Below are 54,236 nucleotides of genomic sequence, written 5' to 3'. Positions count from 1 at the left end.
CGAGATTTCCGGCTGGTACGGCGTGTAGGCCGTGTACCAGGCGGGATTTTCCAGAATATTGCGCTGGACGACGGGCGGCGTGATCGTGCCGTAATAGCCCTGGCCGATCAGCGAGACGAGCGCCTTGTTCTTGTTGGCGGTGTCGCGCAGCTTGTCGAGCGCTTCGCGTTCCGTCAGCGCCGGCCCCCAGGCAAGCGGGACGGTCTGGCGGATCGAGGCGGGGACAGTGGCGTCGATCAGCTTGTCGAGCGACGGATAGCCAACGACTTTCAGCATCTCCGCCATTTCGGCCGGAGAGGGGCCGATATGCCGGCGGTTTGCGAAGTCGTACGGCTGGTAGTCGGTGAAGTGGAAATCTGTGGAGTCGCTCATGCGATGAGGTCCTTATAGGCGGCTTCGTCGAGCAGCGCGTCGGCATCGGAAGCGTTCTTGAGCTTCAGCTTGAAGAACCAGCCGGCACCCTGCGGATCCGAATTGACGATCGAGGGATCGTCGACGATCGCCTGGTTGACCTCGGCGACTTCGCCATCGAGCGGACAATAGACATCGGATGCCGCCTTCACGGATTCCACTGTGGCGGCATTGCCGTCCTTCGTCAGTTCGGCACCCACTTCCGGCAGTTCCACGAAAACGAGATCGCCGAGCTGTTCGGCAGCGTGAGAGGTGATGCCGACGGTGGCGACGTCGCCTTCGAGCTTCAGCCATTCATGTTCGGCGGTAAATTTCAGCATGGTTCTCTCCGGAGGGTTTTTTAGCGTTTGTAGGTGGGGGCGATGAAAGGGAGTTTGGCGACGGTAACGGGCAGGAACCTGCCACGGACCTCGGCAAAGATCTGGGTGCCAGGCTCGGCATATTGGGTCGGGACATAACCCATAGCGACCGGGCCTTCGACCGAAGGGCCGAAGGTGCCGGAGGTGACCTCGCCGAGTTCGATCTTGCCTTCGGCGTCCGCAAAAAGCTTGGCGTGCGAGCGGACGGGGGCTTTGCCTTCCGGCTTCAGGCCGACGCGGCGGCGCGAGGTGCCGTTCGTCAGTTCATCCAGGATGCGACCGGCGCCAGGGAAGCCCCCGGCGCGTTCGCCGCCCGGACGGCGGGCCTTCTGGATCGCCCATTCGAGCGAGGCCTCGATCGGAGAGGTCGTCGTGTCGATGTCGTTGCCATAGAGGCAGAGCCCGGCTTCGAGCCGCAGCGAATCGCGGGCGCCGAGGCCGATCGGCATGCAATGCAGATCCTCGAGCAGCGCCTTGGCGAGTTGTTCGGCGTCTTTAGCGGGGACGGAGATCTCGAACCCGTCCTCGCCGGAATAACCGGAGCGGGAGACGATGCAGGCGGCATCGTGAAGGCTGGCGTCGCAGACATCCATGAACTTCATGTCAACGACATCCGGCCAGAGTTCGGCGAGCACTGCCTCGGCCCTGGGGCCTTGTAGCGCGAGAAGCGCCCGGTCCTCAACGAGCGTCACGTCGCAATCCGAAAGATGCGCCTTCATATGGGCGACATCGGCCTCCTTGCAGGCGGCGTTGACGACGACCAAGAGGTGATCGCCGCGATTGGTGATCATCAGGTCGTCGAGGATACATCCGTTCTCGTCGGTGAAGAACCCGTAGCGCTGGCGGCCTCCCTTCAGGCCGAGGATATCCACCGGAACCAGGCTTTCCAGCGCCCTTGCCGCATCCTCATAGACACCGGATCTTGCTCTCACGAGAACCTGTCCCATGTGGGAGACGTCGAAAAGCCCGGCGGCCGTGCGGGTGTGCAGGTGCTCCTTGAGAACGCCCGCGGGATATTGCACCGGCATGTCATACCCGGCGAACGGCACCATCTTCGCTCCGAGCGACAGATGAAGGGCGTGAAGGGGTGTTTTCTTCAGTACGGTCTGATCGTCCAAGGACGCCTCCAGGTCTTGGCGCTTGACGCACCGGCTCACGGTCAGGCGCGTTGCCGCGCCGGTTTTTGAGCCCCCTCTGTCCCTTTCGCCTGAGATTGTTATCCCTTCGGCGAGTCTCTCCCTAAGGAAAAACTTCTCTCCAGAGTCCTGTCGACGCTCGCTGGTCCTTTTGCCTGAGAGTTTCCGGGGCGGTTGCTCCTTCGGCACCGCATTGAAGCGGATTCTCCCAGCGAGTTCGGCGTCATTATCCGCCTCGACCGGGGTTTGACAAGAGGCCAATGTCGCTCCGGACATAATTTCTGTCGCAGCGCAATGAACGCTGCTTGACCTGGTGCAAACAGCCGTCGTGGCTGCGTGGTATAGAGAGGACCATGTTTTGCGCTTCCCGACGAATTGGGTTATGCCGAGTGCTATTCGAGCAGGTTATGCAATGACGACAGGTCCCCGCACAGTGACAAGCGTGCTGCGCATCTTTTGCGCCGTACTCCTGCTTTCGCTGGGGCTTGGCCATCAGCCTGGAAGCGCCGCTCCGCTCGAATCGTTCGGCGAAGAATATCGGCTTCCGGACGGCACTTTCGCCGACATCTGCGCCGAGGGCGAGCACAGGCGGGAGCCGGCGGCAAAGCCGCTTTGCGAAGTCTGCCTGCTTGCCGCCTCGGTCATCCTGCCGCCGCCCAATGATGAAACATGGCTGGCGGGCGGGCAGCGATCCCATGCGAAGGCGCTGCCGAGGCCCGTCGAGACTTTCGGTGCGAGCGCGGTCGAGCGGCCGAGATCCCGCGCTCCACCTGCCTCGATCTGATCTTTGCATTCATACAGATCAATCGTTCCCGGTCGGACAGCCAAAGCGTGCTGTCACCGGAAGAGGACATATCATGAAGACCATCGCAAAAATCATCCTTTCAGGCATGCTCGCAACCGCCGGTGCTGCTCACACCTTCGCGCAACCTGTTTTCCTCAATGCATCGAGGCCAACGAACGACGTGATCATGGCGGCCGGCACGGATCACATGCAGGGCATGATGGCGGGCGGCGCAACCGCGACCGGCGAGGCAATCAAAGTCGGCGATCTGGTGATCACCGGGGCGTTCTCCAAGGCCATGCTGCCGGGTCAGCCTGTCGGCGGCGGATACCTGACCATCACGAACAACGGCGAAGTTGACGATATGCTGGTGTCCGCCTCCTCGCCGGTGGCAGGCGCGGTGGAACTGCATGAAATGGCGATGCAGGGGCAGGTGATGAAAATGCGCAAGCTCGATGCCGGAATCGCGATCCCAGCCGGACAGACGATCGAGCTGAAACCGGGCGGGCTGCACATGATGTTCATGAAGGTGAAAGAGCCCTTCAAGGCCGGTGGCGAAGTGCCCGTGACGCTGACATTCGAAAAAGCCGGACCGATCGAAGTCAAACTGGCCGTGGGCGCGGCTGGTCCGGGCGGCCACAAGACCAACTGACACCCCTCGGGAGGCCGCCAAAGGCGCGGCCTCATCTCCCTCAGCGGAGAAGCCTGAGGCTGCCGGTCAGCGATCTGACCCATTTCGACGGGCCGGCGAGCCCCAGGCCGTCGATTATCTCCTGCGACAGATCGCAGTTCGGGAAAGCGGCCTCATAGTCTCTGTAGTCATGCAGCGACCGGGCGAAAGCCGGGAAGGGTACGACGGCGCGGTCCTCGGACCGGCCGAGCGCCCGCAGGAGAAGCGCGCCGATCGTTTCCGCGTCTGCTGCGAGAATCGGCACCGGTTCATTGGAACTGGTGTCGATCGCGCGACCATCTCGGTCGGCGAGGGTTTGCCCGGCAAGCTGCGGCAGGCGCGCGCCGAGACCTACGGAAATGGCACTGACCGTATTGGCGACGAGGCCGATCGGCAGGGCGGGATTGACGACGATGGCAAGGCGGATGTCTTCGCTCATGATTTTCCGGCGTGGTTGGAAGCCGCCGGATGATAGTGCAGCTCGCCGGGATGATCTTACCTTTCGCTTCTGGTTCCTCGCCGTTTTTGGTAAGACTTACCGGCAATCAGCGAAGGATGGGCAGAAATTTATGGATGGTGAGATCGAACCGGCAGATGTGCGAATCTTGAAAGCTTTACAGGAAGACGGCCGGCTGACGAATCAGGCATTGGCGGAGAAGGTCGGGCTTTCGACGTCGCCGAGCTGGCGGCGGGTCAGGCATCTGGAAGAGAGCGGCGTTATCCAGGGGTATCGGGCAATCCTGGACCGGCGGGCGATCGGCCTCGGCGTGCTTGCCTTCATCCGCGTCAAGATCGACAGCCATAGCGAAGCGGAAGCGGAGGCTTTCGCGGACGAGGTAAGCCGGCTGGAAGAGGTGGTGGCATGCTACAGTATTGCCGGTGACGCTGACTTCCTGCTGCAGGTCGTCTCGCCCGATCTCGACGCCTATGCCGATTTCGCCATGTCGACTCTCAGGCGGTTGCCGCGCATCAAGGAAATGCAGACAACGTTCGTGCTGAAGGAGATCAAAGGCTTTGAAGGATTTCCGCTGAAGTTCGCGGGCAAATCCCGCAGGCAGGCGCCGTGAGGCGGACGGTAGGCAACTAATCTTCCAGATCCCGATACGCAGACTGGACCTGATGATAGGAAACCTGCTGATGCGGTTGATGACCCGCGCTCAAAAGGTCGACGGAAACGGCGGTGGCGGGAATCATCAGTTCGATGTCGCCGGGCTCGCCGGCATTCTGGGCACGTCTCGCATTACGCTCGGCGTCGGCCTTGATGTCTGCTGCCTGATCCTTTGGCGACAGGCGCCGGCCGGGTTTTAGCGCCTCTATGGCCATGGCGGCGGTGTTTGCCGAGATGCTAAGCACTTGAGTCATATGATCTGCCACTTCTTCTCCGATCATAAAGAAGTAAGCGGAACCCGATTCGTTCCGGTTTAAGCAAAAGGCCGGCATTTTATCGATTTGACGATTTTTTGTTCCAGGTTACAGAGTATGCCCATGAATCATATGCTTCTTGTTGCCATCGGGGGAGCTCTCGGCTCCGTCTGCCGCTATCTCGTCGGACTCTGGGCCCTGCGCCAATTCGGCCCGAACTTCCCTTGGGGCACACTCACGGTGAACGTGGCGGGTTCCTTCGCGATCGGCTTGCTCGCCGAGCTCATCGTACGGCGGTATGATGCTTCGCCCGAGATGCGGCTCTTGCTGATCACCGGGGTGCTCGGCGGCTTCACGACCTTTTCGGCGTTTTCACTGGACGTCATCACGCTTTTCGAGCGGGGCGCAGCGCTGGCTGGCGCAACTTATGTCCTCGCCAGCGTGGCGATCTCGCTCGGCGCCGTCTTTGCCGGGCTGGCGCTCGGGCGGGCAATGCTCTAAAGACCGGGCTCAATCAGACGAGACACGAAAGAGCGTTGATGGCAGGCATCGAGCATATCCGCGTCGAGGCGGACGAGGCGGGGATGCGTCTCGACCGCTGGTTCAAGATCCATTACCCAGGGCTCGGCTTCGGGCCGCTGCAGAAGCTCTTGCGTTCCGGCCAGGTGCGCGTCGATGGTGGGCGCGTCAAATCCGACACCCGGGTTCAACCGGGCCAGACGGTGCGCATTCCGCCCATGGATATAGACGCCAAGAAGACCGGCCCGATCGCCTCGAAGGACCTGAAGCATTCCAGCGATTTCGAGCTGCTGTCGCGCATGGTGCTGCACGAGGACGAGAAGGTCATTGTCCTTAACAAACCTGCAGGGCTTGCCGTACAGGGCGGTTCCGGCGTCACGCGGCATATCGACCAGATGCTCGACGCCTGGGTCAGCCCGAAGGGCGAAAAGCCGCGGCTCGTCCACCGCCTCGACCGTGACACATCAGGCGTGCTGGTGATCGCCCGCACCCGCGGTGCGGCACAGAAGCTGACAGCAGCCTTTCGCGAGCGGGACACGACGAAGACCTATTGGTCGCTCGTCAAAGGCGTGCCGCGCAAACACGAGGACAAGATCTCCACCTGGCTGGTGAAAGAGCAGACGCCCGACGGAGACCGCATGCGGATCGCCAAACATGGCGAGGAGGGGGCCGACCACGCGGTGTCTTATTACCGCGTTCTGGAAACGGCGGCGCAGACGCTCGCCTGGCTGGAGATGGAGCCCTATACAGGCCGCACCCATCAGCTTCGCGTTCACGCGCTGCATATCGGCCATCCGATCATCGGCGATCCCAAATATTTCGACGACGACCCGAACTGGGCCTTTCCGGGCGGCGTGCAGAAGAAGCTGCACCTGCATGCGCGGCATATCGATATTCCGCACCCGAACGGCGGGCGGCTGAGAGTGACGGCGCCCTTGCCGCCGCATATGCTCCAGACCTGGAACTTGCTGGGCTTCGATATGGAAAATGGCGCAAGGGAAGACGAGTAGCAGAGGTCAGGCAGAATGTTTCAAATGAATCCGGGTATTCCCGTTATCGCCTTCGCGGTGATTTTCGGTGCGTTGTTTATCTTTTTATGCCGTAAGCCAAACCGGTACATTAAGGATGCGACCAAACAGTCCATCGATGCAGCCAGCGAAAATACCAAAGCAATCGTGGCGAACACGGCGGCGCTTCGCGAACACACCGAGATCTTGCGCCAGTATCTCTCTGCGAAATCAGCGGAAAGCAAATGAAACTCGTTCTCTTCGATTGCGACGGTACGCTGGTCGACAGCGCCGGTCTCATCCACGAAACCATGCGCCGAACCTTCGCGCAATTCGGCAAGCCCGAACCGCAGGTCGAGGATACGAAGGCGATCATTGGACTGACGCTCGACATCGCGATTTCCCGAATGCAGGGAAAGGAGCATGTGGACGACGAGGCGGTCGCGATGACGGCCTATTACAAATCGCTGTTTTCGGTCGTCCGGCAGGACCTCGACTTCAAGGAGCCGCTGTTCCCGGGAATCCGGGCGCTGATCGATGAAATCGGCCCGCGCGAGGATCTGCTGATCGGCGCCGTTACCGGCAAGTCGCGGCGCGGGCTCAATCTCATCATGGAAACGCATGGCTTCCACACATACTTCGTCGTGGGGCGGACGGCGGACGATTGTCCCTCCAAGCCGCATCCGGCGATGGTGACGGAATGCTGCGACGAAACCGGCATGAGAGCGGCCGATACTCTTGTCATAGGCGACGCCATTTACGATATGCAGATGGCAAAGGCTGCCGGCGCCATGGCGATCGGCGTTTCCTGGGGTTATGCCTCGGTGGAAGAGCTGACGAAAGCCGGAGCCGACGCGATCGTCCATCATCCAAGCGAGATTCTCGCCCATATCGGCTGAGGTTGTTTTTATGCGCGACATCTTTCCCGACCCTTCGGACGTGCTGAGCCATGCGGATCCGACCAAGCGGGCGCAGATCCAGATGCAGAAGCCGCTGCCGAAACGTTTCTACAAGGAGGTAGGTGTCGCCGAAGGCGAGGGCGGTCACGCTATCCATCTCGACGGCAAGCCGGTGAAAACCCCTGCCAGGAACAGCCTTGTCGTTCCGACCGCAAGGCTGGCGGAACTTGTACGTGACGAATGGGCGTCGCAGGTGGAGGTCATCGACCCCCGCACCATGCCGGTCACAAGGCTCGTCAACACCGCAATCGACGGGGTTGCCGCCGATCCCCAGGCCGTATTCGAGGATATTCTCAGATTTTCGTCGAGCGACATGCTCTGCTACCGGGCCGAGGGACCTGAAAATCTTGTTATCAGGCAGAACGACAACTGGGATCCGATCATGGACTGGGCGGCGAACGAACTCGGTGCCCGCTTCATCCTGATCGAGGGCGTCATGCCTCGGGACCAACCCAAGGAGGCGATCGCCGCCTTTGCCGTGACGCTTCGCAAATACGATACCCCGATCGAACTGGCGGCATTGCATACGGTGACGTCGCTGACCGGATCGGCGATCCTGGCACTTGCCTTCGCGGAAGACCGCATCACGGATCAGGAAGCGTGGACGCTTGCCCATCTCGACGAGGACTGGACCAACGAGCTTTGGGGGGCCGACGCGGAAGCGGAGCATCGCCGCGCCAAGCGGTTCGAAGAAATGCAGGCGGCGGCGGCAGTTTTTCTCTCTCTGCGCCCCATCGCTTAAGCCTTCTCTAACCCTGTTTGGTGGAACATCCGGAAGTCTCGTCTTCCGGGTTTTTCATGTTCCGCCGCCTGTCCCGTTTTGCTCTTATCGTGCTCACGGCATTGCCGTTGACCGCATTTCGCATGCCCGCAGGGCACGAAAAGCGGGAGCAACTTCTTTATGACGTGCGCGGTGCGTTCGTGACGGCGCGCGGCAATGTTCCGCAGGGATTGGTGATCGCCACCGACATGCTTGTGGACGAGGCGATCCGCGGAACCACCCGTGCGTCCATGCTGCCGCGGACGATCATCGCCATCCGGATAGAGAAGGCCTCGCGCATCCCGCAATTGATCGGCAGCCGGCATGAGGCGAAAGTAACCGTCCAGGTGATTTCCGTCAGCAGCGGCGAGGCAATTGCCGAGGGAAGTTTCGAGACATCCGTCTTCCTACTGGAAGCAGGCGAGGCGGATAAGACGCTCGCCGAAAAGATCGCCGATCGGATCGCCTCAGAATTTCGCCTCAAGGGCGACGGGCGTCCGGCGATCGCGAGCGCGCTGTTTCCGTAAGGCTCATGCCAGCCGGTCCGCATGCCAGCGCAGATGGTCGTCCATGAAGGTGGAGATGAAGTAGTAGGAGTGGTCGTAGCGTTCGTGCATGCGCAGCGTCAGGCCGATATCGGTTCCCTCGGTCGCCTCCTCGAACAGCCACGGCCTGAGCCCGTTTTCCAGAAAGCCGTCCGCCTTGCCCTGGTCGATCAGGAACTCAGGAAAACGCGCGCCGTCTTCGACCAACGCGCAGGCATCGTATTGACGCCAGCTGGATTTGTCGGAGCCGAGATACTTTTCGAAAGCCGGCGCCGACCAGTCGGCCGTCGACGGCTGGACGATCGGCGCGAAGGCCGAGCAGCTTTTGAAGCGGCCCGGGTTTTTGAGCGCAATCGTCATGGCGCCGTGACCTCCCATGGAGTGACCGAAAATGCCCTGGCGGCTCATGTCCATGCGGAAGTGCTGGCTGACGAAGTTAGGCAGTTCCTCGGTGATGTAGGTGTACATCCGGTAGTGTTCCGACCAGGGCTTCTCGGTGGCGTCCAGGTAGAAACCGGCGCCCTTGCCCATCTGCCAATTGGTGAGTTCGTCCGGCACGTCGTTGCCGCGCGGGCTCGTATCCGGGCAGACGATGATGAGGCCCAGCTCCGAAGCCAACCGCCGGTATTCGCCCTTCTCCATGACGTTGGCATGGGTGCAGGTGAGGCCGGAGAGATACCAGAGGACGGGGCAGGGCTCTCGAATCGCTTTCGGCGGCACGAAGACCGCGAAGGTCATTTCGCAGCGGCAGGCTTCTGAATCATGGGCGAAGACGCCCTGCATGCCGCCGAAGGCGGTGTTCTGCGACAGAACTTTCATTATCGGTTTCCGGATTGCATTTCATTTTTGGAGCGGCGGCAGAGCCTGTCCAGCGTTTCGAGGAATTTGGATCGGTCACGCGGAGAGAAGGCGGCGTTGTAGCCCTTGCTTTCGCCGGTCTCGCGCAGATGCGCGCCGAGGTCGCGCATCGCGCTTGCCATTCCGATGTTCGCCTCGTCGAAAAGGCGGCCGGTCGGGCCTGTCACCAACGCGCCTCTGGAAACGCATCGAACGGCAAGCGGCACATCGGCGGTCACCACGATGTCGCCGGCATCTGCGTGCTCGGCGATCCAGTCGTCAGCCGCGTCGAATGCGCCCGAGACGATGACATTTCGAATCATGGGGTCCCTGGAAGGACGAAGGCCGGAATTGGCGACAAAGGTTACCTCAAGGCCGTGACGTTCCGCGACCTTGAGGATTTCCGGCTTTACCGGGCAGGCGTCGGCGTCGACATAGATCATGCTGCGTCATTCTCTGCAGGGGAACAATGCCGGCCGAGCCCGAACCGCGAGGACGAGGCCTCAGGCCATCGCCGTGGTCTGGTCGTCCGTGGTCGCCCCCGGCGCATTCTTCTTGATGGATTCAATGGCGGCAACGGCCGAAGCCTTTGCCGAATAGCCTTCGGACGAGAACAAGGTCTGGCCGTTCGATGCCTTGAAGCGGAAACGGAATTCGTCAGATTTGTCCTTGTAGATTTCGAACTTGTACATTCGGGAGTCCCCTCATTTGCAACACACAAGATGATAGAAGCGTTGTTCCCAAAGACAAGCCGGGCGTCTCAATAAACCACGACGCTTCGGATGCTTTCGCCGCCATGCATCAGTTCGAAGCCCTTGTTGATGTCTTCCAGCGGCATCGTGTGGGTGATCATCGGGTCGATCTCGATCTTACCCTGCATGTACCAGTCGACGATCTTCGGCACGTCGGTGCGGCCGCGGGCGCCGCCGAAGGCAGTGCCCATCCAGGTACGGCCGGTGACGAGCTGGAAGGGCCGGGTCGAAATTTCCTGACCGGCGCCTGCGACGCCGATGATGACTGACTTGCCCCAGCCGCGATGCGAACTTTCCAGCGCCTGGCGCATCACCTTCGTATTGCCGGTGCAGTCGAAGGTGTAGTCGGCGCCGCCGATCTGGTCGGCCCCGCGCTTGGTCATGTTGACGAGATAAGGGACGATGTCGTCGCCGACCTCCTTGGGGTTAACGAAATGGGTCATGCCGAAACGTTCGCCCCAGGCCTTCTTGTCGTTGTTCAAATCGACGCCGATGATCATGTCAGCGCCGGCAAGCCTGAGCCCTTGGATGACGTTCAGACCGATGCCGCCGAGGCCGAAGACGACCGCCGTCGATCCGACCTCCACCTTGGCCGTGTTGATGACCGCGCCGATGCCGGTCGTCACGCCGCAGCCGATATAACAGACCTTATCGAAGGGAGCGTCCGGATTGATTTTAGCAAGCGCGATCTCCGGCAGTACGGTGTAATTGGCAAAGGTCGAGCAGCCCATGTAGTGGTGGATCTTGTCCTTGCCGATCGAGAAGCGCGACGTCCCGTCCGGCATCAGACCCTGGCCCTGGGTGGAGCGGATCGCCGTGCAAAGATTGGTCTTGCGCGACAGACAGGACGGGCATTCGCGGCATTCCGGGGTATAAAGCGGGATGACATGATCGCCCTTCTTCACCGAGGTGACGCCGGGGCCGACATCAACGACGATGCCGGCGCCTTCATGGCCGAGGATTGCCGGGAAGAGGCCTTCGGGATCGGCACCCGACAGGGTGAAATCATCGGTATGGCAGATGCCGGTCGCCTTGATCTCCACCAGAACCTCGCCGGCCCGCGGGCCTTCGAGCTGCACGGTCATCACTTCCAGCGGTTTTCCAGCCTCTACGGCAACGGCGGCGCGGACATCCATGTCTCTCTCCCTTGGTGCATTCAAGAATCTTCGGCGGACCTTCGCACGGCCCGGCACATCGGCTCAAGCCGGAAGGAGCCATTTGCCGTCGCAATTGCTATGCTCTGCTACGATCCAAAAGCGGCACATGCGGCGAGGCGTTTTTCGGCGCCTGGCCGCAAAGGCGGGGGTCATCGAAAACTTCGACCATCAAGGCATAGGGGATGAAACCCGAGCGTCGGTAGAAGGGTAATGCGGCGGGCGAGTCGAAGTGGCAGGTATGGAGCCAGAAACGGCTTATCGGGCGAGCCCAGGCCTTTTCGATCGCGTGGTTCATAAGAAAGCGACCGGCGCCCTTGCCGATAGCGTCGCGGACGATCCCGAAGAAGACGAGCTCACATTCCCCATCCTGGCGAAAGTCGAGCTCGAGCAGGCCGATCTGACGTCCGCCGTCCTTAAGGACGTAGATCTCGACAAGCGGGTCGTGGAGAATTGCAGCAAGCGCTTGATCCTCCATGACAAGGCGTGAGACCCACATCCAATCTTCTCCGACCGCCCGGAAAAGAGAACGGTAGCCTTCAAGGTCCGGAGATTGCCACGCTTCCACAACAAGCGAACAATCGTTGCCGCGGGAGGGTGTTTCCGGCGGTGCCAGCATCTCCAGGCAAGTGACGACGGTCGCAAGTTTGCCCGGCGGAACGGCGGAATAGCCAGACGGCAGTGGAGGGTTCTCGGTCTTCATGCGCCCTTTGGAGCCATTCCGCCCATTATTGTCAAGGATCGCCGCTTCACCCGAACAGATGATCGCAGGCAAAGACCACGGCATAAGCATGGATAAAAAGCGCTGCATAGAGGCCAAGTCCCGCCATCAGCCGTTCGCCGGGATGCATCGGGTCAAGGCTCCTTCGCGGCTTGACGGCGCTGAAGCCCATGAGGCTGACGAGTGTGAAGACCGCCAGTGCGGCGATAAGTGCTGTTGCCGACATGCCGATGCTATAGCCGACCCACAACTGCAGCAGGGTCACTCCGAAACTGCCGGCGACAAGCAGGCGGCGGCTCGTGAAAATCTGGCGCAGAACCTGACCGCCGTCGAAGCGATACATAGGCAGCAGATTGAGGAGATTGAAGGCTCCGAGGATGAGGAGGAAAAGGAGTGCGAAGTCCCGGACGAGAGCTGGCAGGAAATTTGAGGCGGCGAGTTCGTAAGCGGAGACCAAAACCGGCACCAGGAAGGCAGACATGCCCGGCCCCATGAGCGCGCAAGTGGCGACCTCGAAGCGGCTGTTATAGGGGCGGCCGCCGATCGCAAGGCCGCCGAGCAGCGGCACGAAGATTATCCGCGCGCCCTGGTGGCCGAAGGCGCGATAGGCAAGCAAATGACCCATTTCGTGGAGCACGATAACCACGGTGAGCATGGTCGAGATCGTCAGGCCCGCCGCGCTGAGGCCGAAGAACGGCCAGAGCAGCAGCGTGGACAGGACGGCGAGACACACCTGAACGAGTGGGTGCTCGATTGCCAGGCCGCTCTTTTTATGACCGCCCTCCAGCCATCCGGTCAGAGACTGCAGGGTACGTCGAATCATGAAATAGCGAAACAGGTAGAGAGCCAAGCCACGATAAGTGTCTGTTTCGGCGAAGGTGACCGTAGCACCGCCGGGGGTGGCCGAAACGGATCTGTATTCCTCGAAATTCCGCCAGAAGGACACGTCTAGAGCACTGTCCTCGAGCACCCGGGCGCGGCTTTCGTAGCAGCCATGATCGGGGTCGAGGCGATCGTCGATCCGGAATATCCTGCGGATCGGATCGCCGTGGCGATCGGGGTGGGTGTAGGCGACCTCGATGCAGCCGGTCTGCGTTTTGTCCGCCTCGACCCAGAGGATCGCGGGATTCCAGCCTGTCGCTTCTCCGCCGGGTTTAACCGCCTGCCAGAGGCGTTCGGGAGCGATGGCGATGGAACGGCGCAACTCGATCCGGCGGCGGCCGAGCGGCGCCGCCATCAATAGCCAGATAAGGCCGAGATTGAGCGAAAGCAGCAGCGTGGCGGATAAAAGGGGCGGCATAGGCACCTCCGGCGCCGGCTCGGGTTTGGCCGGTCGTCCGAGGCAGCTTAACGGGATCCGTTTTCCGCGGGATTTAGCCAAATGCTAAAATCCGAGCGAGGCCGTGGGAATTGCGACGCAGGGCATGCGCTCAGGCGGCGAGTTCCTCGGAAGACGGATGTACGTCGTTGGTGACCAGCCAAGGAGCGGAACGGAGGGCGTGGCGCGGTCTGTCGAGGGTTACGATCGCGTCGATCATCTCGCGCCATGCAGGGTGATGGGCGGACGCACTTGCCAGCCCGTCGATCTCGCGCAGCACCACCACCTCGAGCGGCGAGAGCACCAGCCGGCCGCGCTCCACTGCGCTGCGCAGCACCCGCCAGATATAGGCAAGGTCGTGAGCCGCAATTCCCGGCGAGGCGGGGCGGATGGCATGATAGGCGCCGCGGGCATCTGCCTGCAGGGCGAGACGGATTTGGTCCAATGTGAAGGCCGACAGGCTTTCGGGAGCTTCGGGCGCGACCTCTATGACGTGAAGGAGAAGCTCCAGCTCGGCGGGTGAACGCACCACACAATCGTCAGCGATCGAGCGCATCAGCCAGCCGGCCTTGGCTTCGTCAACGACACCGCGCGGCACGCAGCCGTGAACGAGAAACATCGTCAGGCTCTCGACAAAATAGGCCACCCATTCGGGGCTGTGCTCGGGACAATGGTCGTTCAGCGCAAGAAGAGTGAGCGCATCATCAAACGAACCGATTCCTTCCGGGAACGTGTATCTGCGCAGCCTCAGAACGTCGTCGGCATCGATCCGACATTTCCCGGCGATCAGACATGCCGGAAAAGAAAAGCGGTACCCGCTCATCCCCCATCTCCGTTTCCTCATGAAACCAATCTGGGTCTTAGAGCGCGGAAGTTGAAGGTTCGAAAAGGAGTGGAGTTAATCGCTTCTCAAAGAGGCCTTCAAAGAGCTTCGGCCTGTTTCGATTTCGAACGCTCGCGCCAGATGATGAAAAGGCCGGAGGCGACGATGATCAGTATGCCAAGCCATTTGGACGCGGTCGGAAAATCGCCGAATAGGGCATAACCGAGCACGGTCGCCGAGATGATCTCGAAATACTGGAACGGCGCGAGCAGCGACAGCGGCGCCAGCCGGAAGGCCCGCACCACCAGCAGGTGCATGTAGCCGGAAATGGAGCCGAGCAGAATCAGCAGAAAAAGGCCCAGCCAGGAGGAGGGAAGTGAAGGGGTGAAATCGGCCGCGCCCATGCCGCTCCCCATCACCAGCGCCGCGCTCATGAACAAGGTGCCGCCGATGCCCGCCATGGTCTGCATGACGAGCGGCGAATCGGCATCGCCGATCGCACGGTTGAGGAACAGGTAGAGCGTAAAGAGAAAGGCGCAGGCTATCGGCAGCAGCGCCGTCCAGCCGAAGATCGCGTAACTCGGCTGGATGACGATCATGGCTCCACCGAAACCGACGAGGATCGCCAGCCACCGCCGCCAACCGACCTTCTCCCCCAAAAAGATCGCCGACATCATGGTGAGCATGAAGGGTTCGACGAAATAGATGGCGAACACGTCGGCGAGGGGCATGTATTTGACCGCGACGAAGAACATCAGGCTGGCACCAGCGTGCAGCACGCCGCGCAGCAGGTTCATCCATGGCCTTTGCGCCCTGAACACTGCGGCTCCTGTAAAGAAGACGAGCGGCAATACACAGAGGAGCTGGAACAAGAACCGATAGAAGGTCACCTGTCCCGGAGACATCGATTCGAACGTCGCCATGTATTTGGCGATCGCATCCATCAACGGCAGGATGAACATGCAGACGGCCATGATGGCCATGCCCTTCACGGGATTTTCAGATGCGGAGGAGGGCATGCCGGACGCTTTCGAAGAGGGAAAGTTCTTCAATCACAGCCATTCGGAGGGTTCAAGCCGGGGATGAGCCAGGCATGGGCCAGACAACAAAAAACCCGGCCGGAGCCGGGTTGATTTGGTGCGGTCGAGAAGACTCGAACTTCCACGTCTTGCGACACAGCGACCTCAACGCTGCGCGTCTACCAATTCCGCCACGACCGCATCGTGGTAGGTGCCGATTTGCGCCGGCGGGGCTGCATGTAGCAAAAGCATCTGGGGTGCACAAGTGCGCCGTGACAGATTTTTGAAGGATAAAAATCGCCTGTGGAAATGCCTATATGAAAACGGCCGAAAAGCCCCGCTTGCCGCATCCCTTCGATATTGTAAGAAGACTTTCATGTTGACCCGCACCGATCTCGATCTTTCCATGATGCCCCAGCCCGGTTCACCGCCGGTGCGCTGGCGCATCTCCGATGGCCTCGTGCCCTATGAAGAGGCGATCAGGCAGATGGAGGACGAGGTGGCGGCGATCGCCGACGGACGTGCCGACGAGCTTGTCTGGCTGCTCGAACACCCGCCGCTCTATACAGCCGGTACAAGCGCCGATTCCGCCGACCTGATCGAGCCTGATCGCTTTCCCGTCTTCGCGACGGGCCGGGGCGGCGAATATACCTATCACGGGCCCGGGCAGCGGGTCGCGTATGTGATGCTCGACCTCAAGCGGCGCCGACAGGATGTGCGCGCTTATGTGGGAGCGCTCGAAGAGGTGGTGATCCGCACGCTGGACCTGATGAACGTGCGCGGAGAGCGGCGCGAGGACAGGGTGGGGGTCTGGGTGCGGCGACCGGAAAAGCCGCCGTTGCCGGATGGAAGCATGGCCGAAGACAAGATCGCGGCTCTCGGCATCCGCCTGCGGCGCTGGGTCAGTTTCCACGGCCTGTCGCTCAACGTTGACCCCGATCTCTCCCACTTTACGGGAATCGTGCCCTGCGGAATCAGCACCTACGGCGTCACGAGCCTTGTCGATCTCGGTTTGCCGGTGATGATGGCGGATGTGGATATGCGCCTGCGAGAAGCTTTCGAAAGCATCTTTGGCCCGACGGTATCCGAAAACTGAAAGGGCAAGCATGGTAGACATCAAGGTCAAGGCCCGGCCGATCGGCGCCAAAGCAGTTCTCGGACGTATCGGTCACCCGCAGGTGACAAGCGAGACGGCGGGCGGGCTGGAGGTTGTCACCGGCGCCTCCGAACCCGGCTTCAATCCGCTGGACCTGATGTTTGCTTCGCTCGCCTCCTGCCTCGTCCTGAGCGGGCGGATCGCTGCAAGCAAGCTCGGCATCCTCGATAGGCTCGCCGAGGTCAGGGCGCATGTGACCGGCGAGAAAGCCCATGAAGGGCCTTCCCGTATCATCCGCTTCGCCGTGAGCCTGGAAGTTGACGGGGACCTGACGGACAGTCAGAAAGCCGAGATCGCCCATATGGCGGAGGAGATCTGCACGGTCAGCAATACGCTGAAAGGATCGCCCGAGTTCTCGATCGAAACCGCCTAATCGTCATCCGGAATCCGGCTGTCGACACCCGCGAGCCTGAGATTGTTCACAACCTGCCGAACGCCTGCGATTGTCTGGATGTGACGGCCGATCTTGCGGGACGTGGCCGCATCGTCCACCACGCCTTCAAGGGTCACCACACCGCCGTCCACATGAACGTCGACCGCCTCCATAGGCACGATGTCAAGGCTTTCGATTGAATCGGTAACCCGTTCTTCGAGATCATCCGACTCTTCCAGCCCTTCCGTACCTGGGGAGGTACTATCGACGACACGTTCCTCCAATCCGTCAAAATCAGCCTCGTCCACCCGATATCCGCGATTGCGGCCGCTATCGAAGTTGGCCTTCGGATCACCATAAGCGGCGTTGTCGACAGGACGTGCACCGGCACCGGCCGCATCGTCGTAGGGCCAGCCCTCATCGATATTGCGGTCGTCATAATCGCGAAAATCCTCTTCGCGGGAAATGTCATCGGCCTTCCTCTTGGATGGCATGGGGCTCTCCTGTCCGTTCAACATGGAACCCGGCGCACCAGCCGATGCGCCGGGTAGATTAGCCTCAATGGCTCGTGGATGTGCCATTCTTGTTACCCGTCAGGGTCAGATGGCTTTCGACATCATGCACGCCATCCACGGTTTCCGCGCTCAGCACCGCTTTGCGGGCTGAAAACACGGTATCGACAGAACCTTCGAGGACTATCTTCGTTCCCTCGGCATGCGGTTCTATCGCCGAGGCGTCGACATCCGGTAGACCAGCCAGACGTTCGGCGACCTTCCGCTCGAGTTCAACCCCACTTTTTACTTGAGATCCGTTCATCGTTGTCGCTCCTCATGGCTTGCGAGCGAAAAACGACCGAAGGGAGTTTTTGTTCGGCTTATCGGCTAAGTTCCTTTTTCCCACTTGCGGGTGAGGCGGTCGCGTTTTAGCCGGGAAAGGCGCTTCAGCCAGAAAATACCGTCGAGCTGATCAATTTCGTGCTGCATACAGATGGCGTAAAAATCTTCAGCGTCCTCCTCGTGGCGGGTGCCGTCGAGATCCTGATAGCGGAAACGGATTTTTCTCGGCCTCTCGACCTCATCAGTAGCGCCAGGCATGGAGACACTGCCTTCCATGTGGCGCATGGTTTCTGCGGAGAAGGAAAGAACCTCTGGGTTGACGTAGAAGCGTGGACCAAGCTCCCGGGATAGCTCCAACACCACGAGACGCGTCAACACCCCGACATGTGCGGCGGTTATGCCGACGCCGGGGGCCGCGCGCATGGTGTCGAGAAGATCGCGGGCGAGGGTTCGGAGCTGATCGTCAAAGACGGTGACCGGTGCACAGGGTTTCGAAAGGCCCGGATCCGGATATCTGAGAATGGGACGAAGGGTCATGATAATTCCTCTCGCCGGTAGAGCGACATTGCATGCGCCTTTGCGGTATCCTTTTGCCATGCAGACTGGACCCGGGCGACCATTTGTTCTAGCAGGAAAACGAGTGGCTGGGGCAGTGGCTCCGGATCGAGCTATCCGGTTGTTGACAATATGCTTTTAGCCGCCATTCTCCTTACGTCGATTACAGCAGCGAGGGCGGCAGATGAGCGATATCGGCGAAGATGACCGCCTGCGCACCAAGACCGACGAAGCAGGTGGCGACATCTATTCCGAGGACGGCTCCATCCGCGCCGATTTTCTGGCCATGGTCGGTGCCGCGATCGCCGATCGTGACGTACTTTTCCTGCGCCAGCACGTCGCACGGCTGCACGAATCGGAACTCGGCGACCTCCTTGAGGCCATACTGCCGGACCAGCGCCTTGCACTCGTCAAATTGCTCGGCGATCACTTCGACCTGACCGCACTGACCGAGGTTGACGAAGCGATCCGCATGGAGATCGTCGACCAGATGCCGAATGCGCAGATTGCCGCGGCGATCGGCGATCTCGATTCGGACGACGCGGTCTACATCCTTGAAGACCTCAACCAGGAGGACCGGGAAGAGATTCTCGCGCAGCTGCCGTTTACCGAACGGGTGAGGCTGCGCAGGGCACTGGACTATCCCGAACAATCGGCCGGCCGGCGCATGCAGACGGAATTCGTCGCCGTGCCGCCGTTCTGGACCGTGGGTCAGACGATCGACTACATGCGCGACGAGGAGGACCTGCCGGAGAGCTTCACGCAGATCTTCGTCATCGATCCGACGTTCAAACTGCTCGGCGTCGTCGACCTCGACAAGATCCTGCGCACCAAACGGCAGGTGAAGGTCGAGACGATCATGCGGGAGACGAATTATCCGATTCCCGCCGACATGGACCAGGAGGAGGCCGCCCAGCTCTTCGAACAGTACGACCTCCTGTCGGCAGCGGTGGTTGACGAGAACGGCCGGCTTGTCGGCGTGCTCACCATCGACGACGTGGTCGACGTGATCCAGGAGGAGGCGGAAGAAGACATCATGCGCCTCTCGGGCGTCGGCGATGAAGAACTCTCCGACTCGGTGACGCAAACTTCCCGGTCCCGCGTGCCGTGGCTGCTCATCAATCTCTTCACTGCCTTTATTTCGGCCTCCGTCATCTCGCTTTTCGAGGCAACCATCGAGGAAGTGGTGGCACTGGCGATCCTGATGCCGATCGTGGCCGGCATGGGGGGAAATGCGGGATCCCAGACGATGACCGTGACGGTGCGGGCTCTCGCCACCCGCAATCTCGACATCCACAACGCCTGGCGCGTTGCCCGCCGCGAGGCCGGCGTGGGGCTCATCAACGGCGTCGTAATCGGCTGCCTCGTCGGCATTGTAGCCGGCCTGTGGTTCCACGACGTCAATATCGGCGGGCTGATAGCCACCGCCATGCTGATCAACATGTTTGCGGCTGCCATGGCCGGCATCATGATTCCGCTGGTCCTCGACCGGGCAGGCGCCGACCCCGCGGTATCCTCGGCAGTCTTCGTCACGGCGATCACCGATACCACGGGCTTTTTCTCGTTTCTCGGCCTGGCAACGCTGTGGCTGCTCGGCTGAGCGCGGCAAAAATTGACTGTTACGTAAAAGTCAATTATTTTCGCCCGACGAGTAGCAGGATGGGATCGTGAACAAATATTATAGCATAACGGAGCTGACGCGCGAATTCGGGGTTTCTACCCGCACGCTTCGTTTCTACGAGGACGAGGGTCTTCTCCAGCCCGAACGGCGGGGCCGCACGCGGCTTTTCCGCGCGGCAGACCGAAGGCTGCTCCAAGAAATCCTGCGCGGGCGCCGGATCGGCTTCACGATCGCCGAGATCCGAGAGATCATCAAGGTCTACAAGGAGCCGCCGGGCGAACTTGGTCAGCTCAAGCTGATGATGAAGCGCATTGACGAGAAGCGCGAAGAGCTTCGCCAGAAACGCAAGGACATCGACGAGACCCTCGACGAGCTCAACAATGCGGAAGAAGCCTGCCTGACGCGGCTCGCCGAAATCGGTGTCGGGACCTGACCGATCATTGACCCTTTCGACCGCTATTGCGCCTCGATCGAGCATTGCTGCGCGAGCGACTGGACGCGGTCATCCTGGGGCGACACCTGGCCAGACTGCAGCGGGACGAGCAGCGATTGTGAGATCAGCCGGTGCGCGGTGCAACCGCAGAAGCGCTGGCAGAGACCGGGATCGTTGTTTTCGCCGCGGCATGCCGTCTCGCAGCTGAGCATATAACCGACGCGGGGATCCGGTGGCGGCGCGGGCTGCACCAGCGAGAACAGATAGACCGCGGAGATCAGCAGCGGCTGGTGTACCAGATAGACGACCAGGCTGTGCCGGCCGGCTTTCGAAAGAAGGTTCGGCGCGGCCTGTAGTGCGGCAAGGCGCGGTAGCCAATTTCTTGAAACGGCAAGCCGTGCCGTGGCAATGCCGGCCAGCAAGGCGGCGATCCAGGGAAACAGCGGCACGTAGTCATTCGAGCGCGGCGGTATTTCCGCAAAACCCAGCCAGGCGAGCAACCGGATGTTGAAAGCGCTGGAATCGAGTATTCCGGGCATCAGGCCGTAGTTGACGATCATTGCGGCGACGATCGCCACCACCGCACCGGCGGTGAAAAGGACGGGCAAGCGTAGGAAGGCAAGACCGATCAGGCTCGATAGAGCAATATTGTGCAGGATGCCGAAATAGATCCATCCATTCGCGAAGGCGATCCGTGTGGCAAGGCTGATGGCCAATGCCGCCCCGGCAACGACAGCAAAACGGTACCAGAACGAGCGCCAGCGGATCTGAGGGAAATGCGCAAGAACGAGACTGACGCCGGCCAGGAACAGGAAGGAGCTCGCGATCACGCGGGCATAGATGCGGAAGAACCCTTGCGTTGCGGTGCCGGGCTCCAGATAGCCGAAAAATTCTAGGTCCCAGCTGAAATGATAGGTCGCCATGGCGACGAGAGCGACGCCGCGCAGCGTATCGATAAGCGTAATGCGGGGTGCGCGCAGCCCGGGGCCGGGATTTTCTGCAACGGTCACTGACGGCCTTTCTCAGTTACTGCGGATCTCGTCCATGATCGCCAGCCGCGCTTCGGAGAAATATTGGCGACGAGCGAGCACGAAGATGACGAACAGGGTCATCGCCATGAACATATAGGGCCCGGCAAACCAACCGAGATAACCCACCGACAAAAACAGCGCCCTGAGCCCGGCATTGAAATGTTTCGCGGCGATGGTGTTCATGCGCACCACCTGATCGGCGGCACGTTCGGCAGCCGCCCGATCGATGTTGGTGTCGTGCATCATCGGCAGCGCGCCGAACAGGATGGTGCAGTAGTTGAAGAGCCGATACGACCAGCCGAACTTGAAAAAGGCGTAGCCGAACAGGAATGTCAGCCCTGCCACCTTAACCTCGAAAGCGGTGCGTCCGCCGTAAGCGACCAGCGGCAGGCTGCCGAATACGGCTTCGACCTGATCCGTCGCTCCCAGCAGCGCGAAACAGCCGCCGATCGCGAAGATCGAGGTCGAGGCGAAAAAGGCGGTGCCATTCTGCAGGCCGGCCATGATCTGAGTGTCGATCATCTTCAGGTCGCGGCGCAAGGAATTGTAGATCCAGCGTTTGCGTCGTTCGGCCATGGCGCGATTGAGGCTGGAGCGCGGGAAGAAGCGGGCGCCGGCACCGGCGGTGATCCAGGAATATAGGGCCCAGAGAAGAGCAAAGAGGGCAAGCGCGATGTAGTCAGCTGTCGTCATGGTGCTCACCGGATGGGGAATCAGTCCATGTTTCCGTCATGCGTTGTTTCCGGCCTATCGGCAAGAGCGGCGGAACCTGGGAAGGTTCTGTGGGTTAATTCCGATAAAGCTGTGACCGGCGCCATTTTTCCGCCATCTTCCTTTTGCGAAAGCGGGCGGAGTTTAATAAACGATTAGCCATGACGGTCCGCTGAGGACTTTAAAATGCGGCAATCCAACGGAGACCAAATGGAAGAAACTGTAGAGAAATCCTGCTGGGGCGTGACCATCAAGGCGCTGGCGGGGTTTGCGGGCGCTTTGGCTCTTGCCTACCTGTTCGGCGCTATCTGATCTTTCGCCCATAAATCCGATTTTCCATTCACTCGGCGTGGTATTCAAACCACGCCGTTTCTATTTGTGCTATGTCGCGGCCGTCAAAAGGGATGTCGGGCAGTCGCCGAAGAAGCCGCCACGCCTGACATAGACTCGGGCCATAACCGTATCAGTGCCGGGATCGCCATGTTTCTTTCTGTATTCGACGTCTTCAAGATCGGTATCGGCCCATCCAGCTCGCATACGATGGGGCCGATGTCGGCCGCAAACCGTTTCCTCGCTCTTATCCTTTCCAACGATTGGCCGAGGCCGATGGGAGCGCATGTCGGAGCGCTGAAAGTCAGTCTGCATGGTTCGCTGGCTTTTACCGGAATTGGTCACGGAACGGGCAGGGCGGTGATCCTCGGGCTGATGGGCGAAGAGCCGGCGAGCGTGGATCCGGACCGCATGGACGAGATCATCGCCGAGGTCGAACGGACCGGTCGCGTGACGCCGCCAGATCATCCGGCCTACGAGTTCCAGCCAAAGACTGACCTGATCTTCGACAAGAAGCAGCCGTTGCCCGGCCACGCCAACGGCATGAGCTTTTCGGCTTTCGATCGGGACGGGCGCCTGCTCCTCAAGCGCATCTATTATTCGATCGGCGGTGGCTTCGTGGTGACCGACACCGAACTGGAAGCGATGCGGACCTCTAAGAAGGCGTCCAGTGATGCCCGTGTCCCCTATCCCTTCTCCACGGCAAAACAGATGCTCGACATGGCGCGCGGCTCGGGCCTGACGATCGCTCAGATGAAGCGAGCCAATGAAGAGACCAAGATGAGCGCGGCTGAGCTCGACGCCGGCCTCGATGGCATATGGAATGCGATGAGCAGTTGCATCGACCGCGGCCTCAAGGTCGACGGCATCATGCCCGGCGGATTGAAGGTGAAGCGGCGGGCACGCGCCATCCACGACAAGCTGAACGAAGAATGGCGCAGCAACCGGCTGAATCCGGTGCTCGCGAACGATTGGCTGAGCGTCTATGCCATGGCCGTCAACGAGGAGAATGCCGGCGGTGGCCGCGTCGTCACGGCACCCACGAACGGCGCCGCGGGCGTCATCCCGGCGGCGGTTAGATATTATCTGCATTTCCACGAGGATGCGACGCAGGAGGATATCCGCAATTTCCTGCTGACGGCGGCGGCCGTCGGCGGCATCATCAAGCACAATGCCTCGATCTCGGGCGCCGAGGTCGGCTGTCAGGGCGAGGTGGGATCTGCCGCAGCCATGGCCGCGGCAGGGCTTGCCGCCGTCATGGGCGGATCGCCGGAGCAGATCGAAAACGCCGCGGAAATCGCCCTCGAACATCATCTCGGCATGACATGCGATCCCGTTGCGGGCCTCGTCCAGGTTCCCTGCATCGAGCGCAACGCTCTGGGAGCGGTAAAGGCCGTTACCGCCGCATCGCTGGCAATCAAGGGCGACGGCACCCATTTCGTGCCGCTCGATGCCTGTATCGAGACGATGCGCCAGACCGGAAACGACATGAGCGAAAAATATAAAGAGACGTCGACAGGCGGCCTCGCCGTCAACGTGGTGGAGTGCTGAGCCGTTTCGCCGCTGTGGAGTGATCGAGCAAACGCTTGACCCGGTGCCCGGATGGGTTTTCAACGGAACCATGGCTCTTCATCTCATCAAACTCTGCGTCGGCGCGGATTCGATCCAGGACCTTCGGGACTGGGTAGCGGAGCGTTCGCTCAATGCGATCGCGGCCGGGCTCGAACCGCACAGCGTCCACACCACGCGAATGGTACCGAAGCGCGTCGAGGAGCTTCTGGAGGACGGTTCGCTCTATTGGGTGATCAAGGGGCAGGTGGCGGCCCGGCAGAAGCTTCTGGGGATAGAGACGTTTACCGGCGGCGACGGCATCCAGCGCTGTCACCTGGTTCTCGGCCCGGAAGTGATTGAGACCGCGCCGCAGCCGAAACGCCCATTCCAGGGCTGGCGCTATCTAAAAGCAGAAGAAGCGCCGCGTGACCTCGGTGGATTGGGCGAGGGCGTCGCGGCGCTTCCTGAAGACCTTCGGCGGGAACTCGCCGAACTCGGACTGCTCTAAATCAACGGATCTTGAGGCGGATCGGCGCCCGGCCGGACCGCATGCCGATATGAAGATGGATATTGGCTTCCGGTTGAGAGTGACGCCAGGCGCGGGCGCCGTGGCTCAATAACATCGCAACCAGATCGCGGGTCTTTTCCTTGGAGCGGCTCAGGCCGACGCCTGCCAGCCGCATGGCGGCTTCGTGGAGAGGGTTGAGGGCGACGCCCCTTGCTTTGGTCTTGGATGCGGGCTTGAAGACAAACTCCGCGCTGTTTTCATTCATTCCCATCGGAAACCCCGTTTACGCATTACTTTTCGAGATTCCACCGCGCCGATATCTCGGCGCGGCCACTTTCCTTTTTCGGTAGCCGCCGCTCACTGGAGCGACGCCCAGCAGCTGATGCCCTTCTTCTTCAGTACGTTGCAGGCATCGACGGCCTTCTTCTGGTCATCGAAGCCGCCGAAGCGGGCTCGGTAGATCTGTTCGCCGTTGTTGCTGTGGGCGACAGTGAAAGGTTTGGCGGAACGCAATACCTTGCCGCCTTTATCCTGCGCATTCTGCAGGAGATCCTGAGCCATCTTCTGATTGGGCGAAGCGCCAATCTGGATAACCCAACCGCTCGGCCCGGAGGACTGGCTTTCCTTCACGGAAGCCTTGGTCGACGAGGTCGTAACTTCATCGACGTTCGGCTTTGGCGACCGGAGCAGGGCGACCTCTTCCTTGCGCTCCGGAATGAATTCCGGGGCCGGAGTGGGTACGGCTGCGGCGCTCGCCATTGCGGTATTCATGGCCTGGGTGATGACTTTCTTCTCGGCCGGTTCCGCCGCATAGGCAACGGCAGACGGCGAAGCGGCTGTGGGCTGTTCGTTATAACGAGCGCCCGGCTTCGGACCGCTGTTCGGCAGGTCGAGGGCAGCCATCTGACGCGCATCGGACGGAGCTGCAGCCGGCGTCGACTTGACAGGAGCCGCCGGCGTCGGCGCAATGGGAGCGGCCTGGGCGATCAGGTTCGAATTGCCGCCGCGGGAAGCCTTCGGCAGGTATTCGGCAACCAGTTGGCGCATGGTTGCGTCACGGGCAGCGCTCGAGCGGCCACCGAGAACCACCGCGACGATCGAACGTCCGTCAAGCTGGGCGGATGTCGCGAGATTGCTGCCGGCGGCGCGAGTGTAGCCGGTCTTGATGCCGTCGACACCTCTCACATTACCAACGAGGCGGTTGTGATTGCCGATCACCTGCTTGCCGAAATTAAACGTGCGGATCGAGAAGTAGCCGTAATATTGCGGAAAGTGCTGACGGAGGGCCATGCCGAGGCGGGCCTGGTCGCGCGCGGTCGTCATCTGGGCCGTATTGGGCAGGCCATGAGCATTGCGGTAGGTCGTCCGCGTCATGCCGAGTGCGCGCGCCTTGCTGGTCATCATCTGAGCAAACCGGTCTTCGGATCCGCCAAGGAATTCGCCGAGCGCTGTTGCTATGTCGTTTGCCGAGCGTGTCACAAGAGCCCGGATAGCCTGGTCTACCGTCACGGAGCCACCGGCGCGGACGCCAAGCTTGGAGGGAGGCTCTGCGGCTGCGTTGGTCGAGACCGGCACGCTCGAGTCGAGGCTGATACGGCCGGCTTCGAGCGCTTCAAAGGTCAGATAAAGCGTCATCATCTTGGTCAGCGAGGCGGGATAGCGAAGACCATCGGGATCCTCGCCATAGAGAACCTTGCCGGTCTTTGCGTCGACGACGATGCCGGCATATTTCGGGGCCGCCTCTGCAGGCGCCGCAAGGATCGAAACCGCCAGGACCAAGGTGAATAAATATCCGAGAACCCGTCCCGGAACCGTAACGCCATCCTTGGGGAAGGATGCTGAAAACATTGCTTTCGACACTGCCGCACTCATCGCTTGCATCAACTTTGCCACGTCCGGACGCTCCCCCGTCGCAGCCGTTGCCGACACTCTAGGAGAACAGCGTTACCAAGAGGTTTATGATGAACAGCAGCTTGCCTCGATGTGCTGCATTTTAGACATCAACCCGTCCGTCCGTGGCGGCTATTTCGCCAGCCGGTTTTCGACAAAAAGCCGAACTGCGGCATCAATATGTTGCCAATCCTTCAAAAGCACGCTGGAGAAGCGATAAAGGACCGTTAGATCCTGGCCGATGTGGATATCCCGCTGACAGTCTCCGCTGGTTGGCTGCTCGCCGGCGCCAGGCAGGAGGCAGCGGACCACGTAGTCAGGCGAATCGGGGCGCTGCGCCGACAGGATGATTTCCTTTCCATAGCCGGAATCAGACCGCAGCCGGTGGATGGTCAACCCGAACTTCGCAGGCTGCGGATCTCCGTCGAAGAGCTTCGAATAGATTGGCTCCAAGCGGCCGGACATGTCGCGCGACATGGTGCTTTGTGAAATCTGCAGGAAAATCAAATTTGAAGACTGGGCAATGTCATCGAAGCGGGCGCGCAGCGCGGAACTGTAACCTTGCTGTTCCGGCCAGGTGAAGTAGATGTCGACACGCTCGGTCACGCCGTTGCGGCGCTGGTCGCGGAAGCGGATCATATTGGCAGGAAGACGGAGTTTGTCCTGACCGATCTGGATCAGGAACTCCTCGGTACTATCGGTGTGACCAGCAAGCGCGATCCTTTCGCCGAACCAGCGGCCGCCAATGCTGACCGCCAATGTCAAAGCAGCGAGGAGCGCGACGATTGCCGTCAAGCGGTAGAGAAACCGGTTCGAGATCAGCGGCATTTCTTCAGTCGTAGCATCGGGGGCTGAACCTGCCATGACGTGCGCTCCATGTTCACGAAAGAAATTCGCCATGCACCGGAATGAGACGGAGACCAGGGATACGGAACGCGGTCCGGCGATTGCGCGTCAGTCTGGAATTTCATCCTTAATGTGGCGTTAACGGCTGGTCGGCGCCGGCAGGGAGGAACAGGTGCAGCTGTTTTTGCGGAATCAATGTCGTCTCGATTTCCGTTACCGATCTCGGCAGGGCGCGGCTCTTCTGCGGGGAGACACTTGGGCGGGGGGAGCCTCTATGCGACCTTCCGGAGGAAGGTTGGCTGGAATTTTCCACACGAGGACCGGGCGGCAATATGGCCGTGACGCCGGCAGCGTCGGATTTGGAGCCATCGGCGGGGGACGACGGTGGTTCTCAACGTGAAAACTGTTACGCCGCAGTTGACGATTTGCGATGCCGCGGCATCGCCTGCGGGGAACCGGTCGTCTTCGACGGTCATGTGGTGTTTGCGAGCTTCCACGACCCGTTCGGCGAGCGCCTTCAGATGTGCAGCGATCTTCCCTAAGGCGCTTTTTCGCACTCGATATTATTGGCCGACCGAGCCCACCGCCGTAGTGCGTCCATCCTGAAGCTTGACCCAGCGGGACGGATCGTCGGAAGCCTGGCGCTTCAGAAAGGTATATTCCGTGTCGGACCAGAGCATGACCTTGTTGCGCATGTTGTCGAGCACGAAATCGCCGTGGTCGGTACGGACCGTAAGGACCGCATGTCCTTCGCCGTTCGGCTGAAGCACCACGGTGATCAGCAGGTCGGAGGGATCGACGCCCTTTTTGATCAGCATCTTGCGCTTCAGCAGAACAAAATCTTCGCAGTCGCCGACGGTACGGGGATAGGCCCAGCGTTCCTCGACCCCGTAGATGTCCTGGTCAGTCATCGGCGTGATCGAGGAGTTGACGGTGTAATTGACGTCCAGGATGGTCTTCCACTTGTCCTCAGTGAGCGTGAGAGGACCGGCATCCTGGTAGGTGGCCTCACATTCGCTCGCATAGGTCTTGCAAAATTCATAGTGGCCAACCGGCGGATTGGCCTGACTGATGACGCGCATGGAGCCGGCGGAAATTGCGTGGCTGCTGCCGGCGGTAAAGATTGCTGCGAATGCGGTGATGGCGGCGAGGCCCAGTCCCTTGCTGAATTTCATTTTTATGTCTCCCCGTTGTGGGAAGAACACTGACACAGAGGGTTTGATCGACGGCAAAATACCGAAGTAAAATCAAACGCTTATTTGAATCGATTTCGCCTAAAATGCTGCTCGAATTTGATTCAAATTCTAACTATTCCGGCGAGCAACTGGTGAGAGGGCTTAATGCGGAGCATTGCCGCGACAATCGGCGTCGTGGGATAAGTTCTTTGACCGAAAAGGCTTTTCGAGGGGATTGAGGGTCATCACCCGCCGGACCGAGTGAAGCGCGGGAACGGTTAAATTAACCAAAGAACTCCGGCGGTCTCACCGATGGACGAGCCGGAAGAGCTTCGAACTCCCAAATCCGGGGCCATAGGCCTCAGAAAAAAAGTGCCAAAAGGGCACATTTTTTGATGAGGAGCAGATGGCGAGGGGGAAACGATCCCGCATCGCGCCATTGTCGCCGCTGTTGGCGAACGGGGGACGGCTCTTAGTGCGGGATTGGAAGGTAGAAAAGCGCCCTGCGGCTCAAAGAAATTCGGTTAGCGCTTCGCGGGACTGGACCGAATTGAATTCGATCGCGACGCCTTCCATGAAATGACGGACGACACGGCCGCGCATGCTCCCGAGGCGAACGGGCGTGCCGATCGACGGACGAACCTCGACGTCGACCGCCGCGCCCGAGAGCGAAAGGTCCATGATGCGGCAGTCATAACGGCGACCGTCATCGAGCGTGATTTCGGCACGGGTGTTGCGCGGTGCCAGACGATCATGGCGGCGATCTTCCGGCAAACCGAGTTCGTGCTTGTTGGCGATCCAGGTGAGCTGGGCGGCAAGTTTTTCGCGCTTGCGGTCGGTAGCGTTGATCGACATCGCAAAACCGTCGTCCGACACGCTGAGGACAGTGCCTTCCAGTCGGCCGATATGGTCGAGATAGGCGATCACGCGCTCACCCACGAGAGGCCGACCAAAACAGGCAAAGGTTACGTCGCCCGGGGACATATCCACGACGCTGCAGGGAAATTCCTCATGCGTCGCCAGCATCAGTCGCCCCGCGACATTGACCGACACGCGCTGAAACGTCCGCTGGGCGGGAACGGCCTGTTTGGCTGGGGGCGGGGCCGACTGAAATGAATACATCTGAAAGAGCTTTTCTCGTCGAGAGTGTACCTGAGATTGATAGCGCACCGCGGTTAACAGAATCTTTTATCCGAGAGGCGAATGCGAGAGAGCGTCAGAACTTACGATCTCGAATAGGCAAGTCCGAAGCCGGCTGCCGAAGCCCGGTGAGCGGACCCTGGTGATCGACAGTGACCGGTACGCCGAAATGCGAAGCCCCACCCGTGAGGAAGGTCCAGCTTTCCATCTCCAGTCCGTCGACCGGGAGGGCAATCGCCGGGAAAGGAGCGCCGCGCGGCAGGAGCGATCCGAAAAGGCGATCGCTCTCCATGCCGTCGGTCGAGCGGAGCGGCAGGAGAAGCATTTCATAGGCCTGGCGGGCGTCGGCGGTCACGGCGACGAGATCGACCAGAGCCGGCTGTTCGTGCCGAATGACGTTTTGAGCGATGTGCAGCGGCTGCTCGGCTTCGAACCAGACCTGGTCAAAGGCCATGCTGCGCAACTCGTAACCGAAGAGGTCACAGATCCGCGTTCCGGCCAGCCGGAAGGCCAGCACGCCCCGTTCATCCATCGCTGCGATGAAAAGGTGAGGAAGCAGGTGGCGCAGCGCCGTTGGATCGATTTCGGTCCGCAACGGAGCAGCGCGATCACCCTTTAGGTTGATCCAGTAGTCAAAGACCGCTCGGGTTGCCTGGTTACGCATCCGCCATTACCTGTCGCATTTCGAGACAAATCGCGCCTCATGCACGACCTTCATCCTTCACGGAGCGAATTTCATGCCACGGCGCAGCCATTACGGTTAAGGAACCATCAACCTCGATGGTGCCGATTCCATCAACCCCGGAATGCTTTCCTTCGGCATGCCGCTCCTATAAGGCTGACAGGGGATTTGCATCGCTGGTTTGAAAGCAAGAGGACAGGAATGAGCGACGAGCCGGACATGGCGGAGGAACGGCGGGAGCCGAGCGAAGGTTCGCCGCCAATCTTCAACCTGCCGCAAAGTCTGGTGGTGACATTGGCCCTGCTTGCCGGACTCTATGTTATTCAGGAATATCTGCTGGACGACGCAGCGCGGGCCGAGTTCATCTTCACGTTGGCCTTCATCCCGCTACGTTACGGTATCCCTTTGGGGGACCAGGATCTCGCCTGGTTATGGTCGCCGGTAACCTATTCGCTCCTCCACGGCGGCGTTGAACATATCCTCTTCAATGCGCTTTGGCTCATGGCGTTCGGGGCTCCGGTCGTCAGGCGCATCGGGACCTTCCGATATGTGGCCTTCTGGATTCTCTCAGCCGTGGCGGCGGCCTTTTTTCATGCCCTGCTCAACTGGAACAACGAAACCCTTCTGATCGGAGCATCGGGCGTCGTTTCAGCGCTCATGGGGGCTGCATGCCGGTTCGCTTTTCCAGGCGACCGCGGCTACGACAGGACCCACGGCCATCTCTACCCGCGGCAATCAATCCTCGGCTCCTTCAGAAACCGGACCGTCGTGATCTTTACCGCAATGTGGTTCGCCGGCAATCTTCTCATCGCCTTTGGAGTGCAATTGTTCGGCGCAGATCTGGGGCCGATTGCCTGGGACGCCCATATCGGCGGCTTCCTGTTCGGCTTCCTGCTCTTCGGATTGTTCGATCCCGTTCCTCCGAGCCGTGTGCCGATCACACAACCTTGATATGTTTTTGACTTAGCTCTAAAATTCGCCGCAGGCAGGGAGTCTTCACTGCGCATCTGCGCCGATCCTTGGGGGAGGGCGGCGTCTCAGCCATTCTGGTTTACGAGGAGAGAGCCATGGCAATAGTCGTCAAGAACATGCTCGATGCAAAAGGTCACGATGTCGTAACGGTGAGCCCGGATCGGACACTACTGGACGTCGCAGGCATGCTGCACGAAAAGAAGATCGGCGCGGTGGTGGTCATTGGCATGGAGGGCCGGATTGCCGGCATCTTCACCGAACGCGACCTCGTACGCTCGATCGCAACCAAGGGTCCCGGCGTGCTCGACCAACCGATCAAATCCTCCATGACCACCAACGTGCATCGGTGCAAGGAGGAAACGACCGTTGACGAATTGATGGGTATCATGACTGGCGGACGCTTCCGTCACGTGCCAGTCGAAAAGGACGGGAAACTCGTCGGCATCATTTCGATCGGGGACGTCGTCAAGTCGCGCATCCGGGAGATCGAGCTGGAGGCTGAACAGATCAAGGCCTACATCGCAGGTTGATCTTACCTTCGTGGCCCCGCCGCCGGGCGAGGTCACTTCTCCTCCTAGCGGGCAAACACTTCCTGCATCCGTTTGAGCGCAGAAATCTGCGCCATCGTCTCGGCATAGCCACGATCGATCGCCTCGCCAGCGCGATGAAATTCGGAGAGCCCTATATCGGCGAGGCGAGGATGCAATGCGAGATCGGGCGGATCACCGGCGAGCCTTGCGCGCGAAATCCGTTCCTGAATGATGTTGAACGCCTGAACCATCGTACCGGTAACTCCGACCCGCACGCCGTCCTTCTTTCGCTCGTCATCAACGGGCTGGACGCTGGCGCTGTGCTTGACCACCGCAGACCGGCCGAAGATTTCGTAGTTCAGGTTGACAGCGACCACGAGCGGCTGCTCGTAGGCTCGGCAGACGGAGGTCGGGACGGGATTTACGAGAGCGCCGTCGACCAGCGTCCGGTTGTTGCATTTCACTGGCTCAAAAATGCCAGGGAGTGCATATGAGGCCCGCAGGCCGGTGATCAGCGATCCGCTGGAAATCCAAACTTCGTGGCCCGTATGGAGTTCTGTCGCCACCGATACAAACGGGCGATCGAGATCTTCGATCGCGAGACCTTCAAGATGCTCCTGCATCCGCTTCGTCAGCCGCATACCGCCCAAGAGGCCGCCGCCGCCGATCGTCAAATCCAGCAGGCCCGCAATACGTCGCATGGTGAGCGAACGGGCAAAGGTTTCCAATTCGTCGAGCTTGCCAGCCAGATAACAGCCCCCTACGAGGGCACCGATCGATGTGCCGGCAATCATTCCGACTTCGATGCCGGTTTCGTCCAGCGCGCGCAATACGCCGATATGAGCCCAGCCACGGGCAGCGCCTCCGCCAAGGGCGAGCGCAAGCTTTGCTTTTGGAGGAGGCTCGATGATCGGGGGACGTGGTGGCTCCATCGTCTGCGCGCCGCCGCCTTCGGCAGGCGCAGCTTGCGGATCGTGACGACTCCAACTCCAGTTCAGCATCGACTAAAACCCTCCAAGCTGAACAACCCCCGGTCTGGCGATTATAGCGCGCGGACAGGTTTCGAAATCGTTTACCCGACTTTTCTGTGTCGAAAAACGAGGCAGTTGCTTATTTGGTTCCCCCGTCCGAATAGACGGCTTCCGGATCGAAATGGCGCAAGTCGTCGGCGATTTCAAGGACAGCGCTGCTGTCACTTTTTCTTACCGTCCGATAGAAACAGGAGCGACGACCTGTGTGGCATGCCGCGTCATGTCCGGCGACTGAAACCTTCAGCCAGACGGCATCCTGATCGCAATCGGTTCTGAGCTCGTGCACCGTCTGGAGATTACCGGATGTCTCGCCTTTCTTCCAGATCCTGCCGCGCGAACGGCTGTAGTAATGAGCGATGCCGGTCTCGATGGTCAGCGCCAGGGCCTCCGCGTTCATGTGGGCGACCATCAGCAGTTCGCCGTCGCGGGTATCGGTCACGACTGCGGTGACGAGGCCATTGCCGTCGAATCGCGGTGTAAAGGCACCTGGACCCTCGATTTCGGCCTTGTCTGCCGAAGGTTTTTCAAAAGAGATCGACATAGGGGTCTGGGCGGCCTGTCAGCGGTTGCGGACGAACGTGAAGAATCTCGCCTGCTCGGCGGCGTTGGTCTTGATCTCGCCGGTGAAGGTTGTCGTGATCGTTTGCGAACCCTGTTTCTGCACGCCGCGCATTTCCATGCACATATGCTCCGCCTCGATCATCACGGCAACGCCGCGAGGCTTCAGGGTCTCCTCGATCGCATGCGCGATCTGAGCAGTGAGATTTTCCTGCGTCTGCAGGCGCCGGCCAAAGATCTCCACCACCCGCGCAATCTTCGAAAGGCCAAGGACTCGGCCGTTCGGCAGATAGCCGACATGCGCCTTGCCCTTGATCGGCAGCATGTGGTGTTCGCAGTGGGAGAAGAACGGAATATCGCGCACGAGCACGATGTCGTCGTAACCGGAAACCTCCTCGAAGGTGCGGCCCAGAACTTCCTCCGCCGACTGTTCGTAGCCACCGAACAGCTCGCGATAGGCGGCAGCGACCCGCTTCGGCGTGTCGATCAGGCCTTCGCGCGCTGGATCGTCGCCTGCCCAACGAAGCAAAACCCGTACAGCTTCCTCAGCTTCCTGCTGGGATGGGCGGACCAGCTTCTCTTTCGAGGCCGGGAAATTCTTCACTATGGCATCCATCTATCGTCTCCCGATGCGGTTCAAGGCCGCATCCGACTGGCTTTATTCAAAGACTGAACAGTGTGAGGGCATCACGACTGATTTTTATGCAATCTGGTGCTATCTGATCGTTAGCAGTGGTTTTGACAAGGCATGCTATTCCCATTTCGGATGGATTTCGTGAAAACATCCTTCCTTGATGACGCCTTGCGAAAACCACATATAGTGGCACAAGCCCCTTTATGGTAGTCCGCGGCGAGCGAGACAATGTGTTCAAAATGGCGATGGCCTTACAAGCGAGCCTGAAATGGACGAAATCTACAGCAGCAAGATTCTCGAATTCGCCGGCAACATCACGCATGCTGGCAGCATGCCGGATGCGGATGCAAGTTCGGAAAAACATTCCAAGCTCTGCGGCTCCAAGGTGCGGGTCTATCTGAAACTGGATCACGGCACAGTCACGGACTTTGCGCATGAAGTCCGGGCCTGCGCGCTGGGGCAGGCATCGTCATCGATCATGGCACGGCACGTCATCGGCGCGACGGCCGATGAGATCCGCAAGGCTCGCGAGGACATGCTTGCCATGTTGAAGGAGGGCGGCGAGGGTCCCGAGGGCCGCTTCGAGGACATGCGCTACCTGAAGCCGGTCAAGGATTACAAAGCCCGCCATGCTTCCACGATGCTGACTTTTGAAGCCGTGGTCGACGCGATCAATCAGATCGAAGTGAAGGAACGGTCCGAGGCGGCCGCCATCTGACCATGTGCGACAGTCCGGATTGCCGACATCCCCAGCCACAGCAACGATCGCGCCGCTCCCGCAACTGGACGGGCCCGTTTCGCAAGACGCCGGGCAGACTTCTCGGCATGGGGCTGATCCGCCTGTACCAGCTGACGCTGTCCGGTTTCATCGGCAATTCCTGCCGCCATATCCCGACCTGTTCGGAATATGGCTACGAAGCGATCGCGCGCCACGGATTGTGGCCGGGAGGATGGCTTACCTTGTTCCGCGTCGCCCGTTGCGGGCCGGGCGGAAGCGGCGGACTGGATCCGGTGCCCGAGCTCCTTGACCAGCGCCTGCACTGGTGGACGCCCTGGCGCTATTGGCGAGGGTCTTCGCGCAAGGCATCGCTGCAGCAATGATCTACGTCGCACTGCTTCACAGCATCGTTCTCGGGGCCGGCAGGCGGGTCGTCATGGCTGACCTGCGCAGGATGGCCGAAGACATCGGCTATACGGATTGCCGTACACTGGTCTCCACCGGCAACCTCGTTTTTGAAGCGGCTCAGTCGTCCGTTTCCGATATCGAAGCGGTGCTGGAAACCGCTTTCGCCAACCGCTTCGGCAAGCATGTCGACATCCTGGTGCGCTCGCGGGAAGACTGGCTCAGGCTTGCCGCGGCCAATCCGTTTCCCGGAAGGGACGGTTCCGAAGTCGGAGTGCGGATCATGCGCAGCCCGCTCGATGAAAGCATCAAGAACTTGCTCGAACGACATAGAGACAGAGAACAGATAGCGGTCATCGACGGCAATCTCTGGGTCGATTTCGGCGGAAAGGCGAGCGAGACGAGGCTTCTCTCCGCGATGACGACGAAGAAGCTCGGCATAGGCACGAGCCGCAATGCCAACACCGTCGCCCGCCTCGCAGAAATGGTCGCCTGACCCGCCGGCCGCCTTTACTAAATCGGCGAAACACACTATCACCGCGCCCGTTAGCAGCCGGGCAATCCGGCCATTTGCCACCACCCGCATTCGTTGGCGGGACTGGACAGGAGAAAGACATGTCCCAATCCGTTTCCCTTACATTTCCCGATGGCTCCGTCCGCGTTTTCGATGCCGGAACGACCGGCCGCGACGTTGCGGAATCCATTTCCAAGTCCCTCGCCAAGAAGGCGGTCGCGGTTGCCATCAACGGCACCTTGCAGGACCTTGCCGATCCGGTGACGGGCGGCGCGATCGAAATCGTGACCCGCACCGATCCCCGCGCGCTGGAACTGATCCGCCACGACGCGGCGCACGTGATGGCGGAAGCCGTGCAGGAACTCTGGCCGGGAACGCAGGTCACCATCGGCCCGGTGATCGAGAACGGATTCTACTACGACTTCAAGCGTGTTCACCCGGATACGCGCGAGGATTGGCCCTTCACACCCGATGATCTGCCGAAGATCGAGGCGAAGATGAAGGAGATCATCGCGCGCAACGATGCCTTCACCAAGGAAGTCTGGCCACGCGAGAAGGCCCGCAACGTCTTTGCCGATATGGGCGAGGGCTACAAGGTCGAGCTCGTCGACGCGATCCCGGAAGACCAGGACCTCAAGATCTATCGCCAGGGCAAGTGGTTCGACCTCTGCCGCGGACCGCACATGGCCTCAACTGGCCAGATCGGCACTGCGTTCAAGTTGATGAAGGTGGCGGGCGCCTACTGGCGCGGCGATTCCAACAACGCGATGCTGACCCGCATCTACGGGACAGCCTGGGCCAGCCAGGAAGAGCTCGATCAATATCTGCATGTGCTGTCCGAAGCGGAAAAGCGCGACCACCGCAAGCTCGGCCGGGAAATGGATCTCTACCATTTTCAGGAAGAGGGACCGGGCGTCGTCTTCTGGCACGGCAAGGGCTGGCGTATGTTCCAGACGCTGACGGCCTATATGCGCCGCCGGCTTTCCGGCACCTATGAGGAAGTCAACGCGCCGCAGGTCCTCGATGCCTCGCTTTGGGAAACCTCGGGTCACTGGGGCTGGTACCAGGAAAACATGTTCGCCGTAAAATCGGCCTATGCCTTCACCCATCCGGACGACAAGGAAGCGGACAACCGCGTCTTCGCGCTGAAGCCGATGAACTGCCCGGGCCACGTGCAGATCTTCAAGCACGGTCTCAAGTCCTACCGCGAACTGCCTATACGGCTTGCAGAATTCGGCCTTGTCCATCGTTACGAAGCATCCGGCGCGCTTCACGGATTGATGCGCGTTCGCGGCTTCACCCAAGACGATGCGCATGTCTTCTGCACCGAAGAGCAGATGGCCGCCGAGTGCCTGCGCATCAATGATCTGATCCTTTCCGTCTATGAGGATTTCGGGTTCAAGGAAGTCGTGGTGAAACTCTCCACACGGCCGGAAAAGCGCGTCGGCTCCGACGAACTGTGGGACCGCGCAGAGAGCGTCATGACGGACGTCTTGAAGACGATCGAGGCGCAGTCCGGCGGGCGCATTAAGACCGGCATCCTGCCGGGCGAAGGTGCGTTCTACGGCCCCAAGTTCGAATATACACTGAAGGACGCCATCGGCCGCGAATGGCAGTGCGGCACGACGCAGGTGGACTTCAACCTGCCGGAACGGTTCGGCGCCTTCTATATCGACCAGAACTCGGAAAAGCGGCAGCCGGTGATGATCCATCGCGCCATCTGCGGCTCGATGGAACGGTTCCTCGGCATCCTGATCGAGAACTTCGCCGGGCATATGCCGCTCTGGTTCGCGCCGATGCAGGTCGTCGTGGCGACCATTACCTCGGACGCGGACGACTATGGCCGCGAAGTGGCCGAAGCGCTACGCGATGCCGGGCTGGTGGTGGAAACCGATTTCCGCAACGAGAAGATCAATTACAAGATCCGCGAGCATTCAGTCACCAAGGTGCCGGTCATCATCGTCTGCGGCAAAAAGGAGGCGGAGGAACGCTCTGTCAACATCCGCCGGCTCGGATCTCAGGCCCAGACGTCGATGAAGCTCGAAGAGGCCATCGCTTCGCTCAGCCTTGAGGCAACTCCTCCGGACCTGCTGCGTCGGATCGAGGCGAAGAGGGCTGCTGCCGCCTGACCGTCAAGCCGGCAGCGCTTGCCATCCGCAGGCGCTGTCGGCTGGTCCTTTTCCGGAAGAGCACGGCTGAAGACTGTAGGCGATGTAAAATTCAAGCAGACCGGCAGAGTTCAATTCTGCTGGTTCGAGGTACCGGCGACTTGCGCCGCATCGCGCATCAGCACTTCGACCTCGGTATTGCCGCCTGCCTTGACGGTGAAGGACCGCTGATAGATCTTGTTCTTGTTGCGCGCGACGGCGAGATATTCGCCCTCTGCCAGCACCATGGTCGAAAAGGCGCTGACGCTTTCGTTGACAACGTCGCCCGCCGCCGTCAGCACCGACCAGGCGGTGTCGGCTATGGCCTCGCCCCCTGGCTGCGATACAAGTTTCAAGGTGATCTGCGCTGCACGATGCTGCAGCACGGCCTGGGTAAGTTTGCCGGCCTCCACCTGGATATCAGCCCGTACCACAGCATTGACGTCGCCGTATTCGGAGACGACGTGATACGTGCCGGCGTTCAGCCGCACGACGGTGTTCGGCTTCACGTCCGCCATGACGAGCGGCCGGTCGCCGTTTTCCCGAACCTCCGACGAATAGACCGAGAAGCTGAGTTCGTTCGGGGGAATACGCTGGTCGGCGCCTGCGACGGCATTGAGGACGAAGCCGCCGGCGTCGAGCACCAATGTCTGCTTCGACACGTCACCGTCGGTGGGCACGTTCAATTTCTTGGTGACGCCAGCGCGACCGAAGGCGCAGTTGACGAAATAATCGCCCGGCATCAACTGGAACGCGGCCGAGCCGCCCTCCGAGCTTGCCACGAGCGGCAACTTGCCGTCTTCGCCGGCAATAGGGCTGAAGACACGCCAGACGAGGCCTTCCTGCATGACGCCGCCGTCCGCCGTCAGCTTGGCGTCGAAGAGCACATCCTTCGCGGCGACGCCGGCGGTTCCATCGGGCATTGCCGAAAAAGCATTGAGCTTCGGCATTTTTGCGGTGCTGTCGAGCTGACGGAAATTCCTGAAGGCATCGTCCTGGCCGAACGCACTGGCGGTGACGCCGAAAGCCATGCTTCCAGCGAGGATCCAGCGTGCCGCGAAGGAAGTGCCTGACATCTGTTGTGTACCGGTTGACTCTTCTTTTCCGAAACGTCACTTGAAGACCAATGCCAAGGCAATTTCAAGACCTTCCCACCGCATTCCGTTCCCAGTGAAAGTTTTGACCATGCAAAATGACATAAAGCTCATCGACTTCCTGCGCGACAGGCATTCCACACCCGTGGCCCAGATCAGGGAGCCCGGCCCATCGCAAGAAGAACTGGAAGCGATCCTCACATTTGCAACGCGCGTTCCAGATCACGGCAAGCTGGCGCCGTGGCGTCTGGTCGTCTATCGCGGCGATATACGCAGAAAGCTCGGAAAGGCGTTCCTTGCCCTTGCGCTCAAGACAACGCCCGATATGGCCGCTGCCGCAAAGGAGGCCGAACTTGCCCGCTTTACCCGGGCGCCGCTGGTGGTGGGCGTCGTCAGCACGGCCGCGGCGCATGTCAAGATTCCCGAATGGGAGCAGCAGCTTTCTGCCGGAGCCCTGTGCCTCAACATGCTGATAGCAGCAAATGCACATGGTTACGTCGCCAACTGGCGCACCGAGTGGATTGCCTATGACGAGGAGGCGCTTGCGCTTCTCGGCATCAAGCCGGGCGAGAAAGTCGCCGGATTCATCCATATCGGCTCCAGCGATTTCCAGACGCCCGATCGTCCGCGGCCGGAACTTTCGCAAGTCGTCACCTATGCAGGCGAAGGCGAGCCCTGATGTTTTATGCGACCAATACCAATCAGCATGGCCTGAAGCACGATCCTTTCAAGGCAATCGTGGCGCCTCGCCCGATTGGCTGGATCGGCACGAAGGGCAGGGACGGCTCCCTGAACCTCTCGCCCTATTCCTTCTTCAACATCGTCTCCGACCACCCGAAATTGGTGATGTTTTCCTCCAGCGGCCGCAAGCACAGCCTGCAGAACGCCGAAGAGACGGGTGTTTTCACCGCAAGCCTCGCAAGCCGGCATCTTGCCGAGCACGTGAATGCCTCATCGGCACCAGTCGCCTATGGGGTCAGCGAGTTTGAAGTGGCGGGGCTGACGCCGAAGATGGCGGAATTGGTCGATGCTCCCTATGTCGCCGAAGCCTATACGGTGCTGGAGTGCCGAGTGACGGAGATCATCCAGCCCAAAGGCCTGGACGGAAAAGGTGCCGAAGCCTTCATGGTCTTCGGGCAGGTGGTTGGCATCCATATCAGCGAGGATATTGTACGGGACGGTCGGATCGACATGAGTCTGGCAAGGCCGATCGCACGCATGGGCTATCGGGACTACGCAGACGGCGGGTCGGATGTCTTCGAAATGACCCGGCCAGGCAGTTGATCCGAAAAAATCTGATTAATTATCGGTATTTCCGATATTAGCCGGCTAATTTTCCCGTGAAAACCGCTATTGCGCGCCGCAATGCACGTGGATGTTAGACCAGCTTCATCGGCTTCATCCGAGATGGTATCCACCGCCATGACGCCTGCCGCCGCGGCCGCAAGCCCGACGGTGCCGCGGGCAAACGAAACGATGTCTGAAGAAGGGGAAGAGACGCCTTCCACATGCCAGCCAAGGCCGCTGACGCGTCTGCTACAGCGCTGGAAGCTCTTTGCGGCGAGTATCCCGGCAGCATCTGCAAGCGCGACGATGCTGGTGTCAGAACCGGAGCGGCCGGCCTTCGCCTCTGCGACCCGCAGAAGTACGTCGAGATGCTGGATGTCTGCGCCGCTGCGTGCACCGGCGAGAAGCACCGAATCGACCCCCGTCCGCACCGCCAGTTCGACGGCGGCCTCAATGCGGCCGGAAGAGAATGGCGGCAGCAGGACGCAGAGTGGAGTAGGCGCCTGGCCCCAAAATCCATGGCGATCTTCCAGAGCCTGCCACGACTCAGGAGGCCCGGTCAGATCGGCGACGATCCTGTCTGCACCGCTGCCAAGTATCTCCACCGGATCGGCAGACGGATGAACCAAGAGCCATGAGCGGATTTTCCAAGGGTTTTCCATGGTTAACAAGGATGGTGAACCAATCTTAAACTTTTTGCCCGTAGCGTATTTTCAACCAGCCAGGCGCGCGTTCTGGCATTAATTATCGGGGCTGGGCGTGATCGTACAGGCATTTCTTCGTTGGGCGGAAACGGCAAGGGCGGCAGACAGGGCGAAGGCGGCCAGCGCTCTTGGCCGGGCTTATCTGCGCTCGGCGCTGACTCCGGAACACCGGCGTGCCGCAGCGCTCGCGTTGACGCATCTTCTCGATGATCGGTCACCGCTGGTGCGGCTGGCACTGGCGGAGGCTCTCGCCGATGCCGTCGAGGCACCCCGGGCAATCATTCTTTCGCTTGCAGAAGATCAGCCCGAAATCGCCTGCACGGTGATAGCCCGCTCGCCCGTGCTCGCCGAAGGCGATCTCGTCGATCTCATTGGGCGAGGTGACAGCCTGACCCGAGGAATGATTGCAGCAAGGCGCACGCTTTCGCGCGGGGCTGCCGCGGCAATTGCCGAAATCGGATCCGAAAACGAGGTGACAATCCTGCTCGAGAACGAAACCGCCTCGGTCACCCGAATTTCGCTGCGGCGTATTGCAGAACGGTTCGGGCATTGCAGCGATATCCGTAACCTGCTGCTCGACCGGGAAGGCCTGCCGGCGGACGCACGGCATATGCTGGTGAACCAGATTTCAACAGCTCTCACCAATTCAGACCTGATGCGCGCTGTCCTTACGCCGGCTCGCATAAGCCAGGTCACGCGGGAAGCGGGAGAGGCGGCGGCAGTCACGATTGCCGGATTTGTAGGAGTGCCGGAGATTCCCGGTCTCGTCGAGCATTTGCGGGCGGCAGCGTGTTTGACGCCTGCATTCCTCATTCACACGCTCTGCAGCGGCAAGGTGGATTTCTTTGCCGGCGCGATAGTAGCCCTTTCCGGTCTGGACGACCGGCGTGTTCGGGCCATACTCGCGACCGGGCGGATGCATGCGGTCCGTGCACTTTTTGAATCCTGCGGGCTGCAGCGGGATATCGCGGTCGTGTTTGTAGAGGCCGTCTTTCTCTGGCGCGATGCCGCGGCAACGGGCGCGATCGACAGCATATCTGCCCTACTACTGAAAAAGTTCCAGCGGGCGGAGATGCAGATCTCGCCGGTCGCCGAGCTTCTGGGCATGATCGAAAAGCTTCATCACCTCGAGATGCGGCTCAATGCGCGCTCCTATGCAAGTGAAGTAGCGCTGGCCGCCTGACGGTTCAGCGCTGGAATTTCTTCGCAACCCAGGAATATCCGTCTTCGACCAGCCGCACCGGCTTTGTCATCAGCGTCGCCACGCCTTCGGTCGTCGGCAAGACGTTCCTGACCCGCTGGATGGCACGACCGGCGAGCGTCTCCTTTTCCTGCTCCGTTACCTCCGGCATTGGTTGCGCCGGCTCGGATGTCGCCACGGCGGGTTTGTCCTGCGGCAAAGGAACATTGGCGACTTCGGACGCCTCCGGCTTCTGGCATACGGCGATAATCATCGGATAGGGCTGGTTGGCATAGCCGGCGAGCTGCTGTTCCGACACCGCATCGCACATCTCGATCGTCGGCCAGCGGTTTTCCACCGTAGCGACGTAACGGCAGTCGGTTCCGGCGTCGTTGCAGCCGAGGATGGTCATTACGATGAGTGCGGCGTTCATGTCGTTTCCCTGTGGTGATCAACGTCACTAAGTCACCAATCTTGACGCGACCAAGGCAGTCTTCATAGATGCGTTGCCAAGATGACCGAATCCGGCAGGAACGAAAGCCAATGACCGTCACAATCGCTCTCGAACCGCCTCGACAGGCAGAGGTCTTGAGGCTTCTGGAGCTCTCCGACGCTTTTGCTGCCTCCCTTTACCCCGCAGAGAGCAACCACATGGTGGACATTTCCAGCCTCGAAGGGCCTGGAGTTTCATTCTTCGTGGCGCGCAACGGTGACAGGGCGGTCGGCTGTTGTGCACTCGTAGAGGCAGGCGACGGCACTGCCGAAATCAAACGTATGTTCGTGGACGAGGCTGCCCGCGGCCTGAAGCTGGGGCGCCGGCTGATGGAAATTGTCCTCGAACGGGCCGAAGCGCTCCATCTCGCGGCCATCCGACTGGAAACAGGAATTTACCAGCCGGAGGCGATCGGACTCTATCGTGCCTATGGTTTCGTCGAGATCAACGCCTTCGGCGACTACATGCCCGATCCCTTGAGCATCTTCATGGAGAAGAGGCTTTCCTGACAGGCAGTTCGGGAGGGAATTCCTCGACGGTTGCCGCGGAGGCAACCCGATCGACAGGTTCCGATTCCGGCCCTTCGGCCATCCGGGCTTCCCGGATCCATTCGCGCCAGATGGAGACCAGCAGCGCCATCAGCACCGGACCGATGAACAGGCCAAGGAAACCCATGGTGCTGACGCCGCCGACAAGGCCGAAGAAGGTCGGAAGGAACGGCAGCTTGATGGGGCCGCCGACGAGCCGGGGCCGCAACGTCTTGTCGACGATGAAAAGCTCGACCGTTCCCCACAGGAAAAGACTGCCCCCGGCGACATAGGAACCATTCGCCACCAGATAAAACGAGATGAGGGTGAAGGAGAGGGGGGCGCCGCCCGGGATAAGCGCCATGATGCCGGTAATGACGCCGAGGGTGACGGGCGAGGGGACGCCCGCGATAAAATAGGCGACGCCGAGAACGATACCTTCTCCAATTGCGATCAGCGTCTGGCCGGTGACCGTGGAGCTGATGGTTGCAGGGACCACGCGCGATATACGCTCCCAGCGCGACGGGAAGATGCGCTCGCCGAGCAGGTCGATCTGTTGGGAAAAGGAGGCGCCGTCGCGATAGACGAAAAAAAGCGCGATCAGCATGAAAAGCAGCATCAGCAGCAGATGGAAAGCACCGCCGCCGGCAGCCACCACCGCGCGATAGATGTTGCCGATGTTGGCGCCGCTGACGAGCTGGATCAGCTCGCCGATCGCGCCGGGAGAGCCGACATGTTGGACCCACTGAACGCCCATCCATTCGCCTGCCCAGGGCAAACCGATAATCCAGGCCGGCGGAGGAGCCCCGAAGCGATTGACCTCGGCAGCCCAGACGATCCATTGCCGAACCTCGTCGATCGTATAGGAGACGGCGATTCCGATCGGAACGATGAGAAAGGTCAGAATGAAGATAATGGCAAGGGTGGCACCAAGCGTGGTGCTACCGCCGATGCGGGCGAGAAGCTTGCGGTAAAGGGGCCAGCTTGCGAAACCGATCACCAAGGCGGCAAGAACAGGGACGACAAAACCGTGGAAGAAATAGATGCCAGCCGCGGCGACCAGCACCAGGAGCCAACGTGCGGCCGAGATTGGCGGGATCAGAGCCACCCTCGGCGCGGCTGGCCCCAGCCACCGCGGCTCCTTCGGTCCATTGCGATCGTTGTTCAGACTCACCCGTTGTCCTTCCTGGTTTCGCGTCATATGGCGTTTGCTGCGCCAGGCTACAAGACTATGCTCTTCGCCGTTAAAAGGAAGCTTACTTACTTGCCCTAGACGCCAGATGCGATAGAAATATGAAATCAGCCTCCGGTTACGGTCGGAATTGCAAATCAACCTTCTTGATGGGGCTTCTCTGAGCCTCGACGGAATGCGGAGGTGTCCGCCGCTGTTTTGCGGCCTAGCGGGACCCACCTCAGGGACTTCAAATATGCCTTCCATGCATACGGTCGACCTAACGAACTGCGACCGAGAGCCTATCCATATCCCCGGCAGCATTCAGCCTCACGGATGCCTTTTGGCTTGCGATGCCGCTGGGGCAGTCGTCGTTCAGCATTCGGAAAACGCTTCGGGAATGCTTTCCGTGCCGGGTGATCTCAATGGACAACGGCTGGAGGAGGTTGTCGGCGGGGAGGCCGCGCACGCGTTGCGCAATGCGCTTGCGACCTGCGACGACCCGGCGCGGCCGGCGCTGAGGCACGGCCTGCGGCTTGCCTCCGGCGCGATCTTTGACGTTTCCATCCACACGCTAAACTCCAAGGTGATCCTGGAGTTCGAACCGGCATCAACCGATTCCGACCAGCCACTCGAAGTTGCCCGAATGCTGATCAGCCGCGTCCGCAACATGACGAGCCTAGATCGATTGATCGAAAACGGCGCACGGCTGATGTATGCCATGCTCGGATATGATCGGGTCATGATCTACCGCTTCGAGGAAGACGGGGCCGGAAAGGTCATCAGCGAATACAAGCGCAGGGATCTGGAAAGTTTCAAGGGCCAGTATTTTCCCGCGGGCGACATTCCGAAACAGGCTCGAGCTCTCTATATCAAGAACACGATCCGGGTAATCTCGGACGCCACCAATCCGCGCGTACCGATAGTGCCGGAGGTGGATGAAGACGGAGAGGCGCTCGATCTGTCCTTCGCTCATCTTCGCAGCGTGTCGCCCATCCACTGCGAATATCTGCGCAACATGGGCGTCGCCGCGTCGATGTCCATCTCGATCGTGATCGACGACGAGCTGTGGGGCCTGATCGCCTGTCATCACTATTCGCCGAAGGTGCTTTCCATGCCGCAGCGCGTGGCTGCGGAAACCTTCGGGGAATTCTTTTCCCTGCATCTCGGTACTCTCAAGCAGCGGCAGCTCATGAACGCGGCGGACAGCGCCCGGCGGTCCCTGGACCGTTTCCTGCAAGCCGCCTCCCATCATGCCGATGTCAGCGCTCTCCTGCGCAACTCACTTTCCGATTTCGGCAAGATGCTGCCATGCGATGGCGTCGGGTTGTGGTTGGACGGCGGTTGGACCACTGATGGAGCAGCTCCGCTTCGTCATTCTGCAGAGGACCTGGCAACCCAGATCGGCGAGCTCTCGGGTGGAAAGATCTGGGCGAGCCATCAGATTTCCAGGGATTTGTCCGGGGTGGTCGCTCTGCCCGAGGACATCTGCGGCGTGCTGGCGATCCCTCTCTCTCAAAGGGCGCGGGACTACCTGTTTTTCTTCCGTCGAGAGATGGTTCAGGCGCTGAACTGGGCGGGCAATCCGGAAAAGTCCTATGATACGGGCCCGCTCGGAGACCGGCTGACGCCTCGAAAAAGTTTTTCCATCTGGAAGGAAACGGTGCGGCAGCAGGCTGCGTCATGGACTTTGAGCGATCGCGAAATCGCAGATGCCATCCGTGCCGTTCTGGTCGAGATCGTTCTGCATCAGAAGGAGCTTCTGGCGGACGAACGCGGCAAGGCGGACCTTCGCCAGCGTATGCTCAACGAGGAACTGAACCACCGCGTCAAGAACATACTATCGGTGATCAGGGCGCTTGTGGGCCATTCGATCGAGGCCGATGTCAGCCTGAAAGACTATATCGGTTCGTTGAAAGGCCGCATTCAGGCACTGGCTTTCGCCCACGACCAGGTGGTGCGCGGCGGGGATGGCGGGGTTTTGTCGGATCTCCTGGAAGCCGAACTGAAACCTTATAGCGAAGGCACCCGCAAGCTTAACCTCAAAGGACCGCGCGTTTGGCTCGATAGCCGAGCCTTCTCCGTAATGGCGCTTGTATTTCATGAAATGTCCACCAACGCTGCGAAATACGGCTCTCTTTCGGTGCCCAACGGACAGCTCGATATCGAATGGTCAAAGCTGGCGAATGGCGATTGTGAGCTTTTCTGGACCGAAAGCGCAGGTCCGCCAGTCAATCCTCCCAGCCGCAGCGGCTTCGGCAGCGTTCTGATCACCCGCAGCGTCCCGTACGAGCTGGAAGGGGCGTCGAAGGTTGAATACAGAAAAGAAGGCGTCACGGCTCGCTTCCTGGTTCCATCCAAACACATTCACGGTGACGATGAACCGATGGAGATCGAAGAGCCGGAAGCAATCCCGGAACCTCCCGGAAAGGCGGGGCTTTCCAAGCTGAACGATCTGGAACTCCTTCTCGTCGAGGACCAGATGCTGATCGCCGCCGATGTGGAAGCAATGCTCGCCGACTACGGAATCGCCAAGGTAACGACCACGCCTTCTACGGCCGACGCCTTCCGCAAGCTCAAGAATTTCACCCCTGACGTCGCCATCCTGGACGTCAACCTCGGTTCGGATACGTCCCTGCCGATAGCCGAGGAACTGATCCGGCGCGATGTGCCGTTCATCTTCGCAACCGGCTACAGCGACAAATCGATCATTCCCTCGACCTTTACAGCCCCTGTAGTCCGCAAGCCTTACGAGGCGGCGGCGTTGATCGGCGCCGTTACCAAGGTGCTTGGCGACAGGTATTGATCAGATATCGAGATTGTCGGCGAAGGCAGCGCGCTCCTGGATGAACCGGAAGCGAGCGTCCGCCTTGGTTCCCATCAGGTTGTCGACCGCCTCGCGGGTGCCCTCAAAATCCACGTCATCGATGGCCACGCGCAAGAGCGTGCGGTGGGCCGGATCCATCGTGGTTTCCTTGAGCTGCGCCGGCATCATCTCGCCGAGGCCTTTGAAGCGCCCGATTTCCACCTTCTTGCCCTTGAACACCGTTTCCATAAGCTCGGCCCGATGCGCATCGTCGCGGGCGTAGACGGTTTTTGCGCCCTGGCGCAGCACGTAGAGCGGCGGCACGGCGAGGTAGAGATGGTTGCCGCGGATCAGCTCCGGCATTTCCTGGTAGAAGAAGGTAATCAGAAGTGACGCGATATGAGCGCCGTCGACATCGGCGTCGGTCATGATGATAACGCGCTCGTAGCGAAGATCTTCCTCGCGGTATTTCGTGCGTGTGCCACAGCCGAGCGCCTGGATGAGATCGGCGATCTGCTGGTTGGCGGAAAGCTTCTCACGGCTGGCGCTGCCGACGTTCAAAATTTTACCGCGGAGCGGCAGAATCGCCTGATTGGCGCGATTGCGGCCCTGCTTTGCCGAACCGCCTGCCGAATCGCCTTCGACGATGAAGAGTTCGGCACCCTCGGCCGTGTTCTGCGAGCAGTCGGCAAGCTTGCCGGGGAGGCGCAACTTGCGGACCGCCGTCTTTCTGTTGACTTCCTTTTCCTTGCGCCGCCGCAGGCGCTCCTCGGCGCGTTCGATCACCCAGTCGAGGAGTTTCGCCGCTTCGTTCGGATTGCCGGCGAGATAGTGGTCGAAGGGGTCGCGAAGCACGTTTTCAACGAGACGCTGCGCTTCGACCGTCGCAAGCTTATCCTTCGTCTGGCCGACGAATTCCGGTTCGCGGATAAAGACGGAGAGCATGCCAACGGCTGAGATCATCACGTCGTCGGTGGTGATCTGAGCAGCCCGCTTGTTCTGGGTCAGCTCCGCATAGTTCTTCAGACCCTTGGTGAGCGCGATGCGCAAACCGGCTTCGTGCGTGCCGCCTTCGGGCGTCGGGATGGTATTGCAATAGGAATGGACCTGCGGGTCGCCACCATACCAGGTGATCGCCCACTCCATAGCGCCGTGTCCGCCGGTCTTTTCGGTCCGGCCGGCAAAGATTTCGCGGGTGACGGTAAAATCCTTGCCAAGGGTGGCAGACAGATAATCTTTCAATCCGCCCGGAAAGTGAAAAACCGCCTTTTCAGGAATTTCGCCGCCGGCAATCACGACGCCCGGATCGCAGCTCCAGCGGATTTCCACGCCTCCGAAGAGATATGCCTTCGAACGGGCCATGCGGAAGATCCGGCCGGCGTCGAATTTCGCATGGTCGCCGAAGATCTGCGGATCGGGGTGGAACCGCACCCGGGTGCCGCGGCGGTTGTGGACGTCGCCCAACTCTTCCAGGCCGCCCTGCGGTACGCCGCGCGAAAAGCGCTGGCGATAAAGCTTTCGGTTGCGGGCGACTTCGACCTCGAGCGAATCCGACAAGGCGTTGACGACCGACACACCGACCCCATGCAGACCGCCGGAGGTTTCGTAGGCCTTGCCATCGAACTTACCGCCCGCATGAAGCTTGGTCATGATCACTTCCAGGGTCGACTTGCCCGGCACCTGCGGATGGTTCTCGACCGGAATGCCGCGACCGTTGTCGGTGACCGTCAGAAAGCCTTCCGAATCCAGATGCACTTCGATGAAATTCGCATGGCCGGCAACGGCCTCGTCCATCGAGTTGTCGATGACTTCCGCAAAAAGGTGATGGAGGGCTTTCTCGTCCGTACCGCCGATATACATGCCCGGACGCATCCGCACCGGTTCCAGACCTTCGAGCACGCGGATCGACGATGCGCCATAGTCGTCACCGGAGGATTGCGCCGGGGCAGGGCGCGGTGTCGAGGGCTCGGCCTTTATGGCGGGCGTGGGTTCGGCGGCGACTGGCTTTGACGTCAAAGGCAGTTCGGCGAAAAGGTCGTTATTGTCATCCATCGGCTGTGTCGGTACTACCTGTCGGGGTGCGGAGGAAGAAGCCATACCCATCTCGTGCTGTTTCGAATCACTCGCGATTCTGCCAGAAACCCGGCCTTTTCGCGATGTCGCGAGGAAACGTCTATGCGAGGAATGCGTTGCGCGGCCGCGAATGGCAAGGCGCTACGGATGCAGTAAACAGGTGATGCCGACCATGTCCACAATTCATTTCGTCTCAGGCACGGTTTTTGCTGGTCTGCTCGCTTTTGTCGGCCCGTCCGCGGCGGCAGCAGACGGCCCGATCAGACCGTTCAAGGACGATCTTTTTTCAAATCAGACAGTGCTGCGGACCGAGGATGGCGGCGCTTACGAGGTGATCGACTACCAGGAAATGCGCGACATCAACGGCCGCGATCGGGAGCCGGAACGCCGCGTCAAGGACGCCTATGTCTCAGTGGGGGTGCGGCGCCACCAGGAGAACGAGACGCTGGCAATCGAAAACCGAGCGATTGATGTCACCAGGGTGGGACAGGCCAAGGGTGCGATCTTTACGGTCATCTTCATTCACGGGCGGGGAGGCGACAGACGGCTCGGGGCCAACGACTATACATTCGGCGGCAACTTCAACCGCCTGAAGAACCTCGCTGTGAACAATGGCGGAACCTATTATGCGCCGAGCGTCACCTCCTTCGGTGACAAGGGTATCGCCGACATCGCCGCATTGATCCGCCATTCCTTCCAGCAATCCTCCGGCCGGCCGGTGATTCTTGCCTGCGCGTCGATGGGAGGCCTCATCTGCCAGGGGATCAGTAGCGACCCGGAGGCTGCGCGTCACCTAAAGGGCATGGTGTTGCTCGGCGGACCTCCGGACTTGAAGCTGCCGATAAGTGCTCTCGCAGGGGCGAAGGTACCCATCTATTTCGCCCATGGAAGTGCCGACAGCGTCTATAAAGCGGAGGAGCAGACAGCGATCTATCGCAAGCTCAAGCGCGCCGATTATCCGGTCCGCTTCGCCTTGTTTCAAACGGGCAGCCACGGCACGCCGATCCGAATGGTGGATTGGCGCAAGGCCTTGAACTTCGTGCTGGGTGCCCGCTGAACTGGACACAACAACCGAAGTCTTTGAACAAACCTCGTCTTTTGCGTACCAATTTTCGCAGGAAGCGTCTAAACACTTGCCATATCCGCGGAGGTTTCGGTCTTGGCCGACAGGATCGTAAGAAAGAGGAATAGCTGCCTATGACGCCAGATGTGCGCCCGCTCGTTGCCGGAAACTGGAAAATGAATGGCACTCGTGAGTCCTTAAACGAGATCAAGGCTATGGCCGAAGGTGTCCAGGGCGCCTTGTCGGAAAAAGTCGACGCGCTGATCTGCCCTCCGGCGACGCTGCTCTATGTGGCGACGGCGCTGTGCACGGACAGCCCGCTGGCGATCGGCGCGCAGGACTGCCACCAGAAAGGCAACGGCGCCCATACGGGCGATATTTCCGCGGAGATGATCGCCGACTGCTTTGGGACCTATGCCATCGTCGGCCACTCCGAACGGCGCACGGACCACGCAGAAAGTGACGAGCTCGTGCGCGCCAAGGCGGAAGCCGCATATGGCGCCGGCCTCACGGCCATCGTCTGCATTGGCGAAACACCCGATGAACGCAAATCCGGCCAGACGCTCGATATCTTGAAGCGTCAGCTCGCGGGCTCCGTTCCGGCCGCCGCCACGGCAAGCAACACCGTCATCGCATATGAGCCCGTATGGGCGATCGGCACGGGGCTTACACCAACAACAGAGGACGTGAAGGCCGCCCATGCCTTCATGCGCTCCGAACTCGCTGCCCGCTTCGGCGAGGAGGGCAGGCGGATGCGGATCCTCTATGGCGGATCCGTGAAGCCTGCCAACGCCAAGGAACTGATGAGCGTCGATAATGTCGACGGGGCGCTGATCGGCGGCGCCAGCTTGAAAGCGGCCGACTTCCTCGCCATCTATCGCGTCTATGACGGGCTGAGCGCCTAAAGCTCTTCAAGGGGCTTGGAATGCGCGCGGCTCTCATGTAAAGAGCCGCCAACCTCTTAAGTTGCCTCCGCTCCGGAGGCATGGATTTTGATATGCAGACCGTTCTGATCGTCATTCACCTCATGATCGTGCTCGCGCTGGTGGGCGTCGTGCTGATCCAGCGCTCCGAAGGCGGCGGGCTCGGCGTCGGCGGCGGCTCCGGCTTCATGTCGGCACGCGGCACAGCCAATGCGTTGACCCGCACGACGGCCATTCTTGCGACGCTCTTCTTCATCACGTCGCTGGCTCTCGGCATCCTGGCGCGCTACGAAAGCCGTCCGAGCGATATCCTGAACCGCATTCCCCAGAGCCAGCAGGGCCAGGGCGGCGGCATTCTCGATCAGCTTGGCCCGGCGCCGACCCAGGCTCCAGCGCAATCGGGCAACGGCGTTCCTTCGGGTTCCGGCGCTGCGGCACCGGCGCCTGCAGCACCCGCAACGGGCGCTGCTCCGGCTCCCGCAGCCCCGGCCGCGCCAGCGGCACCGACGGGTGTACCGACCGGTCAATAAGACACGGTCGACGCTTCAAGCTCCGGCAGGCCAAAAGCCTGCCGGTTTTATTTTGTGAAGATTCCACAGGCGTTTTCGTCGAGCGGACGATTTGGACTGGCGGAATCACCAATGAAAAGGTATCCGGTGACTCCCATGGCGCGATATGTATTCATCACTGGCGGCGTGGTTTCCTCCCTCGGAAAGGGAATTGCGGCCGCAGCACTTGGAGCACTGCTGCAAGCCCGGGGTTACCGGGTGCGGCTCAGAAAACTCGACCCCTATCTCAATGTCGATCCCGGCACGATGAGCCCGACCCAACACGGCGAGGTCTTCGTGACGGATGACGGAGCGGAGACCGACCTCGATCTTGGGCACTACGAGCGCTTTACGGGGCGTTCCGCGACCAAGACCGACAACATCACCACGGGTCGCATCTACAAGAACATCATCGACAAGGAACGGCGCGGCGACTATCTCGGCGCGACAGTGCAGGTCATTCCTCACGTCACCAACGAGATCAAGGATTTCGTCGTCGAGGGCAATGGCGACTACGACTTCGTCATCTGCGAGATCGGCGGCACGGTCGGCGACATCGAGGCGATGCCTTTCATGGAAGCGATCCGCCAGCTCGGCAACGATCTGCCGCGCGGAACCGCGATCTATGTCCACCTGACCCTGATGCCCTTCATTCCGGCCGCCGGCGAGCTGAAAACCAAGCCCACCCAGCATTCGGTCAAAGAACTGCAGGCACTCGGCATTGCACCCGACATTCTTCTCGTGCGCGCCGACCGGGAAATCCCAGAGGCCGAACGCCGCAAGCTGTCGTTGTTCTGCAACGTGCGGCCGTCTGCGGTCATCCAGGCGCTCGACGTCGCCAATATCTACGACGTGCCGATGGCCTATCACAAGGAAGGCCTGGACAACGAAGTTCTCGCCGCTTTCGGCATCGAGCCGGCCCCGAAGCCGCGCCTGGAGCCTTGGGAAGAAGTCTGCAACCGCATCCGCACGCCGGAAGGCGAAGTGACGATCGCCATCGTCGGCAAATATACCGGCCTCAAGGATGCCTATAAATCGCTGATCGAGGCACTGCATCACGGCGGCATCGCCAACCACGTCAAGGTCAAGCTCGAGTGGATCGAATCGGAGATCTTCGAAAAGGAAGACCCGGCGCCGTGGCTGGAAAAAGTCCATGGGATCCTGGTGCCGGGCGGCTTCGGCGAGCGCGGCGCACAGGGCAAGATCAATGCGGCCCGTTTTGCGCGTGAACGCAAGGTGCCGTATTTCGGCATCTGCTTCGGCATGCAAATGGCCGTCATCGAGGCCGCCCGTAACCTTGCGGGCATCGAAAAGGCATCGTCGACGGAATTCGGTCCCTCAAAGGAGCCTGTGGTCGGTCTGATGACCGAGTGGGTGAAGGGCAACGAGCTCGAAATCCGTTCGGCTGCCGGCGACCTCGGCGGCACGATGCGGCTTGGCGCCTACAAGGCGGCCCTCAAGAAGGAAACCAAGATCGCCGACATCTATGGCTCGACGGATATCTCCGAACGCCACCGTCACCGCTATGAGGTGAACGTGGATTACAAGGAGCGGCTGGAGAATTGCGGGCTGGTCTTTTCGGGCATGTCTCCGGACGGCCTCCTGCCGGAGACGATCGAGTATCCCGATCACCCGTGGTTCATCGGCGTTCAGTACCATCCGGAACTGAAGAGCCGGCCGCTCGATCCGCACCCGCTCTTTGCGAGCTTCATCGAAGCGGCCCTGGAACAGAGCCGCCTCGTTTGATGCAATCAAGAAAACCCGGTGCTCAGGCCCGGGTTTTCTTTCAGGCGGCCTGCGGTACCGGTCCGATATAGGCCGACCGCGGACGGATCAACCGTCCCTCGAGCGCCTGCTCGCGAGCATGCGCGATCCAGCCGATCGTGCGACCGATCGCGAAGACACCCGTAAATGCCTCACGCGGAAACTTCAGCGCGTCGAGTAGCATGGCGGTGTAGAACTCCACGTTGACATCAAGCGTGCGGTCGGTCTTGCGTTCTCTCAAGATTGCAAGGGCTGCCTGTTCGACCGCTTCGGCGAGCCGGATGCGGTCGGCATCAACCTGGCCGGCGGCGACCAGGGGAGCGAGCGCTCCCTTCAACGCGTCGGCGCGGGGATCCCTCACGCGATAGATGCGATGGCCAAAGCCCATCAAACGCTCACCGCGATCGAGCGCCTGTCCGAGCCATTTCCTTGCATTCTCTTCGGTACCAATGGCGTCAAGCATATCCAGCACCGGCCCCGGCGCTCCGCCATGCAAAGGTCCTTTGAGGGCACTGATGGCGGCCAGTACCGAAGAGGTGAGGCCGGCCTTAGTGGAGGCTATCACGCGAGCGGCGAAGGTCGACGCATTGAGGCCGTGGTCCGAAATCGTCACCAGATAGGCATCCAGCGCCGATACCTGCTCGGCGGTCGGCAGGCTTCCCGTCAACATTGCAAGAATGTCGGCGGATTGGGAGAGTGACGGGTTGGGAGCGACCGGCGCCTTACCCTCCCGAATCCTCAGGACTGCCGGCAGGAAGACGGCGGGGGCGGCGAGCAAAAGGAGCGCGGCCCCGAAGTCGTCACCGTCCGGAAGACGTGCGATCAGGGCGCGCACGGCATCGACAGGCGGAAGGTCCGTCAGCGTGCCATCCATCGCCTGCACATGAACAAAAACTTCGCCACGCGCCCGACCCAGAGAAGCCCGCAGTTCTGCGGCTCCGATCGGGCGTTCCAGCAGTCCATCGAGCAACAAGGCGGCGACGTCCTCGTAGCTTCTTGCATCTTCAACGAGCTCTTCCAGCGATATGCCGCGTATGATCAGCCGGCCCGCATCTCCATCGACGTCAGAGAGCCGGGTTTCTGCGGCAATGACGTCTTCAAGTCCGTTCTTCATGGGTGT

Annotated in this window: 62 protein-coding genes, 1 tRNA gene, 1 pseudogene and 1 riboswitch (1 of these 65 running past the window's edge); of the genes and pseudogenes, 30 read left to right on the top strand and 34 right to left on the bottom strand. The window is 60.5% G+C overall.

The features are described from left to right. The 3 genes in view from gcvP to gcvT are tightly spaced (at most 20 nt apart) and all read right to left on the bottom strand, a layout consistent with a single transcriptional unit that may run on beyond the window. Positions 1-372 carry the 5' end (the start) of an aminomethyl-transferring glycine dehydrogenase gene (gene gcvP / locus EDE09_RS24850; RefSeq protein WP_105374304.1) on the bottom strand. It extends 2,493 nt beyond the left edge of the window, so only the first 372 of its 2,865 coding nucleotides appear in the window; its start codon is at positions 370-372; the stop codon falls past the left edge of the window. Next, positions 369-731 (bottom strand): glycine cleavage system protein GcvH, encoded by a 363-nt coding sequence (gcvH, locus tag EDE09_RS24845; protein ID WP_105374303.1) that lies wholly within the window; start codon positions 729-731, stop codon positions 369-371. Before gcvH ends, gcvP begins: the two co-directional genes overlap by 4 nt. A gap of 20 nt (positions 732-751) precedes the next feature. Continuing rightward, positions 752-1,888, bottom strand: coding sequence for a glycine cleavage system aminomethyltransferase GcvT (gene gcvT, locus EDE09_RS24840; RefSeq protein ID WP_105374302.1), 1,137 nt, complete (start codon positions 1,886-1,888; stop codon positions 752-754). A gap of 151 nt (positions 1,889-2,039) precedes the next feature. Then, positions 2,040-2,127, bottom strand: a riboswitch (glycine riboswitch). Between the two features lie 191 nt (positions 2,128-2,318). Between gcvT and EDE09_RS24835 the strand changes: the two genes are divergently transcribed. Further along, entirely contained in the window at positions 2,319-2,690 is a 372-nt protein-coding gene (locus EDE09_RS24835; RefSeq protein ID WP_105374301.1) for a hypothetical protein, read from the top strand. A gap of 244 nt (positions 2,691-2,934) precedes the next feature. Next, positions 2,935-3,342, top strand: a pseudogene (locus tag EDE09_RS24830) (copper chaperone PCu(A)C); the annotation flags it as partial. A 40-nt stretch (positions 3,343-3,382) separates the two neighbouring features. Here the strand turns inward: EDE09_RS24830 and EDE09_RS24825 are convergent. Continuing rightward, positions 3,383-3,799 (bottom strand): DUF2000 domain-containing protein, encoded by a 417-nt coding sequence (locus EDE09_RS24825; protein ID WP_105374299.1) that lies wholly within the window; start codon positions 3,797-3,799, stop codon positions 3,383-3,385. A gap of 130 nt (positions 3,800-3,929) precedes the next feature. Between EDE09_RS24825 and EDE09_RS24820 the strand changes: the two genes are divergently transcribed. Further along, the gene (locus EDE09_RS24820) at positions 3,930-4,427 is read left to right on the top strand and encodes an Lrp/AsnC family transcriptional regulator (RefSeq protein ID WP_105374319.1); all 498 of its coding nucleotides are present in this window, start codon (positions 3,930-3,932) and stop codon (positions 4,425-4,427) included. Between the two features lie 16 nt (positions 4,428-4,443). Here the strand turns inward: EDE09_RS24820 and EDE09_RS24815 are convergent, their stop codons facing one another. After that, positions 4,444-4,722, bottom strand: coding sequence for a hypothetical protein (locus EDE09_RS24815; protein WP_132413184.1), 279 nt, complete (start codon positions 4,720-4,722; stop codon positions 4,444-4,446). A gap of 123 nt (positions 4,723-4,845) precedes the next feature. On the opposite strand from EDE09_RS24815, the gene crcB reads away from it, so the two are divergent. From crcB to EDE09_RS24785, 6 genes are read left to right on the top strand one after another with little or no spacing between them, the layout of a single operon-like run. After that, positions 4,846-5,223 carry a fluoride efflux transporter CrcB gene (crcB, locus tag EDE09_RS24810; protein ID WP_105374297.1) on the top strand — a complete coding sequence of 126 codons (378 nt, stop codon included), beginning with the start codon at positions 4,846-4,848 and terminating at the stop codon, positions 5,221-5,223. A gap of 38 nt (positions 5,224-5,261) precedes the next feature. After that, entirely contained in the window at positions 5,262-6,251 is a 990-nt protein-coding gene (locus tag EDE09_RS24805; protein WP_105374296.1) for an RluA family pseudouridine synthase, read from the top strand. A 15-nt stretch (positions 6,252-6,266) separates the two neighbouring features. Next, positions 6,267-6,497 (top strand): hypothetical protein, encoded by a 231-nt coding sequence (locus EDE09_RS24800; RefSeq protein ID WP_105374295.1) that lies wholly within the window; start codon positions 6,267-6,269, stop codon positions 6,495-6,497. After that, positions 6,494-7,147, top strand: coding sequence for an HAD family hydrolase (locus EDE09_RS24795; RefSeq protein WP_105374294.1), 654 nt, complete (start codon positions 6,494-6,496; stop codon positions 7,145-7,147). The genes EDE09_RS24800 and EDE09_RS24795 overlap by 4 nt, the downstream gene beginning before the upstream one ends. A gap of 10 nt (positions 7,148-7,157) precedes the next feature. Beyond that, positions 7,158-7,949, top strand: coding sequence for an ATP12 family chaperone protein (locus EDE09_RS24790; protein WP_112803359.1), 792 nt, complete (start codon positions 7,158-7,160; stop codon positions 7,947-7,949). A gap of 56 nt (positions 7,950-8,005) precedes the next feature. Continuing rightward, positions 8,006-8,494 carry a hypothetical protein gene (locus tag EDE09_RS24785; protein WP_105374292.1) on the top strand — a complete coding sequence of 163 codons (489 nt, stop codon included), beginning with the start codon at positions 8,006-8,008 and terminating at the stop codon, positions 8,492-8,494. Between the two features lie 3 nt (positions 8,495-8,497). Here the strand turns inward: EDE09_RS24785 and fghA are convergent, their stop codons facing one another. From fghA to EDE09_RS24740, 9 genes are all read right to left on the bottom strand, one after another. Beyond that, positions 8,498-9,331, bottom strand: a complete 834-nt coding sequence (gene fghA / locus EDE09_RS24780; protein ID WP_105374291.1) for an S-formylglutathione hydrolase — start codon at positions 9,329-9,331, stop codon at positions 8,498-8,500. After that, positions 9,331-9,792 (bottom strand): YaiI/YqxD family protein, encoded by a 462-nt coding sequence (locus EDE09_RS24775; RefSeq protein WP_105374290.1) that lies wholly within the window; start codon positions 9,790-9,792, stop codon positions 9,331-9,333. Before EDE09_RS24775 ends, fghA begins: the two co-directional genes overlap by 1 nt. A 60-nt stretch (positions 9,793-9,852) precedes the next feature. After that, the gene (locus EDE09_RS24770) at positions 9,853-10,041 is read right to left on the bottom strand and encodes a YegP family protein (RefSeq protein ID WP_105374289.1); all 189 of its coding nucleotides are present in this window, start codon (positions 10,039-10,041) and stop codon (positions 9,853-9,855) included. 68 nt (positions 10,042-10,109) lie between these two features. Continuing rightward, the gene (locus tag EDE09_RS24765) at positions 10,110-11,237 is read right to left on the bottom strand and encodes an S-(hydroxymethyl)glutathione dehydrogenase/class III alcohol dehydrogenase (RefSeq protein WP_112803357.1); all 1,128 of its coding nucleotides are present in this window, start codon (positions 11,235-11,237) and stop codon (positions 10,110-10,112) included. Between the two features lie 97 nt (positions 11,238-11,334). Beyond that, positions 11,335-11,958 (bottom strand): GNAT family N-acetyltransferase, encoded by a 624-nt coding sequence (locus EDE09_RS24760; protein WP_105374287.1) that lies wholly within the window; start codon positions 11,956-11,958, stop codon positions 11,335-11,337. A gap of 46 nt (positions 11,959-12,004) precedes the next feature. After that, positions 12,005-13,276 (bottom strand): hypothetical protein, encoded by a 1,272-nt coding sequence (locus EDE09_RS24755; RefSeq protein WP_105374286.1) that lies wholly within the window; start codon positions 13,274-13,276, stop codon positions 12,005-12,007. A 130-nt stretch (positions 13,277-13,406) separates the two neighbouring features. Continuing rightward, complete coding sequence (locus EDE09_RS24750; protein ID WP_132413182.1) at positions 13,407-14,117, bottom strand: hypothetical protein; 711 nt, start codon at positions 14,115-14,117, stop codon at positions 13,407-13,409. Positions 14,118-14,215: 98 nt separating this feature from the next. Then, positions 14,216-15,136 carry a DMT family transporter gene (locus tag EDE09_RS24745; RefSeq protein WP_105374284.1) on the bottom strand — a complete coding sequence of 307 codons (921 nt, stop codon included), beginning with the start codon at positions 15,134-15,136 and terminating at the stop codon, positions 14,216-14,218. A gap of 116 nt (positions 15,137-15,252) precedes the next feature. Further along, positions 15,253-15,337, bottom strand: a tRNA-Leu gene (locus tag EDE09_RS24740). A gap of 175 nt (positions 15,338-15,512) precedes the next feature. Between EDE09_RS24740 and lipB the strand changes: the two genes are divergently transcribed. Both lipB and EDE09_RS24730 read left to right on the top strand, forming a co-directional pair. After that, complete coding sequence (gene lipB / locus EDE09_RS24735; protein ID WP_105374283.1) at positions 15,513-16,232, top strand: lipoyl(octanoyl) transferase LipB; 720 nt, start codon at positions 15,513-15,515, stop codon at positions 16,230-16,232. Positions 16,233-16,242: 10 nt separating this feature from the next. Continuing rightward, positions 16,243-16,665 carry an OsmC family protein gene (locus EDE09_RS24730; protein ID WP_105374282.1) on the top strand — a complete coding sequence of 141 codons (423 nt, stop codon included), beginning with the start codon at positions 16,243-16,245 and terminating at the stop codon, positions 16,663-16,665. Here the strand turns inward: EDE09_RS24730 and EDE09_RS24725 are convergent. The 3 genes from EDE09_RS24725 to EDE09_RS24715 all read right to left on the bottom strand — a co-directional run bounded on the left by EDE09_RS24725 (position 16,662) and on the right by EDE09_RS24715 (position 18,038). Beyond that, positions 16,662-17,159 carry a BON domain-containing protein gene (locus EDE09_RS24725; protein WP_157949101.1) on the bottom strand — a complete coding sequence of 166 codons (498 nt, stop codon included), beginning with the start codon at positions 17,157-17,159 and terminating at the stop codon, positions 16,662-16,664. The two genes, EDE09_RS24730 and EDE09_RS24725, sit on opposite strands and share 4 nt — an antisense overlap. A gap of 64 nt (positions 17,160-17,223) precedes the next feature. Then, a complete protein-coding gene (locus EDE09_RS24720; protein WP_105374280.1) occupies positions 17,224-17,481 on the bottom strand; it encodes a BON domain-containing protein in 258 nt (85 codons plus the stop codon). A gap of 65 nt (positions 17,482-17,546) precedes the next feature. Further along, the gene (locus EDE09_RS24715) at positions 17,547-18,038 is read right to left on the bottom strand and encodes a peptide deformylase (protein ID WP_105374279.1); all 492 of its coding nucleotides are present in this window, start codon (positions 18,036-18,038) and stop codon (positions 17,547-17,549) included. A 202-nt stretch (positions 18,039-18,240) separates the two neighbouring features. Here EDE09_RS24715 and mgtE point away from each other — a divergent pair, with 202 nt between their 5' ends. Further along, complete coding sequence (gene mgtE, locus EDE09_RS24710) at positions 18,241-19,656, top strand: magnesium transporter (protein WP_105374278.1); 1,416 nt, start codon at positions 18,241-18,243, stop codon at positions 19,654-19,656. A gap of 67 nt (positions 19,657-19,723) precedes the next feature. Next, on the top strand, positions 19,724-20,110 hold the full coding sequence (locus EDE09_RS24705) for a MerR family DNA-binding transcriptional regulator (protein ID WP_105374277.1): 387 nt from the start codon (positions 19,724-19,726) through the stop codon (positions 20,108-20,110). Positions 20,111-20,133: 23 nt separating this feature from the next. Here the strand turns inward: EDE09_RS24705 and EDE09_RS24700 are convergent, their stop codons facing one another. Continuing rightward, positions 20,134-21,120 (bottom strand): DUF1624 domain-containing protein, encoded by a 987-nt coding sequence (locus tag EDE09_RS24700; RefSeq protein ID WP_245422997.1) that lies wholly within the window; start codon positions 21,118-21,120, stop codon positions 20,134-20,136. A 12-nt stretch (positions 21,121-21,132) separates the two neighbouring features. Then, positions 21,133-21,834 (bottom strand): DUF599 family protein, encoded by a 702-nt coding sequence (locus EDE09_RS24695; protein WP_105374276.1) that lies wholly within the window; start codon positions 21,832-21,834, stop codon positions 21,133-21,135. 498 nt (positions 21,835-22,332) lie between these two features. On the opposite strand from EDE09_RS24695, the gene EDE09_RS24690 reads away from it, so the two are divergent. Together EDE09_RS24690 and EDE09_RS24685 are read left to right on the top strand one after the other, a co-directional pair. Further along, on the top strand, positions 22,333-23,733 hold the full coding sequence (locus EDE09_RS24690) for an L-serine ammonia-lyase (RefSeq protein ID WP_105374275.1): 1,401 nt from the start codon (positions 22,333-22,335) through the stop codon (positions 23,731-23,733). Between the two features lie 70 nt (positions 23,734-23,803). After that, positions 23,804-24,241: a DUF1489 family protein gene (locus EDE09_RS24685; protein WP_112803352.1), complete on the top strand. Its 438-nt coding sequence runs from the start codon at positions 23,804-23,806 to the stop codon at positions 24,239-24,241. 1 nt (position 24,242) lies between these two features. On the opposite strand, the gene EDE09_RS24680 is transcribed toward EDE09_RS24685, so the two are convergent. From EDE09_RS24680 to EDE09_RS24650, 6 genes are all read right to left on the bottom strand, one after another. After that, a complete protein-coding gene (locus EDE09_RS24680; protein ID WP_112803350.1) occupies positions 24,243-24,512 on the bottom strand; it encodes a hypothetical protein in 270 nt (89 codons plus the stop codon). Positions 24,513-24,598: 86 nt separating this feature from the next. Beyond that, positions 24,599-26,122, bottom strand: a complete 1,524-nt coding sequence (locus EDE09_RS24675; RefSeq protein WP_132413192.1) for a D-alanyl-D-alanine carboxypeptidase — start codon at positions 26,120-26,122, stop codon at positions 24,599-24,601. A 141-nt stretch (positions 26,123-26,263) separates the two neighbouring features. Beyond that, entirely contained in the window at positions 26,264-26,995 is a 732-nt protein-coding gene (locus tag EDE09_RS24670; RefSeq protein WP_112803346.1) for a hypothetical protein, read from the bottom strand. A 545-nt stretch (positions 26,996-27,540) separates the two neighbouring features. Next, positions 27,541-28,152, bottom strand: coding sequence for a transglutaminase-like cysteine peptidase (locus EDE09_RS24660; RefSeq protein WP_105374271.1), 612 nt, complete (start codon positions 28,150-28,152; stop codon positions 27,541-27,543). Positions 28,153-28,662: 510 nt separating this feature from the next. Then, complete coding sequence (locus EDE09_RS24655; RefSeq protein ID WP_112803343.1) at positions 28,663-29,274, bottom strand: PilZ domain-containing protein; 612 nt, start codon at positions 29,272-29,274, stop codon at positions 28,663-28,665. Between the two features lie 94 nt (positions 29,275-29,368). Next, the gene (locus EDE09_RS24650; RefSeq protein WP_112803341.1) at positions 29,369-29,956 is read right to left on the bottom strand and encodes a PAS domain-containing protein; all 588 of its coding nucleotides are present in this window, start codon (positions 29,954-29,956) and stop codon (positions 29,369-29,371) included. A gap of 219 nt (positions 29,957-30,175) precedes the next feature. Here EDE09_RS24650 and EDE09_RS24645 point away from each other — a divergent pair, with 219 nt between their 5' ends. Further along, on the top strand, positions 30,176-30,925 hold the full coding sequence (locus tag EDE09_RS24645) for a rhomboid family intramembrane serine protease (protein WP_105374268.1): 750 nt from the start codon (positions 30,176-30,178) through the stop codon (positions 30,923-30,925). Between the two features lie 116 nt (positions 30,926-31,041). Beyond that, positions 31,042-31,476: a CBS domain-containing protein gene (locus EDE09_RS24640; protein ID WP_112803339.1), complete on the top strand. Its 435-nt coding sequence runs from the start codon at positions 31,042-31,044 to the stop codon at positions 31,474-31,476. Positions 31,477-31,520: 44 nt separating this feature from the next. Here the strand turns inward: EDE09_RS24640 and EDE09_RS24635 are convergent, their stop codons facing one another. From EDE09_RS24635 to folE, 3 genes are all read right to left on the bottom strand, one after another. Continuing rightward, positions 31,521-32,477, bottom strand: a complete 957-nt coding sequence (locus EDE09_RS24635) for a patatin-like phospholipase family protein (RefSeq protein ID WP_112803337.1) — start codon at positions 32,475-32,477, stop codon at positions 31,521-31,523. Between the two features lie 109 nt (positions 32,478-32,586). Next, a complete protein-coding gene (gene hisI, locus EDE09_RS24630) occupies positions 32,587-33,048 on the bottom strand; it encodes a phosphoribosyl-AMP cyclohydrolase (protein ID WP_112803335.1) in 462 nt (153 codons plus the stop codon). 18 nt (positions 33,049-33,066) lie between these two features. Beyond that, positions 33,067-33,681, bottom strand: a complete 615-nt coding sequence (folE, locus tag EDE09_RS24625) for a GTP cyclohydrolase I FolE (protein WP_105374264.1) — start codon at positions 33,679-33,681, stop codon at positions 33,067-33,069. A 286-nt stretch (positions 33,682-33,967) separates the two neighbouring features. On the opposite strand from folE, the gene EDE09_RS24620 reads away from it, so the two are divergent. The 4 genes from EDE09_RS24620 to thrS all read left to right on the top strand — a co-directional run bounded on the left by EDE09_RS24620 (position 33,968) and on the right by thrS (position 37,465). Further along, entirely contained in the window at positions 33,968-34,417 is a 450-nt protein-coding gene (locus EDE09_RS24620; RefSeq protein ID WP_112803333.1) for an iron-sulfur cluster assembly scaffold protein, read from the top strand. 2 nt (positions 34,418-34,419) lie between these two features. Beyond that, a complete protein-coding gene (gene yidD, locus EDE09_RS24615) occupies positions 34,420-34,800 on the top strand; it encodes a membrane protein insertion efficiency factor YidD (protein WP_112803331.1) in 381 nt (126 codons plus the stop codon). Beyond that, positions 34,797-35,318 (top strand): DUF1697 domain-containing protein, encoded by a 522-nt coding sequence (locus EDE09_RS24610; protein WP_112803329.1) that lies wholly within the window; start codon positions 34,797-34,799, stop codon positions 35,316-35,318. Before yidD ends, EDE09_RS24610 begins: the two co-directional genes overlap by 4 nt. Positions 35,319-35,437: 119 nt before the next feature. Next, on the top strand, positions 35,438-37,465 hold the full coding sequence (thrS, locus tag EDE09_RS24605) for a threonine--tRNA ligase (protein WP_112803328.1): 2,028 nt from the start codon (positions 35,438-35,440) through the stop codon (positions 37,463-37,465). Positions 37,466-37,575: 110 nt separating this feature from the next. Here the strand turns inward: thrS and EDE09_RS24600 are convergent, their stop codons facing one another. Further along, the gene (locus EDE09_RS24600; RefSeq protein WP_245505231.1) at positions 37,576-38,514 is read right to left on the bottom strand and encodes a hypothetical protein; all 939 of its coding nucleotides are present in this window, start codon (positions 38,512-38,514) and stop codon (positions 37,576-37,578) included. A gap of 154 nt (positions 38,515-38,668) precedes the next feature. On the opposite strand from EDE09_RS24600, the gene EDE09_RS24595 reads away from it, so the two are divergent. Continuing rightward, on the top strand, positions 38,669-39,256 hold the full coding sequence (locus EDE09_RS24595; RefSeq protein WP_132413180.1) for a nitroreductase: 588 nt from the start codon (positions 38,669-38,671) through the stop codon (positions 39,254-39,256). Continuing rightward, positions 39,256-39,861, top strand: coding sequence for a flavin reductase family protein (locus tag EDE09_RS24590; RefSeq protein ID WP_112803322.1), 606 nt, complete (start codon positions 39,256-39,258; stop codon positions 39,859-39,861). The genes EDE09_RS24595 and EDE09_RS24590 overlap by 1 nt, the downstream gene beginning before the upstream one ends. Here EDE09_RS24590 and EDE09_RS24585 read toward each other — a convergent pair. Beyond that, positions 39,810-40,535, bottom strand: coding sequence for a hypothetical protein (locus EDE09_RS24585; RefSeq protein ID WP_132413178.1), 726 nt, complete (start codon positions 40,533-40,535; stop codon positions 39,810-39,812). The genes EDE09_RS24590 and EDE09_RS24585 overlap by 52 nt on opposite strands. A gap of 88 nt (positions 40,536-40,623) precedes the next feature. Here EDE09_RS24585 and EDE09_RS24580 point away from each other — a divergent pair, with 88 nt between their 5' ends. Further along, on the top strand, positions 40,624-41,751 hold the full coding sequence (locus EDE09_RS24580; RefSeq protein WP_132413176.1) for a DUF2336 domain-containing protein: 1,128 nt from the start codon (positions 40,624-40,626) through the stop codon (positions 41,749-41,751). Positions 41,752-41,755: 4 nt separating this feature from the next. On the opposite strand, the gene EDE09_RS24575 is transcribed toward EDE09_RS24580, so the two are convergent. Further along, on the bottom strand, positions 41,756-42,181 hold the full coding sequence (locus EDE09_RS24575) for a hypothetical protein (RefSeq protein WP_112803316.1): 426 nt from the start codon (positions 42,179-42,181) through the stop codon (positions 41,756-41,758). A gap of 110 nt (positions 42,182-42,291) precedes the next feature. Here EDE09_RS24575 and EDE09_RS24570 point away from each other — a divergent pair, with 110 nt between their 5' ends. Then, positions 42,292-42,750, top strand: a complete 459-nt coding sequence (locus EDE09_RS24570; protein WP_112803314.1) for a GNAT family N-acetyltransferase — start codon at positions 42,292-42,294, stop codon at positions 42,748-42,750. On the opposite strand, the gene EDE09_RS24565 is transcribed toward EDE09_RS24570, so the two are convergent. Continuing rightward, entirely contained in the window at positions 42,728-43,969 is a 1,242-nt protein-coding gene (locus tag EDE09_RS24565) for an AI-2E family transporter (RefSeq protein WP_112803312.1), read from the bottom strand. The genes EDE09_RS24570 and EDE09_RS24565 overlap by 23 nt on opposite strands. A 226-nt stretch (positions 43,970-44,195) precedes the next feature. On the opposite strand from EDE09_RS24565, the gene EDE09_RS24560 reads away from it, so the two are divergent. Next, positions 44,196-46,745 (top strand): HWE histidine kinase domain-containing protein, encoded by a 2,550-nt coding sequence (locus EDE09_RS24560; protein WP_112803310.1) that lies wholly within the window; start codon positions 44,196-44,198, stop codon positions 46,743-46,745. Here EDE09_RS24560 and parE read toward each other — a convergent pair whose 3' ends face one another. Beyond that, a complete protein-coding gene (gene parE / locus EDE09_RS24555) occupies positions 46,746-48,797 on the bottom strand; it encodes a DNA topoisomerase IV subunit B (RefSeq protein WP_112803307.1) in 2,052 nt (683 codons plus the stop codon). Between the two features lie 193 nt (positions 48,798-48,990). Between parE and EDE09_RS24550 the strand changes: the two genes are divergently transcribed. From EDE09_RS24550 to EDE09_RS24535, 4 genes are all read left to right on the top strand, one after another. Next, positions 48,991-49,875 carry an alpha/beta fold hydrolase gene (locus EDE09_RS24550; RefSeq protein ID WP_132413174.1) on the top strand — a complete coding sequence of 295 codons (885 nt, stop codon included), beginning with the start codon at positions 48,991-48,993 and terminating at the stop codon, positions 49,873-49,875. Between the two features lie 140 nt (positions 49,876-50,015). After that, complete coding sequence (gene tpiA / locus EDE09_RS24545) at positions 50,016-50,786, top strand: triose-phosphate isomerase (RefSeq protein WP_132413172.1); 771 nt, start codon at positions 50,016-50,018, stop codon at positions 50,784-50,786. A gap of 92 nt (positions 50,787-50,878) precedes the next feature. Beyond that, positions 50,879-51,334, top strand: a complete 456-nt coding sequence (secG, locus tag EDE09_RS24540; protein ID WP_105374315.1) for a preprotein translocase subunit SecG — start codon at positions 50,879-50,881, stop codon at positions 51,332-51,334. 135 nt (positions 51,335-51,469) lie between these two features. Continuing rightward, the gene (locus EDE09_RS24535; RefSeq protein WP_162712554.1) at positions 51,470-53,098 is read left to right on the top strand and encodes a CTP synthase; all 1,629 of its coding nucleotides are present in this window, start codon (positions 51,470-51,472) and stop codon (positions 53,096-53,098) included. 40 nt (positions 53,099-53,138) lie between these two features. Here the strand turns inward: EDE09_RS24535 and EDE09_RS24530 are convergent, their stop codons facing one another. Beyond that, complete coding sequence (locus EDE09_RS24530) at positions 53,139-54,230, bottom strand: citrate synthase/methylcitrate synthase (RefSeq protein WP_132413190.1); 1,092 nt, start codon at positions 54,228-54,230, stop codon at positions 53,139-53,141. Between the last annotated feature and the right edge of the window lie 6 nt (positions 54,231-54,236).

This window comes from Neorhizobium sp. S3-V5DH, assembly GCF_004343065.1.
Classification (GTDB): domain Bacteria; phylum Pseudomonadota; class Alphaproteobacteria; order Rhizobiales; family Rhizobiaceae; genus Neorhizobium; species Neorhizobium huautlense.
This window is presented reverse-complemented; position numbering and strand designations above follow the sequence as displayed.

Excerpts from the sequence above, each read along its gene's own strand:
- EDE09_RS24760 (WP_105374287.1), bottom strand. The coding sequence starts at position 11,958 with ATGAAGACCGAGAACCCTCCACTGCCGTCTGGCTATTCCGCCGTTCCG.
- fghA (WP_105374291.1), bottom strand. The coding sequence starts at position 9,331 with ATGAAAGTTCTGTCGCAGAACACCGCCTTCGGCGGCATGCAGGGCGTC.
- thrS (WP_112803328.1), top strand. The coding sequence starts at position 35,438 with ATGTCCCAATCCGTTTCCCTTACATTTCCCGATGGCTCCGTCCGCGTT.
- EDE09_RS24745 (WP_105374284.1), bottom strand. The coding sequence starts at position 15,136 with ATGCCCTCCTCCGCATCTGAAAATCCCGTGAAGGGCATGGCCATCATG.
- EDE09_RS24750 (WP_132413182.1), bottom strand. The coding sequence starts at position 14,117 with ATGAGCGGGTACCGCTTTTCTTTTCCGGCATGTCTGATCGCCGGGAAA.
- yidD (WP_112803331.1), top strand. The coding sequence starts at position 34,420 with ATGTGCGACAGTCCGGATTGCCGACATCCCCAGCCACAGCAACGATCG.
- EDE09_RS24785 (WP_105374292.1), top strand. The coding sequence starts at position 8,006 with ATGTTCCGCCGCCTGTCCCGTTTTGCTCTTATCGTGCTCACGGCATTG.
- EDE09_RS24715 (WP_105374279.1), bottom strand. The coding sequence starts at position 18,038 with ATGACCCTTCGTCCCATTCTCAGATATCCGGATCCGGGCCTTTCGAAA.
- EDE09_RS24815 (WP_132413184.1), bottom strand. The coding sequence starts at position 4,722 with ATGACTCAAGTGCTTAGCATCTCGGCAAACACCGCCGCCATGGCCATA.
- EDE09_RS24770 (WP_105374289.1), bottom strand. The coding sequence starts at position 10,041 with ATGTACAAGTTCGAAATCTACAAGGACAAATCTGACGAATTCCGTTTC.
- EDE09_RS24530 (WP_132413190.1), bottom strand. The coding sequence starts at position 54,230 with ATGAAGAACGGACTTGAAGACGTCATTGCCGCAGAAACCCGGCTCTCT.
- EDE09_RS24675 (WP_132413192.1), bottom strand. The coding sequence starts at position 26,122 with ATGCAAGCGATGAGTGCGGCAGTGTCGAAAGCAATGTTTTCAGCATCC.
- gcvH (WP_105374303.1), bottom strand. The coding sequence starts at position 731 with ATGCTGAAATTTACCGCCGAACATGAATGGCTGAAGCTCGAAGGCGAC.
- EDE09_RS24795 (WP_105374294.1), top strand. The coding sequence starts at position 6,494 with ATGAAACTCGTTCTCTTCGATTGCGACGGTACGCTGGTCGACAGCGCC.
- EDE09_RS24690 (WP_105374275.1), top strand. The coding sequence starts at position 22,333 with ATGTTTCTTTCTGTATTCGACGTCTTCAAGATCGGTATCGGCCCATCC.
- EDE09_RS24570 (WP_112803314.1), top strand. The coding sequence starts at position 42,292 with ATGACCGTCACAATCGCTCTCGAACCGCCTCGACAGGCAGAGGTCTTG.
- parE (WP_112803307.1), bottom strand. The coding sequence starts at position 48,797 with ATGGATGACAATAACGACCTTTTCGCCGAACTGCCTTTGACGTCAAAG.
- EDE09_RS24640 (WP_112803339.1), top strand. The coding sequence starts at position 31,042 with ATGGCAATAGTCGTCAAGAACATGCTCGATGCAAAAGGTCACGATGTC.
- EDE09_RS24835 (WP_105374301.1), top strand. The coding sequence starts at position 2,319 with ATGACGACAGGTCCCCGCACAGTGACAAGCGTGCTGCGCATCTTTTGC.
- EDE09_RS24775 (WP_105374290.1), bottom strand. The coding sequence starts at position 9,792 with ATGATCTATGTCGACGCCGACGCCTGCCCGGTAAAGCCGGAAATCCTC.
- EDE09_RS24595 (WP_132413180.1), top strand. The coding sequence starts at position 38,669 with ATGCAAAATGACATAAAGCTCATCGACTTCCTGCGCGACAGGCATTCC.
- EDE09_RS24825 (WP_105374299.1), bottom strand. The coding sequence starts at position 3,799 with ATGAGCGAAGACATCCGCCTTGCCATCGTCGTCAATCCCGCCCTGCCG.
- EDE09_RS24680 (WP_112803350.1), bottom strand. The coding sequence starts at position 24,512 with ATGGGAATGAATGAAAACAGCGCGGAGTTTGTCTTCAAGCCCGCATCC.
- EDE09_RS24590 (WP_112803322.1), top strand. The coding sequence starts at position 39,256 with ATGTTTTATGCGACCAATACCAATCAGCATGGCCTGAAGCACGATCCT.
- EDE09_RS24685 (WP_112803352.1), top strand. The coding sequence starts at position 23,804 with ATGGCTCTTCATCTCATCAAACTCTGCGTCGGCGCGGATTCGATCCAG.
- EDE09_RS24655 (WP_112803343.1), bottom strand. The coding sequence starts at position 29,274 with ATGTATTCATTTCAGTCGGCCCCGCCCCCAGCCAAACAGGCCGTTCCC.
- EDE09_RS24650 (WP_112803341.1), bottom strand. The coding sequence starts at position 29,956 with ATGCGTAACCAGGCAACCCGAGCGGTCTTTGACTACTGGATCAACCTA.
- EDE09_RS24800 (WP_105374295.1), top strand. The coding sequence starts at position 6,267 with ATGTTTCAAATGAATCCGGGTATTCCCGTTATCGCCTTCGCGGTGATT.
- EDE09_RS24635 (WP_112803337.1), bottom strand. The coding sequence starts at position 32,477 with ATGCTGAACTGGAGTTGGAGTCGTCACGATCCGCAAGCTGCGCCTGCC.
- EDE09_RS24560 (WP_112803310.1), top strand. The coding sequence starts at position 44,196 with ATGCCTTCCATGCATACGGTCGACCTAACGAACTGCGACCGAGAGCCT.
- folE (WP_105374264.1), bottom strand. The coding sequence starts at position 33,681 with ATGGATGCCATAGTGAAGAATTTCCCGGCCTCGAAAGAGAAGCTGGTC.
- EDE09_RS24820 (WP_105374319.1), top strand. The coding sequence starts at position 3,930 with ATGGATGGTGAGATCGAACCGGCAGATGTGCGAATCTTGAAAGCTTTA.
- hisI (WP_112803335.1), bottom strand. The coding sequence starts at position 33,048 with ATGTCGATCTCTTTTGAAAAACCTTCGGCAGACAAGGCCGAAATCGAG.
- EDE09_RS24730 (WP_105374282.1), top strand. The coding sequence starts at position 16,243 with ATGGTAGACATCAAGGTCAAGGCCCGGCCGATCGGCGCCAAAGCAGTT.
- EDE09_RS24765 (WP_112803357.1), bottom strand. The coding sequence starts at position 11,237 with ATGGATGTCCGCGCCGCCGTTGCCGTAGAGGCTGGAAAACCGCTGGAA.
- tpiA (WP_132413172.1), top strand. The coding sequence starts at position 50,016 with ATGACGCCAGATGTGCGCCCGCTCGTTGCCGGAAACTGGAAAATGAAT.
- EDE09_RS24600 (WP_245505231.1), bottom strand. The coding sequence starts at position 38,514 with ATGGCTTTCGGCGTCACCGCCAGTGCGTTCGGCCAGGACGATGCCTTC.
- mgtE (WP_105374278.1), top strand. The coding sequence starts at position 18,241 with ATGAGCGATATCGGCGAAGATGACCGCCTGCGCACCAAGACCGACGAA.
- EDE09_RS24535 (WP_162712554.1), top strand. The coding sequence starts at position 51,470 with ATGGCGCGATATGTATTCATCACTGGCGGCGTGGTTTCCTCCCTCGGA.
- lipB (WP_105374283.1), top strand. The coding sequence starts at position 15,513 with ATGTTGACCCGCACCGATCTCGATCTTTCCATGATGCCCCAGCCCGGT.
- EDE09_RS24550 (WP_132413174.1), top strand. The coding sequence starts at position 48,991 with ATGTCCACAATTCATTTCGTCTCAGGCACGGTTTTTGCTGGTCTGCTC.
- EDE09_RS24610 (WP_112803329.1), top strand. The coding sequence starts at position 34,797 with ATGATCTACGTCGCACTGCTTCACAGCATCGTTCTCGGGGCCGGCAGG.
- EDE09_RS24565 (WP_112803312.1), bottom strand. The coding sequence starts at position 43,969 with ATGACGCGAAACCAGGAAGGACAACGGGTGAGTCTGAACAACGATCGC.
- EDE09_RS24620 (WP_112803333.1), top strand. The coding sequence starts at position 33,968 with ATGGACGAAATCTACAGCAGCAAGATTCTCGAATTCGCCGGCAACATC.
- EDE09_RS24645 (WP_105374268.1), top strand. The coding sequence starts at position 30,176 with ATGAGCGACGAGCCGGACATGGCGGAGGAACGGCGGGAGCCGAGCGAA.
- EDE09_RS24695 (WP_105374276.1), bottom strand. The coding sequence starts at position 21,834 with ATGACGACAGCTGACTACATCGCGCTTGCCCTCTTTGCTCTTCTCTGG.
- EDE09_RS24790 (WP_112803359.1), top strand. The coding sequence starts at position 7,158 with ATGCGCGACATCTTTCCCGACCCTTCGGACGTGCTGAGCCATGCGGAT.
- crcB (WP_105374297.1), top strand. The coding sequence starts at position 4,846 with ATGAATCATATGCTTCTTGTTGCCATCGGGGGAGCTCTCGGCTCCGTC.
- secG (WP_105374315.1), top strand. The coding sequence starts at position 50,879 with ATGCAGACCGTTCTGATCGTCATTCACCTCATGATCGTGCTCGCGCTG.
- EDE09_RS24670 (WP_112803346.1), bottom strand. The coding sequence starts at position 26,995 with ATGGCAGGTTCAGCCCCCGATGCTACGACTGAAGAAATGCCGCTGATC.
- EDE09_RS24725 (WP_157949101.1), bottom strand. The coding sequence starts at position 17,159 with ATGCCATCCAAGAGGAAGGCCGATGACATTTCCCGCGAAGAGGATTTT.
- EDE09_RS24805 (WP_105374296.1), top strand. The coding sequence starts at position 5,262 with ATGGCAGGCATCGAGCATATCCGCGTCGAGGCGGACGAGGCGGGGATG.
- EDE09_RS24660 (WP_105374271.1), bottom strand. The coding sequence starts at position 28,152 with ATGAAATTCAGCAAGGGACTGGGCCTCGCCGCCATCACCGCATTCGCA.
- EDE09_RS24575 (WP_112803316.1), bottom strand. The coding sequence starts at position 42,181 with ATGAACGCCGCACTCATCGTAATGACCATCCTCGGCTGCAACGACGCC.
- EDE09_RS24720 (WP_105374280.1), bottom strand. The coding sequence starts at position 17,481 with ATGAACGGATCTCAAGTAAAAAGTGGGGTTGAACTCGAGCGGAAGGTC.
- EDE09_RS24755 (WP_105374286.1), bottom strand. The coding sequence starts at position 13,276 with ATGCCGCCCCTTTTATCCGCCACGCTGCTGCTTTCGCTCAATCTCGGC.